General features: G+C 69.3%; 49 protein-coding genes and 1 tRNA gene (1 of these 50 only partly in view). 27 read left to right on the top strand and 23 right to left on the bottom strand.

Annotation, left to right across the window (positions count from 1 at the left end):
- The first annotated feature begins 75 nt into the window (after window positions 1-75).
- Window positions 76-1,749 carry an Hsp70 family protein gene (locus ABGB19_RS11445; RefSeq protein WP_347686058.1) on the top strand — a complete coding sequence of 558 codons (1,674 nt, stop codon included), beginning with the start codon at window positions 76-78 and terminating at the stop codon, window positions 1,747-1,749.
- Window positions 1,750-1,788: 39 nt separating this feature from the next.
- Entirely contained in the window at window positions 1,789-2,262 is a 474-nt protein-coding gene (locus tag ABGB19_RS11440) for a cupin domain-containing protein (protein ID WP_347686057.1), read from the top strand.
- On the opposite strand, the gene ABGB19_RS11435 is transcribed toward ABGB19_RS11440, so the two are convergent.
- Window positions 2,250-3,458, bottom strand: coding sequence for a hypothetical protein (locus ABGB19_RS11435; RefSeq protein ID WP_347686056.1), 1,209 nt, complete (start codon window positions 3,456-3,458; stop codon window positions 2,250-2,252). The genes ABGB19_RS11440 and ABGB19_RS11435 overlap by 13 nt on opposite strands.
- Before the next feature lie 332 nt (window positions 3,459-3,790).
- Here ABGB19_RS11435 and ABGB19_RS11430 point away from each other — a divergent pair, with 332 nt between their 5' ends.
- From ABGB19_RS11430 to ABGB19_RS11410, 5 genes are read left to right on the top strand one after another with little or no spacing between them, the layout of a single operon-like run.
- On the top strand, window positions 3,791-4,672 hold the full coding sequence (locus ABGB19_RS11430) for a glycosyl hydrolase (RefSeq protein ID WP_347686055.1): 882 nt from the start codon (window positions 3,791-3,793) through the stop codon (window positions 4,670-4,672).
- Window positions 4,669-5,907, top strand: coding sequence for a SpoIIE family protein phosphatase (locus tag ABGB19_RS11425; protein ID WP_347686054.1), 1,239 nt, complete (start codon window positions 4,669-4,671; stop codon window positions 5,905-5,907). The genes ABGB19_RS11430 and ABGB19_RS11425 overlap by 4 nt, the downstream gene beginning before the upstream one ends.
- The gene (locus ABGB19_RS11420; RefSeq protein WP_347686053.1) at window positions 5,904-7,874 is read left to right on the top strand and encodes a glycosyltransferase; all 1,971 of its coding nucleotides are present in this window, start codon (window positions 5,904-5,906) and stop codon (window positions 7,872-7,874) included. Before ABGB19_RS11425 ends, ABGB19_RS11420 begins: the two co-directional genes overlap by 4 nt.
- The gene (locus ABGB19_RS11415) at window positions 7,871-8,206 is read left to right on the top strand and encodes an STAS domain-containing protein (RefSeq protein ID WP_347686052.1); all 336 of its coding nucleotides are present in this window, start codon (window positions 7,871-7,873) and stop codon (window positions 8,204-8,206) included. The genes ABGB19_RS11420 and ABGB19_RS11415 overlap by 4 nt, the downstream gene beginning before the upstream one ends.
- A 7-nt stretch (window positions 8,207-8,213) precedes the next feature.
- Window positions 8,214-8,621 carry an ATP-binding protein gene (locus ABGB19_RS11410; RefSeq protein ID WP_347686051.1) on the top strand — a complete coding sequence of 136 codons (408 nt, stop codon included), beginning with the start codon at window positions 8,214-8,216 and terminating at the stop codon, window positions 8,619-8,621.
- A 6-nt stretch (window positions 8,622-8,627) separates the two neighbouring features.
- Here ABGB19_RS11410 and ABGB19_RS11405 read toward each other — a convergent pair whose 3' ends face one another.
- Complete coding sequence (locus tag ABGB19_RS11405) at window positions 8,628-9,398, bottom strand: SDR family oxidoreductase (protein ID WP_347686050.1); 771 nt, start codon at window positions 9,396-9,398, stop codon at window positions 8,628-8,630.
- Window positions 9,399-9,508: 110 nt separating this feature from the next.
- Here ABGB19_RS11405 and ABGB19_RS11400 point away from each other — a divergent pair, with 110 nt between their 5' ends.
- Entirely contained in the window at window positions 9,509-10,189 is a 681-nt protein-coding gene (locus ABGB19_RS11400) for a hypothetical protein (protein WP_347686049.1), read from the top strand.
- 583 nt (window positions 10,190-10,772) lie between these two features.
- Here ABGB19_RS11400 and ABGB19_RS11395 read toward each other — a convergent pair.
- Window positions 10,773-10,846: transfer RNA gene (locus tag ABGB19_RS11395), tRNA-Gly, on the bottom strand.
- A 46-nt stretch (window positions 10,847-10,892) separates the two neighbouring features.
- On the opposite strand from ABGB19_RS11395, the gene dcd reads away from it, so the two are divergent.
- The 4 genes from dcd (at window position 10,893) to ABGB19_RS11375 (ending at window position 16,186) form a co-directional block, all read left to right on the top strand.
- Entirely contained in the window at window positions 10,893-11,465 is a 573-nt protein-coding gene (gene dcd / locus ABGB19_RS11390) for a dCTP deaminase (RefSeq protein WP_347686048.1), read from the top strand.
- 134 nt (window positions 11,466-11,599) lie between these two features.
- Window positions 11,600-12,916: an ammonium transporter gene (locus ABGB19_RS11385; RefSeq protein WP_347686047.1), complete on the top strand. Its 1,317-nt coding sequence runs from the start codon at window positions 11,600-11,602 to the stop codon at window positions 12,914-12,916.
- 223 nt (window positions 12,917-13,139) lie between these two features.
- Window positions 13,140-14,747 carry a hypothetical protein gene (locus ABGB19_RS11380; protein ID WP_347686046.1) on the top strand — a complete coding sequence of 536 codons (1,608 nt, stop codon included), beginning with the start codon at window positions 13,140-13,142 and terminating at the stop codon, window positions 14,745-14,747.
- Between the two features lie 77 nt (window positions 14,748-14,824).
- Window positions 14,825-16,186: a UDP-glucose/GDP-mannose dehydrogenase family protein gene (locus ABGB19_RS11375; RefSeq protein ID WP_347686045.1), complete on the top strand. Its 1,362-nt coding sequence runs from the start codon at window positions 14,825-14,827 to the stop codon at window positions 16,184-16,186.
- Here the strand turns inward: ABGB19_RS11375 and ABGB19_RS11370 are convergent.
- Window positions 16,167-16,784, bottom strand: a complete 618-nt coding sequence (locus ABGB19_RS11370; RefSeq protein ID WP_347686044.1) for a TetR family transcriptional regulator — start codon at window positions 16,782-16,784, stop codon at window positions 16,167-16,169. The two genes, ABGB19_RS11375 and ABGB19_RS11370, sit on opposite strands and share 20 nt — an antisense overlap.
- Before the next feature lie 69 nt (window positions 16,785-16,853).
- Between ABGB19_RS11370 and ABGB19_RS11365 the strand changes: the two genes are divergently transcribed.
- Genes ABGB19_RS11365 through rfbA form a run of 3 tightly spaced genes read left to right on the top strand, consistent with a single transcriptional unit; the run spans window position 16,854 to window position 19,863 of the window.
- Window positions 16,854-18,200, top strand: coding sequence for a cytochrome P450 (locus ABGB19_RS11365; RefSeq protein ID WP_347686043.1), 1,347 nt, complete (start codon window positions 16,854-16,856; stop codon window positions 18,198-18,200).
- A gap of 40 nt (window positions 18,201-18,240) precedes the next feature.
- The gene (locus ABGB19_RS11360; RefSeq protein WP_347686042.1) at window positions 18,241-18,990 is read left to right on the top strand and encodes a maleylpyruvate isomerase family mycothiol-dependent enzyme; all 750 of its coding nucleotides are present in this window, start codon (window positions 18,241-18,243) and stop codon (window positions 18,988-18,990) included.
- Window positions 18,991-18,999: 9 nt separating this feature from the next.
- Window positions 19,000-19,863, top strand: coding sequence for a glucose-1-phosphate thymidylyltransferase RfbA (rfbA, locus tag ABGB19_RS11355; protein ID WP_347686041.1), 864 nt, complete (start codon window positions 19,000-19,002; stop codon window positions 19,861-19,863).
- Here the strand turns inward: rfbA and ABGB19_RS11350 are convergent.
- The 8 genes from ABGB19_RS11350 to ABGB19_RS11315 all read right to left on the bottom strand — a co-directional run bounded on the left by ABGB19_RS11350 (window position 19,817) and on the right by ABGB19_RS11315 (window position 34,334).
- A complete protein-coding gene (locus ABGB19_RS11350) occupies window positions 19,817-20,656 on the bottom strand; it encodes a methyltransferase domain-containing protein (protein WP_347686040.1) in 840 nt (279 codons plus the stop codon). The two genes, rfbA and ABGB19_RS11350, sit on opposite strands and share 47 nt — an antisense overlap.
- Window positions 20,657-20,755: 99 nt before the next feature.
- Window positions 20,756-22,375, bottom strand: coding sequence for a LuxR C-terminal-related transcriptional regulator (locus ABGB19_RS11345; RefSeq protein ID WP_347686039.1), 1,620 nt, complete (start codon window positions 22,373-22,375; stop codon window positions 20,756-20,758).
- Window positions 22,356-23,651, bottom strand: a complete 1,296-nt coding sequence (locus ABGB19_RS11340) for a YibE/F family protein (RefSeq protein WP_347686038.1) — start codon at window positions 23,649-23,651, stop codon at window positions 22,356-22,358. Before ABGB19_RS11340 ends, ABGB19_RS11345 begins: the two co-directional genes overlap by 20 nt.
- Window positions 23,652-23,742: 91 nt before the next feature.
- Complete coding sequence (locus tag ABGB19_RS11335) at window positions 23,743-25,038, bottom strand: pyridoxal phosphate-dependent aminotransferase (protein ID WP_347686238.1); 1,296 nt, start codon at window positions 25,036-25,038, stop codon at window positions 23,743-23,745.
- A 17-nt stretch (window positions 25,039-25,055) separates the two neighbouring features.
- Complete coding sequence (locus tag ABGB19_RS11330) at window positions 25,056-28,004, bottom strand: heterodisulfide reductase-related iron-sulfur binding cluster (protein WP_347686037.1); 2,949 nt, start codon at window positions 28,002-28,004, stop codon at window positions 25,056-25,058.
- Window positions 28,005-28,140: 136 nt separating this feature from the next.
- Window positions 28,141-29,877 carry an Hsp70 family protein gene (locus ABGB19_RS11325; protein WP_347686036.1) on the bottom strand — a complete coding sequence of 579 codons (1,737 nt, stop codon included), beginning with the start codon at window positions 29,875-29,877 and terminating at the stop codon, window positions 28,141-28,143.
- 119 nt (window positions 29,878-29,996) lie between these two features.
- Window positions 29,997-32,543 (bottom strand): isoniazid response ATPase/transcriptional regulator IniR, encoded by a 2,547-nt coding sequence (gene iniR, locus ABGB19_RS11320; protein WP_347686035.1) that lies wholly within the window; start codon window positions 32,541-32,543, stop codon window positions 29,997-29,999.
- A gap of 3 nt (window positions 32,544-32,546) precedes the next feature.
- Complete coding sequence (locus tag ABGB19_RS11315) at window positions 32,547-34,334, bottom strand: Hsp70 family protein (RefSeq protein ID WP_347686034.1); 1,788 nt, start codon at window positions 34,332-34,334, stop codon at window positions 32,547-32,549.
- A gap of 220 nt (window positions 34,335-34,554) precedes the next feature.
- Between ABGB19_RS11315 and ABGB19_RS11310 the strand changes: the two genes are divergently transcribed.
- The 5 genes from ABGB19_RS11310 (at window position 34,555) to ABGB19_RS11290 (ending at window position 40,479) form a co-directional block, all read left to right on the top strand.
- Window positions 34,555-35,088 carry an Rv0340 family IniB-related protein gene (locus tag ABGB19_RS11310; protein ID WP_347686033.1) on the top strand — a complete coding sequence of 178 codons (534 nt, stop codon included), beginning with the start codon at window positions 34,555-34,557 and terminating at the stop codon, window positions 35,086-35,088.
- A gap of 262 nt (window positions 35,089-35,350) precedes the next feature.
- Window positions 35,351-36,325: an IniB N-terminal domain-containing protein gene (locus tag ABGB19_RS11305; protein ID WP_347686032.1), complete on the top strand. Its 975-nt coding sequence runs from the start codon at window positions 35,351-35,353 to the stop codon at window positions 36,323-36,325.
- 111 nt (window positions 36,326-36,436) lie between these two features.
- Complete coding sequence (locus ABGB19_RS11300) at window positions 36,437-38,311, top strand: dynamin-like GTPase family protein (RefSeq protein ID WP_347686031.1); 1,875 nt, start codon at window positions 36,437-36,439, stop codon at window positions 38,309-38,311.
- A 22-nt stretch (window positions 38,312-38,333) separates the two neighbouring features.
- On the top strand, window positions 38,334-38,909 hold the full coding sequence (locus ABGB19_RS11295; protein ID WP_347686030.1) for an IniB N-terminal domain-containing protein: 576 nt from the start codon (window positions 38,334-38,336) through the stop codon (window positions 38,907-38,909).
- A gap of 76 nt (window positions 38,910-38,985) precedes the next feature.
- Complete coding sequence (locus ABGB19_RS11290) at window positions 38,986-40,479, top strand: dynamin-like GTPase family protein (protein ID WP_347686029.1); 1,494 nt, start codon at window positions 38,986-38,988, stop codon at window positions 40,477-40,479.
- On the opposite strand, the gene ABGB19_RS11285 is transcribed toward ABGB19_RS11290, so the two are convergent.
- The 5 genes from ABGB19_RS11285 to ABGB19_RS11265 are packed head-to-tail and all read right to left on the bottom strand — an operon-like array spanning window position 40,480 to window position 43,773.
- On the bottom strand, window positions 40,480-40,962 hold the full coding sequence (locus ABGB19_RS11285) for a hypothetical protein (protein WP_347686028.1): 483 nt from the start codon (window positions 40,960-40,962) through the stop codon (window positions 40,480-40,482).
- Window positions 40,963-40,978: 16 nt separating this feature from the next.
- Window positions 40,979-41,437 (bottom strand): hypothetical protein, encoded by a 459-nt coding sequence (locus ABGB19_RS11280; RefSeq protein ID WP_347686027.1) that lies wholly within the window; start codon window positions 41,435-41,437, stop codon window positions 40,979-40,981.
- Window positions 41,438-41,477: 40 nt separating this feature from the next.
- Complete coding sequence (locus ABGB19_RS11275) at window positions 41,478-42,410, bottom strand: LLM class F420-dependent oxidoreductase (protein WP_347686026.1); 933 nt, start codon at window positions 42,408-42,410, stop codon at window positions 41,478-41,480.
- Between the two features lie 20 nt (window positions 42,411-42,430).
- On the bottom strand, window positions 42,431-43,054 hold the full coding sequence (locus ABGB19_RS11270) for a TIGR03085 family metal-binding protein (RefSeq protein ID WP_347686025.1): 624 nt from the start codon (window positions 43,052-43,054) through the stop codon (window positions 42,431-42,433).
- The gene (locus ABGB19_RS11265) at window positions 43,051-43,773 is read right to left on the bottom strand and encodes an MBL fold metallo-hydrolase (protein ID WP_347686024.1); all 723 of its coding nucleotides are present in this window, start codon (window positions 43,771-43,773) and stop codon (window positions 43,051-43,053) included. Before ABGB19_RS11265 ends, ABGB19_RS11270 begins: the two co-directional genes overlap by 4 nt.
- Window positions 43,774-43,935: 162 nt before the next feature.
- Between ABGB19_RS11265 and ABGB19_RS11260 the strand changes: the two genes are divergently transcribed.
- Window positions 43,936-44,157 carry a hypothetical protein gene (locus tag ABGB19_RS11260; RefSeq protein ID WP_347686023.1) on the top strand — a complete coding sequence of 74 codons (222 nt, stop codon included), beginning with the start codon at window positions 43,936-43,938 and terminating at the stop codon, window positions 44,155-44,157.
- Window positions 44,158-44,183: 26 nt separating this feature from the next.
- On the opposite strand, the gene ABGB19_RS11255 is transcribed toward ABGB19_RS11260, so the two are convergent.
- Entirely contained in the window at window positions 44,184-45,512 is a 1,329-nt protein-coding gene (locus ABGB19_RS11255; RefSeq protein WP_347686022.1) for an alpha/beta family hydrolase, read from the bottom strand.
- Between the two features lie 135 nt (window positions 45,513-45,647).
- Between ABGB19_RS11255 and ABGB19_RS11250 the strand changes: the two genes are divergently transcribed.
- Complete coding sequence (locus ABGB19_RS11250; protein ID WP_347686021.1) at window positions 45,648-46,763, top strand: CapA family protein; 1,116 nt, start codon at window positions 45,648-45,650, stop codon at window positions 46,761-46,763.
- A 9-nt stretch (window positions 46,764-46,772) separates the two neighbouring features.
- Here ABGB19_RS11250 and ABGB19_RS11245 read toward each other — a convergent pair whose 3' ends face one another.
- The 3 genes from ABGB19_RS11245 to ABGB19_RS11235 form a co-directional block, all read right to left on the bottom strand.
- Window positions 46,773-47,246: a DUF5709 domain-containing protein gene (locus ABGB19_RS11245; RefSeq protein WP_347686020.1), complete on the bottom strand. Its 474-nt coding sequence runs from the start codon at window positions 47,244-47,246 to the stop codon at window positions 46,773-46,775.
- Between the two features lie 82 nt (window positions 47,247-47,328).
- Window positions 47,329-47,805 (bottom strand): DUF2231 domain-containing protein, encoded by a 477-nt coding sequence (locus tag ABGB19_RS11240; RefSeq protein WP_347686019.1) that lies wholly within the window; start codon window positions 47,803-47,805, stop codon window positions 47,329-47,331.
- 64 nt (window positions 47,806-47,869) lie between these two features.
- Window positions 47,870-48,397, bottom strand: coding sequence for a pyridoxamine 5'-phosphate oxidase family protein (locus ABGB19_RS11235; RefSeq protein ID WP_347686018.1), 528 nt, complete (start codon window positions 48,395-48,397; stop codon window positions 47,870-47,872).
- A 125-nt stretch (window positions 48,398-48,522) separates the two neighbouring features.
- On the opposite strand from ABGB19_RS11235, the gene ABGB19_RS11230 reads away from it, so the two are divergent.
- Window positions 48,523-50,826: a heavy metal translocating P-type ATPase gene (locus ABGB19_RS11230; protein ID WP_347686017.1), complete on the top strand. Its 2,304-nt coding sequence runs from the start codon at window positions 48,523-48,525 to the stop codon at window positions 50,824-50,826.
- A 7-nt stretch (window positions 50,827-50,833) separates the two neighbouring features.
- Here the strand turns inward: ABGB19_RS11230 and ABGB19_RS11225 are convergent, their stop codons facing one another.
- Entirely contained in the window at window positions 50,834-51,166 is a 333-nt protein-coding gene (locus ABGB19_RS11225; RefSeq protein ID WP_347686016.1) for a hypothetical protein, read from the bottom strand.
- A 181-nt stretch (window positions 51,167-51,347) separates the two neighbouring features.
- On the opposite strand from ABGB19_RS11225, the gene ABGB19_RS11220 reads away from it, so the two are divergent.
- On the top strand, window positions 51,348-51,842 hold the full coding sequence (locus tag ABGB19_RS11220) for a hypothetical protein (RefSeq protein ID WP_347686015.1): 495 nt from the start codon (window positions 51,348-51,350) through the stop codon (window positions 51,840-51,842).
- 122 nt (window positions 51,843-51,964) lie between these two features.
- On the opposite strand, the gene ABGB19_RS11215 is transcribed toward ABGB19_RS11220, so the two are convergent.
- Window positions 51,965-54,331 (bottom strand): heavy metal translocating P-type ATPase, encoded by a 2,367-nt coding sequence (locus ABGB19_RS11215; protein WP_347686014.1) that lies wholly within the window; start codon window positions 54,329-54,331, stop codon window positions 51,965-51,967.
- A gap of 298 nt (window positions 54,332-54,629) precedes the next feature.
- Here ABGB19_RS11215 and dnaK point away from each other — a divergent pair, with 298 nt between their 5' ends.
- The 3 genes in view from dnaK to dnaJ are tightly spaced (at most 37 nt apart) and all read left to right on the top strand, a layout consistent with a single transcriptional unit that may run on beyond the window.
- Complete coding sequence (gene dnaK, locus ABGB19_RS11210; RefSeq protein ID WP_347686013.1) at window positions 54,630-56,513, top strand: molecular chaperone DnaK; 1,884 nt, start codon at window positions 54,630-54,632, stop codon at window positions 56,511-56,513.
- The gene (grpE, locus tag ABGB19_RS11205) at window positions 56,510-57,133 is read left to right on the top strand and encodes a nucleotide exchange factor GrpE (RefSeq protein ID WP_347686012.1); all 624 of its coding nucleotides are present in this window, start codon (window positions 56,510-56,512) and stop codon (window positions 57,131-57,133) included. Before dnaK ends, grpE begins: the two co-directional genes overlap by 4 nt.
- 37 nt (window positions 57,134-57,170) lie before the next feature.
- Window positions 57,171-57,671: the 5' portion of a molecular chaperone DnaJ gene (gene dnaJ, locus ABGB19_RS11200; RefSeq protein ID WP_347686011.1), read on the top strand. It continues 669 nt past the right edge of the window; the window shows 501 of its 1,170 coding nt (coding positions 1-501); it begins with the start codon at window positions 57,171-57,173; its stop codon lies beyond the right edge, outside the window.

Raw genomic sequence — 57,671 nt, 5'->3', positions numbered from 1 at the left:
CGTGGCCGCCGAACGGGGTTCGCACGGAGTGTCTGACCGGTTTGTCGAGGTCGGACGGCTATCGTGTGGTCCGTTATGAGCGACCCGTTGGGGTTGTCGGTCGGGACGACGAACTTGGTCGCGGCGCGAGTCGGCAATCAACCTGTGATGCGGCGTTCGGTGCTCACGCTGCCGAACGGCGCGGTGCTGGGCGGATTCGTCGAGAGGGTCGGCGACTCGGTGCCGCTGATCGCCGCGGACGGGTCGGCCCATTCGGCCGACCGGATGCTGGCCGCCTCGCTCGCCGCGCTGATCACCGACAGTGGCGGCCCACCCTCGTCCGGCATCGCCGTCGCGGTGCCCGCGCATTGGCGCCCGTCGACGCTGTGGGCACTGCGCACTGCGATGCGTGACGAACCGGCGCTCGCGCCCGACGGCACGCCCGCGCGACTGGTGTCGGACGCCGTGACGTCGCTGACCGCGCTGCAGGCCGATCCGGGGCTTCCGGCGCAGGGCTTGGTGGTGCTGCTCGACTTCGGCGGTGGCGGCACGAGCATCACCGTCGCCGACGCGGCTGCGGGCTTCGAACCGATCGACGAGACGACCCGCTACGCCGAGTTCTCCGGCGACCTCGTGGATCAGGCGCTGCTCAGCCATGTGCTCGACGGCATCGCCACCACCGGCGAGATCGACCCGGCGGGCACCGCGGCGGTCGAGTCGCTGACCACACTGCGCGAGGACTGCCGCGCGGCCAAGGAGCGGCTCTCGACGGCCGAGGCGACCGAACTCGTCGCCGAGTTGCCGGGCTACCGGTCGGCGATCCGGCTCACTCGGGCCGAGCTGCAGGCGTTGATCGCCGGGCCGCTCGCCGGGGTGTTGTCTGCGCTGGATATGTTGTTGCAGCGCAACAACATTGCCTGGGACCAGGTCGCCACGGTCGCTGCGGTCGGCGGTGGCGCGGCCATCCCGCTGATCGGGCAGCGGCTTGCGGAGCACACGAGCGTGCCGGTGATCACGACGCCGCACCCCGCACTCGACGCCGCGGTCGGGGCCGGGCTGCTGGCCTACGGCGCGGCCGCCGACGCGCAGACCGGGCTGGCGCCGGCCGCCCCCGTCGACGCGCCCGGGTCGTCGACGTTCCGCGCGCTGGCGTGGTCGCAGGACGACGCCGCGGCCGACGACCCGGTGCCCTTCACCGAACCATACGAGCCGTACGAGCCCTACCAGAGCGACGTCGCGTCGACGCGGTCGCCGGTGCAGTACGTGCCCGCGACCGGGCCGATCGACGAACCGCGCACCTGGCAGCGGCTGCCGGGGTTGGTCTTCGGCGTCGCGGCGGCCGTAGCGCTGATCGCCGTCGGCGGTGTCGCGATTGCGCTGACGAGTGCGACGGGCAGCACCGAGGCCACCGAACCGTCGCGACCCGCCCCGTCGGCGTCGGCGCCCCCCACCAGCGCTGCACCGCCACCGAGCCCGCAGGTCGAGACCGTCACGGTGACCAGCGCGCCGCCGCAGCCCACCGAGGCGCCGCAGACCACCGTGCCGCCGGTGACGACGACGGCGGTGGTGACCACGACGCCGCCGACCACGACGACCACGACGACGACCACCACCACGACCACCACCACCACGACCCCGACGACCACCACGACGACGTCGACGACCACCACGACCCCGACGACCACGACCACGACGACACCGATGACCACGACCTACCTGACGGTGCCGTTCCTGCCGGTGCCCATCCCGATCCAGGTGCCGGGTGGATAATCCCGACGAGCCCGAGAGTCGGGCGGCGGGGAGGTAGAGATGAAGCGTGGGGCAGTCACGGCGACCGCGGTGGCGACCGGAATCCTGTCGGCCGCGGCGGGGATGCTTCCCGCCTCGGCGGGGGCCACGCCCGTCGAAGGCGAGATCCAGCGCACCGATGTGGCCAAGGGCACCACGACCGCGCCGGTCGCGATCGTAACGGTGGGACAGCCGACCACCCTGTACGTGCAGAACCTTGTCCTCGGGCCCGCGTCGAGCAGCGGCTGGCACACCCATCCCGGACCGGAGTACTCGGTGATCAACGGGGGAACCGTGCACCTGCAGACCGCGCACGCGTGCGCGCCGGCGGCGTTCGGCGCCGGTCAGGCCATCTTCATCCCCGGGGGTGTCCCGCACGTCGTGTCCAACGAGGGCGCCGAACACGCCGAGGCGACGGCGACGTACACGCTGCCCGCCGACCGGCCGGTCCGCGACGACGCGCCGGCCGCCTGCCCGGAGGGCTACCGCGGGTAGGAGTAATCCGGTTCGTGGAACCGGTTGATGATCGGGATGCGCTCGATGATGCGGTCGCGCAGGCGCGGCTGGGGAGCCACCGGCGGAACGTAGTTCTGCACGGGTGGGGTGTAGGCGGGCGCGGGAGCCGGCGGCACATAGGCGGGCGCCGGCGGCGAGTAAGCCGGGGCCGGCGGGGAGTAGACCGGGGCCGGCGGGCTGTACGCGGGCTCGGGGGCGGGCGGCACGTACGCGGGCGGCTCGGAGATCTCGGCGGCCGGGGCCGGCGGGGAGTAGGCGGGCGGGGGCGGCGCGGCCCGCGCGATGGTCTGCGCGACGACCGGCCTGGCCTCGGCGGGGGTGGTCGCCTTCTGGACGATCTGCGCGGGCGGCGCGGATTCCCCGGCGGTGGACTGCTCGGCGGCGTTGGCGGCCTGCGGCCGGTGATCGCCGCCCGTCAGACCGAGTCCCACCGCGGCCGAGATCGACACCACGAACGTCACCACCGCGGCGACCAGAACCGACGCCAGCGCACCCACCCGCGACGGCCGCCGCGGGCCCCGCGCATCCAGGGTGTTGACGGCGCGCGCCGAGGCCAGCGCGGCACCGCGGGCCAGCGCCAGCTCGGCGTCGGCGGCGGAGAACACCGGCGAGGTGGTGACGTCGTCCAACGTCGACTGGACCAGCTGGAGATCGCCCGCCGACCCGACGACGAAGATCGCGTCGGGTCGCCATTCGTTCAGTTCGAGCATGGTGATCACGCTGCTCGGCAACTCGATGACATCGGCCCCGTCTAGCGGCCTGGGGATGCGGTCGACAGTCACCCCGCCCGCACCGACCATCGCGACGACGGCGGCGTCGGGTTCGACGATGCACACCGCGACGTCGTCGTAGTCCGCGATCTCGGCGATACCTTCGGCCAGCACCTCTGCGGCCTCGAGCTCGGAGATGGCGATCGCGTTGCCGTAGCCCCGCGTCGTCAGCGCCCCCAGCACCCCGGACACCGTCTGCTCGGCCTCGTTGGTCCAGGTCACGCCGATCGCATGGATGGGGTCGACGACGTCGGCGAGCAGCACATCGAGCAGTTCGTCGGGATCGATCGCGGCGTCGAAGTCGAATGCGCCGCGGTCGACGGTCGCGCCCTCGCCGGTCACGCCCTCGACGAGCACCCACCGAACCGTGCTGGACGTCAGCGACAGGCCGAGCACGAGGTCCATAGGAATGCCCCCGATCGTGGTGAGAATCAGGCTCTGAGATTACCCCCGTCGCCAGAGGCAGTACCCATTCAGTTCGAAAGCTACGAACCACACGTCTGGCCGGTGCAGGCGGGCTCTTCGCGGACCGCGGTTGCCCAGCGCGGAGTTGGCCGAATCCACTCGCTGCGCCGAGGTAAGCAAACGAGGACATCAGCTCGGTGGATCACTTCTGACCGTTCCGTTAATTACATATCCCTACGGCGCGATGGTTTGCGACCATTTTCGAAGGGGAATGATTTCGGTTTCCTCCGTTGGGCGTACCTGAGGTGGATCAGCAAGTGGACCGACCGGCCATGACAATCGACCGCTCGCTCGATCGCGCTCGGACAGCGTCGTTGCGATTCGGCCTGAGCACTCCCGGGGGATTCACCGCCGCACGGGAACTGCAGGCCGTCGCCGACGCGGTCGGACGCCGGGCCGAGATGGTCATGGCGTTCGAGGACTTCTTCGCACCACCGCCGATCTCCGCGATGGCGGTCGCCGCCTACTGCGGTGCCGACCCCATCATCAGCTGGGAACCGTGGTGCTGGACCGACGACCGGTCGCCGGCGGTCATACGGTCGCTGCTGTCGGGGGCACTCGACGACTACATCTACCGTTGGGCCGACGAGATCCGTGACTGGGGCGGGCGGACGTACGTGCGCTTCGCCCACGAGTTCAACGGCGACTGGTACCCGTGGACACCGGCCTGCGGCACGATGCCCGCGGACTATGTCCGGGCCTGGCGGCACGTGCACGACATCTTCGCCGCACAACGGGTCGGTAACGCTATGTGGGTGTGGGCTCCCACGATCGGCGGGATCACCGGCCTGGCGCACTGGTACCCGGGTGACGAGTATGTCGATGTGCTCGGTATCGATGGGTACAACTGGGGGACGAGCCTCCCGACGACTTGCTGGACGGAACCGGAAGCGCTGTTCGGCGAGACCTTCGACGAGTTGCGTTCCATCGGCCCCGGCAAACCCATCCTCGTTGCAGAGGTCGGCTGTGCCGAGGTCGGCGGCAGCAAGGCGGACTGGATCGCGCGCTTCACCGAGTTCCTGAGCCGGCAGCCCGACGTGATGGGCTTCGTCTGGTTCGAGCACGACAAGGAGACCGACTGGCGGATCACCAGCTCACCGGAGTCGGCGGCGGCGATGTCGAATGCGCTGAGCGACCCGGCGTTGGCCCGATGACGTCCTCCGCGATCGACGATCCTTTCGCGCTACCGGCCGAGGTCGAAGAGCGGCGGCTGCGGTCGCTGCAGCAGTTGCAAATTCTCGACACGCCAGAGGAAGAACGGTTCGGCCGCATCATCCGGATGGCGCAGACCATGTTCGACGTGCCGAGGGCCTACATCAACTTCATCGATCGCGACCGGCAGTGGTGCAAGCAGGCCGTCGGCGAGGGGCTGACCATCACCGGTCCACGGGAGACCTCGGTGTGCCGGGCGACCATCGCCCGCGTCTACGAGCAGCCCGACGATCCCGCCCTGATCGTCGACGACCTCACCACGATCCCGGACTTCGCCGAACTGCCGGCCATCGCGGCCGAGGGCGGCATCCGGTTCTACGCCGGCTACCCGCTGTTCGGGCCCGGCGGACATGCGGTCGGCACGTTCTGTATCTACGACACCAAACCGCGCACCCTGGACACCCGGCAGCGGATGATCTTCCGGGACCTGGCGGCATGGGCGCAGCGGGAACTCGAGCGGTCCGACGATCTGGAGCGGGCGGCCGCCGTACAGCGACTGCTGCTGCCCCCACCCGTCGACTATCTGGCGGGCTACTCGGTCTGCGCGATGTGCGCGCCCGCTTATGCGGTGGGTGGCGACTTCTACGATCACTACCCGGTGCAGCGCGGCGCGATCTTCACCGTGGCCGACGTGATGGGTAAGGGGTTGGGGGCGGCGCTCATCACCGCCGGCCTGCGCTCGGCGCTGCGGGGCGCATCGCGGGCGGTCGACCGGTTCGGCAAGGACGCCGACATCGCCGCCGCGGTCAACTCGGCGGCCGACCAGATGGCCGACGATCTCGATCGCACCAACACCTTCGCGACCTTGTTCCACGCGTGCCTGGACGCCGAATCCGGCCGCATCCAGTACGTCGATGCGGGCCACGGGATCGCCGCCGTGATGCGCCGCGGCGGTGCGGTGGAGCGGCTCGACAGCATGGGCCTGCCGATCGGCGTCATGCCCGACGACACCTGGGTGGCGCTGGAGACGAAGCTGGATCCGGGCGACATGCTGGTCATCGCGTCGGACGGATCGCTGGAGTTGCTAGACAAGCAGGCCGTCGAGAAGGACGTCCTGGATTTCGTTGCCGCACATCCCAAGCCGGACGACCTGTGCTCGGCGGTCACCGCGTTGACGACCCGGCGACCGCCCCTCGACGACGTGACCGTGGTAGCGGTGCGCCGGGACGACGCGTGACCCATCGCCTCCCCGCCGAGGGCACCTCAACCTCGCCGTGGCTGCGGCTGCTGATCCTGGTGACCGCTGCGCTGGGAATCAACTACGTCGTCTGGCGGTGGCTGGCCTCGACGAACTGGTCGGCGTGGTGGATAGCAGTGCCGCTGGTGACGGCCGAGACGTACAGCCTGATCGACTCGCTGCTGTTCGGGATGACGATGTGGCGGCTGCGGCGGCGGCCCCCACCGCCGCCCCCGCCGCCGGACGCCACCGTCGACGTGTTCATCACCACCTACAACGAACCGCTGGACATGGTCATCGCGACCGCCGAAGCGGCACAACGTATCCGGTTCCCCCACCACACGTACATCCTCGACGACGGCGAACGTGAGGATCTGGCGAAGGCCGCGGCCGAGCGGGGGATCGGCTACCTCACCCGCTCGTCGCACTGGATGGACAAGCCGCGCCACGCCAAGGCCGGCAACCTGAACAACGCGCTGCTGGAGACCGACGGCGAGTTCATCCTGATCCTCGACGCCGACCAGGTGCCCGAACCGGAGATCCTCGATCACACGCTGGGCTACTTCTACGACCCGAAGATGGCGCTGGTGCAGACCCCGCAGTACTTCGTCAACGTGCCGTTCTCCGATCCGCTCGGCAGCCAGGCGCCGCTGTTCTACGGTCCGATCCAGCAGGGCAAGGACGGCTGGAACGCGGCGTACTTCTGCGGCTCGAACGCGGTGCTGCGCCGGGAGGCCCTGATGCAACTCGGCGTGAGGGGCTACGTGCGCGCGGTCGAGGACGGCGTCAAGCGCGCGCTCTACACCTCCCGCAAGATCCTCAAACAGGCCAGGTCTCACGTCGGCAAGGATCAACCGGAGGCGCAGGCGGCCCTCGCCGGCGTCGAGGACGCCGTCCGCGATGCCCGCTCGGCCCTCAAGAACACGCAACCGCTCGCCGACATCACATTCGAGTTCCAGCAGCGCGTCGACGAGGCGGCGCGCAGCCTGGTGGCCGCCGACGTCGACGCGATGCGCGCCGACCTGGACGTGATCGCCGCGATGGGCGATCACGGCGAAACCCTGGACACGGCGGTGATTTTCGACGACGAGGCGCTCGAGTCGCTGGCCGGCCGGGACTGGTCGCCGCTGGGCGCGCTGGAGTCGATCCGCACGATGATCCGTGCCGTTGACGTGGGCAGGGACGACGAGGCGCAACCGATGCTGCCGATGGCCACCATCTCGGTCACCGAGGACATGGCCACCTGCATGCGCATGCACGCGCTCGGCTGGAAGTCGGCCTACCATCACGAGGTCCTGGCGCACGGTCTGGCGCCCGACGACGCGGGCACCATGCTCACGCAGCGACTCCGCTGGGCGCAGGGCACGATCCAGGTGATGCTCAAGGAGAACCCGCTGGTGCAGAAGGGGCTTAGCCTCGGGCAGCGGCTGATGTACTTCACCACGATGTGGAGCTACCTCGCCGGGTTCGCCGCGTTGGCCTACATCGCCGCGCCGGCGATCTTCCTGATCTTCAACGTCATGCCGGTGCAGGCCTACAGCTGGGACTTCTTCGGCCGGCTGATCCCGTTCCTGGTGCTCAACCAGTTGCTGTTCCTCGTGGTCAGCAGGGGTACGCCGACGTGGCGGGGCCAGCAGTACAGCCTTGCCCTGTTCCCGGTCTGGATCAAGGCTTGCGTCACGGCTTTTCGCAACGTCTACTTCGACCGTCCGCTGGGGTTCGCCGTCACGCCCAAGACACGCCAGGGAACCGGGGCGATCCCGTGGGGGCTGGTGAAGTGGCAGTTGGCGGCGATGGTGCTGCTGGTCGTGGCGTCGGTGATCGGGATCGTGCAGCTGTATTTCGGCGCTATTTCCGTGCTGGGCGTCGGCGTCAACCTATTCTGGGTGATCTTCGATCTGGTGATTCTGAGTGTGGTGTTCCAGGCGGTGCGCTATCGCGGCCATGGCACGGAAGGGGAGCAATGAGCGAAATCGGGAAGCGCACAACAACTTCGGGGGCAGTGGTCATACGACCCGAAGGGCGGCTGAACATGGTGGCGGCACCGGCGTTACGCCAGGAGTTGCACGATCTGGTCGACAGCGGAAGCAACCGCCTGGTGGTCGACCTGTCCGGCACGGACTTCATCGACTCCTCCGGTCTGGGTGCGTTGATCTCGGGTCTGAAGGTTGCCCGGCAGGCGGGTGGCGACCTTCGGATCGCATCACCCACCACCCAGGTGGAAACGGTGCTGTCCTTGACGAATCTGAACCGGGTACTCCGCGCACACCCCTCCCCCGACAGTGCTTTTGACGAATGACCGCCCGGTGACCAGCGAGCCCGCCGCCGTCATCGAGACGACGACGACACTGGATGCGCTTGCAGTGCTTCAAGAAACGCTGGACAAGGTGTGGTCCGACCACTCCATACCGGGTTCGGTGCAGATGTCGATGGATTTGGCCGTCGGAGAGGTCGCGGGCAACATCATCGAACACGCGGCCGCCGGGAGGTCGGTGCCGCTGCGGATGGAGGTCAGCGTCACCCGCGGTGAGGTGCGCGCCACCCTCATCGACGGCGGCAAGCCGGCGCGGATCGACCTGACGAAGATGTCGCTGCCCGACGAGCTCGCCGAGAGCGGCCGTGGCCTGGCCATCGCACTGGAGGTGCTCGACGAGTTGTCCTACCGCCGCGACAAGGCCGGCAACCGCTGGACGCTGGTGTCGCGGCTGCCCTGACCCCGGTCAGGGCCGAAAGGTGACGCCACCGTCGACGCTGATGGTCTGGGCGGTGATGAAACTGCCGTCGTCGGAGAGCAGCAGGGCGGCCATCGCCGCGACGTCGTCCGGGGTGCCGAATCGCGACTTGATCATCTGGCGGGCACGGGTCTGCTCGACAACGCCCTCGGGCATGGGCTGCTGGTCGAACTTGTAATGCCAGATCAACCCGGGCGCGATCGCGTTGGCGCGGATGCCCTTCGGACCGTACCTGCGGGCGATGTGTCGCATCAGCGCCAACTCGGCGGCCTTGCTCATCGCGTAGGACACGCGAGTGCCGGCACCGTTGTAGGCGTCGATGGACGCGGTGAACACGATCGAGCCGCCGCCGCCGTCGATCATCGGGGGAATCGCGTGCTTGGCGCAGATGACGAAACCCCTGGTGTTGACGCGCATCACCTCGTCGAAGGCGTCGAGTGGGAGTTCGACCACGCCGCCTGGCAAATACGCGTCGGCGGCGTTGGTGAAGTTGACGTGCATTCCGTCGAGCCTGCCGAAGGCGTCGACGGCCAGCCTCACGATCGCGCCGACGGAGTCCTCGTCGGAGCCGTCGAGGGGTACGCCGCGGATCCGCTCGCCCGTCGGGTCGAGCTCGTCGACGATGCGGGACACCAGGTCGCCGTCGAGATCGCCGATGACCAGGCGCGCACCCTCGTCGGCGAACCTGCGAGCCAACCCGTTGCCGATGCCGCCGAGTCCGGCGACGAGGACGACCTTGCCCTCGAGCAGTCCTGCCACGGCTTCCGATAATCCCTGATGCACCGGCCCGCCGGCCATGTACTGGGCGGCCGCACACGAATCGAGGCAGAATTGCGGCAAATGTAACGGTTTGATATAGGCTGCCCCCCGTGGGGCGACACTCCTTAGCCAAGAAGCGACGCAAAACGCCGCTTGGTGTGGTCGCGGCCATCGCTCCGGTTGCGGTCTTCTTCGCGATGGAGGGACAGGGACACTCCTCCCTCGAATCCCTCGAAGAAGTCCGCGCCGCCGAGCCGGTCGAGAGCGCTGCACCTTCGGAGATCACGAGCGTCGAGATCGTGGCCGCGGCACCGACCGCGCCACTGCCTGAACCGAATATCGCGCAGGTGGGAATGAACTCGGTGCCGGACCAGATGGTCACGGCGTCGCGCTATCGGACCGTCGACCGGGCGTTACCCGTCGGCGTCGCGCCGGAGCGTGGGCTGCAGGTCAAGACGATTCTGGCGTCGCGCGCGATCAGCGAGGCCTTCCCGGAGATCCGCAGCATCGGCGGGGTACGGCCCGACGCGCTGCGGTGGCATCCCAACGGACTCGCGCTCGACGTGATGATTCCCAACCCGAGCAGTGCCGAAGGGATCCAGCTCGGGAATGAGATCGTCTGGTTCGTGCAGCGCAACGCGAAGCGCTTCGGCATGCAGGACGCGATCTGGCGGGGTGTCTACTACACGCCGGGCGGTGCGCAGTCGGGTGGCTACGGGCATTACGACCACGTCCACATCACCACCACCGGCGGCGGCTATCCCGACGGAGACGAGATCTACCTCCGCTAGATCGCCGGGAGACCGGGCGAACTCCACCGCTCCTCCCATCCGGCGGCGCTCGCCCGGCGAGCCGTCACTGCCTCCCGACGCCGAAGCGTCTCCGTATCAGTTCGCCCACCGATCCGGTCGCGTCAGTCTGGTGCTGATCACCGGGCGCCGCGGGTGGCGGAGGCGGCGGTTTCCCCACTGATACCTTGGTCGGTTTTCCTTCGTCGGCAGTCGACATGATAGGCAGCCCTCCTTGCTTGAGGCGCACGTCGACCATACCGCGGTACCGGCTCGGAGGCGACGCCGATCGTCGATTGGCTCGTTCGAATTGCCATGTCACCAGATATATTTCGGTTGGCTAAGGATAATCCGTTTACGGATAGTCGTAACGTAATCGCCCTGGGGGCCACCCGGATGCGGTGCGAGGAGTGCGGGACGTGGTTCTATGCGCGTGCCGACGCCCGCTACTGCCGCGGGTCCTGTCGTCAGAAGGCATAGCGGGAGCGAGTCCATCGCTCGCGGTCGGGCACAGGATGCGCGCCATGCCGCAGCCGAGGTGCACAAGGCGTTGATCCGTCAGAATGCGCCGCGGCAACACATCACATGGAGCCGATGACGGGAATCGAACCCGCGTATTCAGCTTGGGAAGCTGATGTTCTGCCATTGAACTACATCGGCCTTGGTGATCTCGGAGATTAGCACCCGGAGCCGATACGCTCATCGCGTGCTGCTCTCCGACCGCGACATCCGTGCCGAAATCGCCGCCGAGCGGCTGAGCCTCGACCCGTTCGACGACACCCTCATCCAGCCGTCGAGCATCGACGTCCGGCTGGACAGCCTCTTTCGCGTCTTCAACAACACGCGCTACACCCACATCGATCCGGCCAAGCAGCAGGACGAGCTCACCAGCCTCGTCGAGCCCGCACCGGGCGAGCCGTTCGTGCTGCACCCCGGCGAGTTCGTGCTCGGCTCGACGCTGGAGCTGTGCACCCTGCCCGACGACCTGGCCGGCCGGCTGGAGGGCAAATCCTCGCTCGGCCGCCTCGGGCTGCTGACCCACTCGACGGCGGGCTTCATCGACCCGGGCTTCTCCGGCCACATCACCCTGGAGTTGTCGAACGTCGCCAACCTGCCGATCACCCTGTGGCCGGGCATGAAGATCGGCCAGCTCTGCCTGCTGCGGCTGACCAGCCCCGCCGAGCACCCCTACGGCAGCGCGCAGGCCGGTTCGAAGTACCAGGGCCAGCGCGGACCGACGCCGTCGCGGTCGTATCAGAACTTCATCAGCTCCAGCTGACGCGGGGCCAACGCGCGAAACCCGCGGTGAGCAGTCGGTAACCGCCGCGAAACACGAAACATTCCGGAAACACGCTCGCCCCCCGGCCGAAACCTTCGGCCGAAATGCTCTTCCCCGACTGGGAGGGAGCCCCCATGGACGCGATCGATCCTGCCGCTACTGCCTGGCTGCTGGCCGCCACGGCGATGGTCCTGCTGATGACCCCGGGCCTGGCCATCTTCTACGGCGGCATGGTGCGCACCACCGGCGTGCTCAACATGATCATGATGTGCTTCATCTCGATCCCGCTGTGCACCGTGGCCTGGCTGCTGGCCGGCTACAGCGTGGCGTTCTCCGAGGACGCCGGCGGCGGTCTGGTCGGCAATCTCGCCCACTTCGGGATGCTCGGCGTGGACCCTTCCACGCTGCGCGGCGCCGTGCCCGAACTGCTCTTCGCCACCTTCCAACTGACCTTCGCCATCGTCACCGCCGCGCTCGTCAGCGGCGCGATCGCCGACCGCGCCCGATTCGCGGCCTGGATGGTGTTCGTGCCGGTGTGGACCGTCGCCGTCTACGCCGTCGTGGCGCACTGGGTCTGGGGTCCCGGCGGCTGGCTCTTCGAGTTCGGCGCGCTGGATTACGCCGGCGGCTTGGTCGTCGAAATCGTCTCGGGCGCCTCGGCTCTGGCGCTCGCGCTGGTGCTCGGCCCGCGCATCGGGTTCAAGAAGGACGCGATGCGCCCGCACAATCTTCCCTTCGTGCTGCTCGGCGCGGGACTGCTGTGGTTCGGCTGGTTCGGGTTCAACGCGGGTTCGGCGCTGGCCGCCAACGGGACCGCGGCCGCGGTGTTCCTCAACACGCTGGTGGCCGGCTGCCTCGGCATGCTCGGCTGGATCACCGTCGAACGCATCCGCGACGGCAAGCCCACCACCTTCGGCGCCGCCTCCGGTGTCGTCGCCGGCCTGGTCGCCATCACGCCGTCCTGCGGCACGGTCAACACCCTCGGCGCGTTAATCGTCGGCCTGGCGGCCGGGATCGTGTGCTCGTTCGCCGTCGGCCTGAAATTCCGCTGGAACTACGACGACTCGCTCGACGTGGTGGGGGTGCACTTCGTCGGCGGTGTGGTCGGCGTGCTGCTGATCGGGCTGATCGCCACCGAGGTGATGACCGGCGGACCGTCCGGGCTGTTCTACGGCGGCGGGCTCACCCAACTCGGCAAGCAGTCGCTGGCGGTGGTCGTGGTCGCCCTGTACGCCTTCGCAGTCTCCTTCGTGCTCGCCAAGATCATCGACCGGGTGATGGGCTTCCGGGTCAGCGCCGACGACGAGACCACCGGCGTCGACTTCTCCCAGCACGCCGAGACGGCCTACGCCGAGGGCGTGCACGGGCACGTCCCGACCCGGCGGCCGACCCCGGGCGGCTTGGGTCCCATCGAGGCGCCGCAGCGCGCCGAGACGGCCGACGACAACTGAACGGACGGGCGCGCTCGGTCGTTGACACGAGTAGGGTTTGGCCTACCGGCGTCGGCAGCACCCGTGCCGTCCACGGCCGGCCAGGCTTATCGCTCTGCAGCAAATGTGTGTCGGGGTGTAACGCGCATGCTGCTCAGGACGATTAAGTACTAGTCGTCGGCTCGTGTGGGATAAGGTGTCGCACGCCGACCTAGGAAGCGTAGCAAACACTTTGGAGGGGTCAGTGGACATCGTATTAGGTGTGTCGATGACACCTACGACGGTCCGCATGGTGCTGGTCGAAGGCGAGAAGGCCGACGGAGCGACCGTCGACCACGACACCTTCGACATCACCGCCAGCGAAGGCTCGAGTGCCGCTGCGGCGGTGGTCGATGCCGTCTTGGGCACCAAGGAGAGCGCCGAAGCGGGCGGCCATGATCTCAAGGCCATCGGCGTCACGTGGAGCGACCACGCCGAGGCCGGGCAACTGCGGGAGGCGTTGTCCGCTCGCGGTATCGACGACATCATGCTCGTCTCCGACGGCCATGCAGCAGCGGCTCTCGCCCAGGCCGTGGGGCGTGCCATCGGGTACGCCACCACCGCGCTGTTGTTCATCGACCGCGACACCGCCACCCTCTCGGTGGTGCAGACCGACGACGGGTCGGTCGTCAAGGTGCTCAGCCGCACCCTGCACGGCGGTGACGCGATGGCCGTGCTCGCCGAGATGGCCGCCGCCGTAGACCAGCAGGATACCCCGCCCCAGGGCATGTTCGTCGTCGGCTCCGGCGTCGACGTCAGCTCGGTCAAGGACCATCTCGCACACCTCGTCAGCCTGCCCGTGCAGGCCCCCGACGAGTCCGAGCTCGCGCTGGCCCGCGGCGCCGCCCTGGCCGCCGCGCACGCGCCGGCGTTCGAGGCGTCGACGGTCGGTCTGGCCTACTCACAGGATCCCGACGGCACCACCGCGGGTTCGGCGTACGCCGGATTCGCGGCCGCGGAAACCCAGCTAAGGCCCGTCGGCGGCGACGGCGCCTACGTGGACGCCTACGAGCCGCAGACCGACCTGACGCCCGCGGCCGAGAAGGGCAAGCCGTTCCTGCTCGTCGGTAGCGCGTTGACGTCCGTGTTCGTGGTCGGCGTAGTGGCACTGGTCATTTCGCTCGCGGTGAGCATCCGGCCGACCGCGGACCAGCGGCCGAGCCCGGCCGAGAGCGCGATCGCTCCGAGCAGCGTCGTACCGGCAGCGCCGCCGCCGGTGCAGGAGGCGTTGCCGCCGGTCCAGCCGCCGCCGCCGTCCGCCGAGACCATCAAGGCGCCGGTGCCCGTCGTGCAGCAGCAGCCCGCACCGCAGGCTCCGCCGCGGAGGGTCTTCGTGGAGTCCGCGCCCGCTCCTGCGGCACCCCCGCCGGCGCCGGCCGCACCGCCGCCGGCGCCCGTCGCGCCGCCGCCCGCCCCGCCCGTCGTGGCGCCCGCGCCGGTTCCGGTGTACGTGCCGCCGGTGGTGACGCCGCCGCGGTACTACCCGCGGCCGCAGTACCCGTGGACGCCGCCGTGGCGGCCGTCGCCGCCGACGTGGGAACCACCGACGCCGACATGGACCCCACCCAAGCCGACCTGGACCCCGCCGAAGCCCACCTGGACTCCGCCGGAGCCGGAAGCTCCTGAGCCACAGGAACCGCAGTACCCGCAGCAGGTGCCGTCGTGGCAGAACGGTGGGTCAGGCTCGGGCGGCTATCCCGGCAGCGGCTACCCCGGTTCCGGATCGGGCTCGCGCGGCTCGGGTGACTACGGCTCCGGCGGCTCGTCGAGTCGTGGTGGCGGCTCGAACTGCTTCCTGATCTTCTGCAGTTAGCCGCTCGTAACCTGTCGTTGGCCGGGCGTCTGGTGTCGCGTAGCGGTTAGCTCATCGCGGCTGCCTATAGAAGCAGTATGCGCTGCACCGTTTTCGGCACGGGTTATCTGGGAGCCACCCACGCGGCCGGGATGGCCGAACTCGGTCACGAGGTGATCGGCGTCGACATCGACCCCGGCAAGGTGGCCAAGCTCGCCGCGGGCGACGTCCCGTTCTACGAGCCCGGCCTGTCGAAGTTGTTGCGCGACAACATCGCTGCCGGGCGGCTGCAGTTCACCACCGACTACGAGACCGCGGTCGAGTTCGCCGACGTGCACTTCCTCGGTGTCGGCACGCCGCAGAAGAAGGGCGAGTACGGCGCCGACCTGCGCCACGTGCACGCGGTGATCGACACCCTGGTGCCGCGGTTGCGGCGGTCCGCGGTGATCGTCGGCAAGTCGACGGTGCCGGTGGGCACCGCCGCCGAGCTCGTCGGCCGCGCACGTGCGCTCGCACCGGCCGGTGTCGACGTCGAGGTCGCGTGGAATCCCGAGTTCCTGCGCGAGGGGTTCGCCGTGCACGACACCCTGCATCCTGATCGCATCGTGCTTGGCGTGCAGCCGGATTCGGTTCGCGCCGAGGCCGCGGTGCGTGAGATGTACGCGGCATTGCCCCCCGCCGACGTGCCCTTCCTGGTGACCGATCTGCAGACTGCCGAACTGGTCAAGGTGTCCGCGAATGCCTTCCTGGCGACCAAGATCTCGTTCATCAACGCGATCGCCGAGGTGTGCGAGGCCGTCGACGCCGACGTCACCATGCTCGCCGACGCGCTGGGCCACGACCCGCGCATCGGCCGTCGGTTCCTCAACGCGGGACTGGGCTTCGGCGGGGGCTGCCTGCCCAAGGACATCCGCGCGTTCATGGCGCGCGCGGGCGAGCTGGGCGCCAACCACGCGCTGACGTTCCTGCGTGAGGTGGACAGCATCAACATGCGCCGTCGCACCCGGATGGTGGAGCTGGCGACGACGGCGTGCGGCGGGTCGCTACTCGGCGCCAACGTCGCGGTGCTCGGCGCGGCGTTCAAGCCGGAGTCCGACGACGTGCGCGACTCACCCGCGCTCAACGTCGCCGGCATGCTGCAACTCAACGGCGCCACCGTCAACGTCTACGACCCCAAGGCGATGGAGAACTCGCGGCGGGTGTTCCCGACGCTGACGTACGCGACGTCGGTGCAAGAGGCCTGCGAGCGGGCCGACGCGGTGCTGGTGCTCACCGAATGGCGGGAGTTCGTCGACCTGGATCCGGTCGACCTTGCGCCGACGGTGCGTGCGAAAGTCGTTGTGGACGGCCGTAACTGCCTCGATGTGGAGCGGTGGACAGCGGCTGGCTGGCGGATGCACTGCCTGGGTCGCAGCCCGGCGGTGGTCCACCCGTCCGGGTTCATCGATCGGCCTGTTTGAGCATCCCCTCGAAGCCCTGCCACAGCAGCATGAACACCAGCTCCACGACGCGTTCGCGGGGCACGTCGCGATTCTCGTACCACCACCGCGCCACCCCGTCCGTCGCCGATTGCGTTGCGCGCGCGAGGATCCACGCCGCGTCGTCGAGCGTGATACCCCGCAGCGACGTCGCGTCGCCTGCGCCGAAGCGGATGAGGTCGGCGATGCTGGCGGTGCCGCGGTCGGCGATCTCGCGGCACACCTCGGCGATCTCCTCGTCGGCCGGCACGTCCTGATGCAGGACCCGCCAGATGAACGGGTCCTCCTCGACGAACGCGAAGTAGTTGGCGATGCTCGCGCGGACCATCTCCTCGACCGACGCGCCCTCCAGGCGCCGCAGTGAGCGCTCGCGCAACTGCTGGCCGTGCTGCTGAAGCAGCGTGATGTGCAGCGCGCGCTTGGAGGCGAAATGGTCGTAGAGCACCGAGGGCACGACGCCGGCGCGGGCGGCGATGTCCTGCATCTTCGCCGCGTTGTAGCCGTGCTCGGCGAACACCTCCACCGCGGCGTCGAGGATGCGCAGCCGCCGCTCTTCGGCGGGTATCCGCCTCCTTGCCATACCGAATACTAATTCGGTAGGCTCGCGACACCGTACCGAACCGCTATTCGGTTACCAGGAGTGCTCCAGATGGAACCCGATCTCGGCCGTCGTCGCACCGGGCCGGTCCGGCAGCGGATCCGCTGGCTGGCGGTGCACGGGTTCGTCCGTGGCGCCTCGAAGCTGCTGGCGCGCCGCGGCGACCCGCAGGGCCGGCTGATCGCCGACCCGACCGTGCGGGCCAACCCCGTCCCGTTCACCGAGGAGTTGCGCGCGCGAGGGCCGATCGTCAAGGCCGCCGCGGTGCACATCACCGTCGACCACGGTGTCGTCAACGACGTGCTGCGCTCCGACGACTTCCGGGTGCTGTCCATGGGCTCGAATCTGCCCAAGCCGCTGCAGTGGGTGGCCGACCGCACCAAGACCGGCCTGCTGCACCCGCTCGAGCCGCCGTCGATGCTGTCGGTGGAACCGCCCGAGCACACGCGCTACCGCAAGCTGGTGTCGTCGGTGTTCACCACCAGAGCCGTTGCCACGCTCAAGGATCGGGTTGCCGAGACCGCCGAGGGGCTGCTCGACGGGCTCGCCGACGCGGGCACCGTCGACGTGGTCGAACGGTACTGCTCGCAGCTGCCGGTGGCGATCATCAGCGACATCCTGGGGGTCCCGGACGAGGCGCGGCCGAGGGTGCTCGAGTTCGGCGAGTTGGCCGCGCCCAGCCTGGACATCGGGCTGACGTGGTCGCAGTACCGCACGGTGTACCGCGGCATCGAGGGCTTCAACGACTGGCTCGCCGCCCACCTCGACGAGCTGCGGCGCAACCCGGGTGACGATCTGATGAGCCAGCTGATCGCGGCGTCGGACGAAGGCGCGAAGCTCAACAAGCAGGAACTGCTGGCCACCGCCGGACTGGTGCTGGCCGCGGGGTTCGAGACGACGGTGAACCTGCTGGGCAACGGCATCCGGATGCTGCTGGAGCATCCGCAGCACCTCGAGACGCTGGCGGCCAGGCCCGAGCTGTGGCCGACCGCGGTCGAGGAGATCCTGCGGCTCGACCCGCCGGTGCAGCTGACTGCGCGGATTGCCAAGCAGGACACCGAGATCGCGGGCAGGCCGGTGCGGCGCGGCGACGGTGTCATCCTGTATGTGGCCGGGGCGAACCGCGACCCGAACGTGTTCGACGACCCGCACCGATTCGACCTCGAGCGGGCCAACGCTGGCAAGCATCTGTCGTTCTCCGGCGGCAGGCACTTCTGCCTGGGCGCGGCGCTGGCGCGTGCCGAGGGCGAGGTCGGGCTGCGCACCTTCTTCGAGCGTTTCCCCGACGCCCGGCTCGCCGGCGCAGGCAGCCGACGCGATACCCGGGTGCTGCGCGGGTGGGCTTCGCTGCCGATCACGCTGGGAGAAGCCAGGGCGCCGATCAGTTCGCGGCCCTGATTCGGAGGCTTTCGCGTCGAGTATTGAGTAGGTTCGTATCGTGGATTTCCGAGCGGCGCTGCTCGACCAGACCCGGTCCTTCGGGGAGCTGATCCGCAGTGCAGACCCGTCGACCCCCGTCCCGACCTGCCCCGACTGGACTCTCAAACAGCTCTTCCGGCACGTTGGCCGCGGAAACCGTTGGGCCGCACAGATCGTCGCCGAGCGGCTGTTGGAGCCGCTGGACCCGCGCGACGTCCGTGACGGCAAACCGCCCGAGGATCCGGACGGCGCCGTGGACTGGCTCGTCGGCGGGGCGGAGGCGCTCATCAAGGCCGTCGATCACGTCGGTTCCGACTGCCGGGTGTGGACGTTCCTGGGCGCCCGGCCTGCGGGGTGGTGGATCCGCCGGCGGCTGCACGAGGTGGAGGTGCACCACGCCGACGCCGCGCTGGCCCTCGGCGTCGACTACGACCTGCCCGCCGATCTGGCCGCCGACGCGATCAGCGAGTGGATCGAGTTGATGACCGTGCGGGCCAAGCGGAGCTCGCCGCCGGTGGAGCGCGGCCGAAAGCTGCACCTGCACGCCACCGACGACGGCCTGGGCCCCACGGGCGAGTGGACCATCGTCAACGACGAGGACGGGGTGTGGTGGTCGCACGAGCACGGCAAGGGTGATGTCGCGCTGCGCGGGCAGGCCAAGGACCTGCTGCTGGCGCTCGTCCGCAGGCGGGCCGTCGCCGATGGCGGGGTAGAGGTGTTCGGGGACACCGCGGTCTGGGACGGCTGGCTGGACCGCACCCCGTTCTAGGCTTACGGCATGCGGGGCATCATCCTGGCCGGCGGCGCGGGCACGCGGCTGTATCCGATCACCATGGGCGTCAGCAAGCAGCTGGTGCCCGTGTACGACAAGCCGATGATCTACTACCCGCTGTCCACGCTGATGATGGCCGGGATCCGCGACATCCTGGTGATCACCACCCCCGACGACGCCCCCGCGTTCCACCGAGTCCTCGGTGACGGTTCGGCCTTCGGTATCAACCTCGACTACGCCGTGCAGGATCGCCCGGAGGGGCTTGCGCAGGCTTTCCTCATCGGCGCCCGGCACATCGGCAACGAGCCGGTGGCGCTGGTGTTGGGCGACAACATCTTCTACGGCCCCGGTCTGGGCACCAGCCTGCGCAGGTTCCACAACGTCAGCGGGGGAGCGATCTTCGCCTACTGGGTGGCCAACCCGTCGGCCTACGGTGTCGTCGAGTTCGCCGCCGACGGGACCGCGCTGTCCCTCGAGGAGAAGCCCGCCACGCCGAAATCCCATTACGCGGTGCCCGGTCTGTACTTCTACGACAACGACGTCGTCGAGATCGCCCGCGGGCTGAAACCCTCGGCGCGAGGCGAACTGGAGATCACCGAGGTCAACCAGACGTACCTGAACCAGGGCCGGCTGCGCGTCGAGGTGCTCGCCCGCGGCACCGCGTGGCTGGACACCGGAACCTTCGACTCGCTGCTGGACGCCAGTGACTACGTGCGCACCATCGAGCGCAGGCAGGGGTTGAAGATCAGCGTCCCCGAGGAGGTCGCGTGGCGCGTCGGGTTCATCGACGACGACCAATTGGCCGCGCGCGCAAAGACTCTGCTCAAGTCCGGCTACGGCGCCTACCTGTTGGAGCTGCTCGAGCGGTAGCCGTCACGACCGTCAGCTCCACGCTCAGACCTCCGTCGGCGACGAAGTCCTGCCAGCGCGCGACGACGTCGTCCTCGAGCGCTTGCCGGCGATCCTCGTCCGCCGCCAGGACGAGCCCCGCGATGGGGGTGACTCGAAGGTACTGCCAGAGAAATTCGTCGGGCGGCGGTAGGCGCAACGTCCTCGTGGCGCTCTGGACGCTCACATCGTGAAAATGGGCGGCGTCGATCAATCCGCGAAGCGCGGTTTCGTCGAGCGAGAAGACGGTACGTAGGAAGCCGGGGAGAGCGGGGTCGATGTGGCGACCCAGCGCCTCGCACATGATCTCGAACAGTGCCGGCATCGGTGCGGGCACGTTGACGGCGAGGCGCCCGCCCGGTGACAGCACCCGGCGCATCTCACCCAGCGCTGCGAGTCGGTCGGCGAAGAACATCAGCCCGAGCTGACACAGCGCCAGGTCGTAGGACTCGTCCGGCAGCGGAAGAGATTCGGCGTCGCCCTGACGCCAGTCGATCGGCGCGCCGGACGGTGTGGAAGCGGCTGCGGCGACTTCCAACATCTCCGGCACGAGATCCACCCCGACGACTTTTCCGTTCGCCCCGACCCGTTCGGCGGCCAGCCGGGTGACGACGCCGGTTCCGCACGCGACATCGACGACGAATTCGCCGGGCTCGGGCGCGGCCGCCTCGATCAGATCGGCGGCAAGTGGCGCGGGGATGAGGGGGACGAAATCGCGGGCGTAGTTCTCGGCCTCGGTGCGCCGGAGGCCACGGTAGTCCAGATGTCGAGTCATAGGGCGACGCTACGAAGGCGACGGCGTGGGCCGCATCGACCGAATTCACCATTTCGCCCGCCCGGCGCCGTGGTCCGTTCTGACCACGATGGCCCGAGCTCAGACCAGGTGGTGCCGGTAGGCGTAGGCGGTGGCTGCCGCGCGTGAGGACAGGTCGAGCTTGGCGTAGATGTTCTGCAGGTGACGGGCGACGGTGTGCTCGCTGAGAACGAGCCGCGTGCCGATCTCGCGGTTGGAGTTGCCTGCGGCAACGAGCCGTAGCACCTCGCGTTCCCGACCGGTCAGGCGTGCGGCACGGTCAGGGGCGGACTCGACGAGCCGGGCCAGCCGGGCCAGGTCGGGTTCGGCGCCGAGACGCTCGAATACCTCTCGCGCGGCGTCGAATTCGAAGCTGGCCGAATCGCTGTCGCCGAGCGCGCGGCAGCAAAGCCCGATCTCGACGCGAGTCCGTGCGGCCTCGTACGGCATCGTCAACTCCTGCCAACCCGCCGCCGCCCGGTTCAGCGTGTCCAGCGCCGCGGCCGCGTCGCCCTCGGCGAGCAGCGTCGCACCGTCGGCGTGCGCAGCGATGGCATGCAGGAACGGCGCGTCGGCGGCCTCGGCGATCCCGGCCAGTTCGTCGGCGCTCGCGCGCGCGGCCGCGACCTCACCGGTCGCGAGCATGACGTCGACGTGAGCCGCGATCGCAGTCGGCCGGCCGAAGCGATCAGGGTTTGCTTGTTTGGCACGACGGGCTCCGGCCGTCGCGGCGTCGAGCTGCCCCTCGGCCAGGCGGAGCAGGGCCAGACCGGGCAGCGGTTCCCTGCCCCGCCGGTGGGCTTGCCGGTAGGCGATCTCGGCGTCGTCGAACGCCCCGCGCAGCCGATACAGCTCTGCCAACTGGTAGGCAGCCATGCCCAAGGCCGGGTGTTCCGGGCGCGACATGTGCTCGCATGCCTGGCGGGCGGCGGTCGTAGCCTCGGGCCACTCGCCGTGGATCTGCAGGATCTGCGAGCGATGCACCAGGCACTGGCCGCGGTAGGGCACCAGCTCGGGTTGGGCGTCGCACCAGTCGCTCAACGCGATCGTCCACTCGGTCGCCCGCCGCAGGTCGAACACGCCCATGCAGGTCTCGATGACGCCGCAGTACACAATGCCCGCGGGTATGGGTGACACCTCGCCCGCGGTGACGCTCACCATCGCTTCGTCGAGCAGTGCCACGCCGGACACCGTCTCGCCCCGGGTCACCGACGCCTGCCCCTGACCCAGGCGGGCCAGCGCCGTCAGGTCCTTGTCACCGAATCGTGTCGCGATGCGGGCGGCCTCGGTGAACAGCTCGAGGGAGTTGCTGCAGTCTCCACTCATCCACGCCTCGAGGCCCGCGGACACGAGCAGGTAACCCCGGGCGGCGCAGTCCGGTGCGGCGTCCTCGACGAGTCGGCCCACGCGTGCGAGCCAACCACCGCCGCGCGCCGAATTGCCGGCAAGCAGCTGCGTCAGCGCCAGCCAGAAGCCGCACTCGGCCGCCCGGTCGGGCTTCTCGCGCGCCAAGAATGCGGCGTACGCCCGTTCCCAGGTGCGAACGCTCTCGTGATCCCTGCCCAGCAAGTAGGTCGCCACGGCGAGGCGTTCGAGGTCGTCGGCGTCCAGCGGTTCACTCGCGTCGGCGAGACACTCATAGACCTCGGCCCACGCCTGGCGTTGGAAAGCCCTGGCCGCGTCAGCGACCCTGCCGGCCATGATCAGAGTCTTCCGCACGTCGATGCGGATGGGCAATCTCCCTGGGGGAGGCCTGCTGGTGCGGCGTCGCGAGAATCGCGGCGATGGCCGTCGTCAGCGGCACCGATAATGCCAGCGCGATACCGCCCACCGCCGAACGCGCGATCTCGATCGCCACGCTCTCACTGGTGAGCACGTCGCCGAGCGAGCGGTTGGCGACGCTGAACAACAACAGCAGCGGCAGCGCGCTGCCCGCGTAGGCCAGTACCAGCGTGTACACCGTGCTGGCGATGTGGTCGCGGCCCACCCGCATGGCGCCGACGAAGATCGCCCGTCGCGAGGCCCCTTCGAGCTGGGCCAGTTCGAACACCGTGGACGCCTGGGTGACGGTGACGTCGTTGAGCACGCCGAGCGAGCCGATGATGAACCCGGCGAGTAGCAGCCCGGTGATCGAGACGTTGCCGAGGTAGGCGGCGACCTCGTTGTTCTGATCCTCCGACAGCCCCGTCAGATGCGCCAGTTCGATTGCACCCCAGGACAATACGGCGGCTAGCAGAAGTGAGGTCAGGGTGCCCAGCAGCGCGGCGCTGGTGCGCAGGCTCACGCCGTGCGCCAGGTAGATCACGGCGTAGAGGATCACGGCGGAGGCGACGAGCGCGACGGGGATGGCGGCGGCGCCGTCGCGCAGCGCGGGCAGCATGAACACCACCAGCACGACGAACGCGACGACGATGCCGACCAGCGCCCGCAGCCCGCGCCAGCGGGCGACGGCCACCACGACGATCGCGAACGCCGCGGCGAGTGCGATCAGCGGCCAGGTGCGTTCGTAGTCGTAGAACGAGTAGGTGGTGATGCCTGTCGGGTCCACCTGGCGGGTGATCCGGACCTCGTCGCCGACGGCCAGGTTGGGCTGGCCCGGACCGCCGCTGAACTCCAGCAGCGTGTTGGCGCCCTTGTTCGGTCCCGAGTCGATCGCGATCAACGTCTGCACGCACTGGTTGCCGTCGCCCTGGGCCGGGACGGGGTCGGCGGTGAGCACCTGTCCGACCGACGGGCCGCCGCACGCCGCGGCGCTGCTGGCGCGAACCACGCCGGCCTCGGTGGTGACGGCACCGCCCTCGGCGTTCTGGAACGGCAGCGGAATGTCGACCTCCTGCTGGGTCGGCCACAGCCACGCCGCGCCGGCCAGCACCGCGACGCCGATGGCGATCAGCAGCCCGACGACGACCTTGGCGGCCATCGGCCCCAGTGGCGCCGGGCCGTGCAATGAGTGCGAGTGAGCGTGCGAGTGCGTCACGCGGTCAGGGTAGAGGAACTCGCCGAGCGCTCACCCTTGTACGGTTTCGGGCCCGGATTCCGTACAAGACTGAGCGCTCGCGGGCAACAAGCTACTGGCGGTAGCTGGCCAGGAAGTTGCCCAGCCGCTCGATGGCGTTGGCCAGGTCACGCGACCACGGCAGCGTCACGATGCGCAGATGATCCGGTGTCGGCCAGTTGAACCCGGTGCCCTGGGTGACGAGGATCTTCTCCTGCAGAAGGAGGTCCAGCACGAGTTGCTCGTCGTCGACGATGTCGTAGACCTCGGGGTCCAGTCTCGGGAACGCATAGAGCGCGCCCTGCGGCTTCACGCACGAGACCCCGGGGATCTCGTTGAGCTTCGACCATGCGACGTCGCGCTGTTCGAGCAGTCGCCCGCCGGGTAGCACCAGGTCCTCGATGCTCTGGTGACCGCCCAGCGCCACCTGGATGGCATGCTGGGCAGGCACATTCGGACACAGTCGCATGTTGGCCAGCAGGCTGATGCCCTCGATGAAGCTGGCGGCGTGCTCCTTGGGCCCGGTGATCACCAGCCATCCCGACCGGTAGCCGGCCACCCGGTAGGCCTTCGAAAGACCGTTGAACGTCAGCGTCAACACGTCGGGGGCCACCGAGGCCATCGCGATGTGCTCGGCGTCGTCGTAGAGGATCTTGTCGTAGATCTCGTCGGCCAGCAGCAGCAGTTGGTGCTTGCGCGCCAATTCGGCCATCTGCTCCAGGGTTTCGCGACCGTAGACCGCACCCGTCGGATTGTTCGGGTTGATCACCACCAGCGCCTTGGTCCGGTCGGTGATCTTCGACTCCAGGTCGGCGATGTCGGGCTGCCAGCCCTGGGTCTCGTCGCACAGGTAGTGCACCGGGGTACCGCCCGCCAGTGACGTCGACGCCGTCCACAGCGGGTAGTCGGGTGCGGGGATCAGCACCTGATCGCCGTTGTCCAGCAGCGCCTGCAGTGTCATCGTGATGAGCTCGGAACAACCGTTGCCGAGGTAGACGTCGTCGATGTCGAAGCGCGGGAAGCCCTCGACGAGTTCGTAGCGGGTGAAGACCGCCCGGCGCGCACTGACGATGCCCTTGGAGTCCGAGTACCCCTGCGCATACGGCAGCGCGGCGATGATGTCGCGCATGATCACGTCGGGCGCCTCGAAGCCGAACGGCGCGGGGTTGCCGATGTTCAGCTTGAGGATGCGGTGACCCTCGGCCTCCAGGCGCGACGCGTGCTCGTGTACCGGGCCGCGGATCTCGTAGAGGACGTCCTGCAGCTTGGAGGACTGCGTGAACGTGCGTGGCCGCGGGTGGTGCCCGGTGGCACCGTGAAACGGCACGTGGTGAGTGGTCACGTCCTCCATGGTCTCACCGGTGTCCAGCCATTAAGCCGCGCCGATCAGCGCTTACCCGGCGGACGGGCACCCTTGGCGATGCCCAGGCCCTTGACGGGCGGCTCCGGCTTGCTGCCGTTGCCGTCCGAGGACGTCTCCGTCTCCGGTTCCGGCGCGGCGGGTTCGGGCTGCTTGGGCGCCGCCGCCGGCTTCTTCGCCCCCGGCCGTCGGGCACCGGCCGCGATACCGAGCCCCTTGACCTGGGGTTCGGGCTTGCTCTGCACGCCCAGATCGGAGTCGGCGGTCTCGGTCTTGGCGCCGGGCTCGGCCTTGTCCGGATCGACGTTCGGCGGCTGCGTGACCGTCGCCTCGCCTTCGTTGGGCGACGCCTTCGCCGGTGCCTTCTTGGCGCCGGGCCGTCGCGCACCCGCCGCGATGCCGAGGCCCTTGACCTCGGGCTCCGGGGTGGCAGGAGCCTCGGGCGCTTCGGTGGCGGCGGCGGCCTCGGGAGCCTTGGCGGCGGCCTTCTTCGCGCCTGGGCGCTTGGCCCCGCCGGCGATGCCGAGCCCGGTGACCGGCTTGGTTTCGGTGACCGGCTTTGTTTCGGTGACCGGCTTTGTTTCGGTGACCGTGGAGGCTTCCGTGGCCTTGGCCTCCGCGGGTGCGGCCTCCTCGGCCTCGGTGGGCGCCTTTTCCTCGACCGCCGGAGCCGACGCCTCGACCTTGGCGGCGCGTTCCTCGGCTTCCTTTGCGGCAGTTCCCTTTTCGGGCAGCGTAATGGTGCTGGTATCCAGCGACGCCAGCAGCAGCTGTGCGACGTCGAGGACCTCGGCCTTCTCCTTGCCCATCGCCTCGGCCCGGTCGTCGACGCCGTCGGTCATCATCACGCGGCAGAACGGACAGCCGGTGGCGATCTTCGAGGCGCCGGTGTCCAGCGCCTCCTCGACGCGTTCGTGGTTGACGCGCTTGCCGATGTGCTCTTCCATCCACATCCGCGCACCGCCCGCGCCGCAGCACAGGCCGCGGTCGGCGTGCCGGGGCATCTCGGTCAGTGTTGCGCCCGAGGCGCCGATCAGCTCACGGGGCGCCTCGTAGACCTTGTTGTGCCGGCCCAGATAGCAGGGGTCGTGGTAGGTGATGTCGCCGCCGCCGTCGACCGGGGTGACCGGGACCAGCTTCTTGTCGCGGATCAGCCGGTTCAGCAGCTGGGTGTGGTGCAGCACGGTGTAGTTGCCGCCGAGTTGGGGATACTCGCGGCCCAGCGTGTTGAAGCAGTGCGGGCAGGTCACGACGACCTTGCGGTCGACCCGCTCGACGCCTTCGAAGAGTTCGTTGAGGGTCTCGACGTTCTGCGCGGCCAGCTGCTGGAACAGGAATTCGTTGCCGGAGCGGCGGGCCGAGTCGCCGTTGCAGGTCTCGCCTTCGCCGAGCACCAGGTACTTCACGCCGGCGGCGGCCAGCAGTTCGGCGACGGCCTTGGTGGTCTTCTTGGCCCGGTCCTCGTACGCGCCGGCGCAGCCCACCCAGAAGAGATACTCGTAGCCCTCGAAGGTCTCGACGTCCTTGCCGAACACGGGCACGTCGAAGTCGACCTCGTCGATCCAGTTGGTGCGGTCCTTGGCGTTCTGGCCCCAGGGGTTGCCCTTGGTCTCCAGGTTCTTGAACAGCACGCCGAGCTCACCGGGGAATTCGGACTCCATCATCACCTGGTAGCGGCGCATATCGACGATGTGGTCGATGTGCTCGATGTCGACCGGGCACTGCTCGACGCAGGCGCCGCAGGTGGTGCAGGACCACAGCACGTCGGGGTCGATCACGCCGCCCTGTTCGGCGGTGCCGACGAGCGGGCGGGTGGCCTGCTCGGGTCCGGAGCCCATGATGCGTTCGAAGCCCGACTCCGGCACGTGCTCGTGCGAGTGCTCCTCGCTGCGCTTCTCGCCGCGCAGCTCCTCGCCGAGGCCACCCTCGGGCGTGTTCTCCAGCGGCGACTCCTTGTCGCCGAGGATGTAGGGCGCCTTGGCGAACAGGTGGTCGCGCAGGTTCATGATCACGAGCTTGGGCGACAGCGGCTTGCCGGTGTTCCAGGCCGGACACTGCGACTGGCAGCGGCCGCATTCGGTGCACGTGGTGAAGTCGAGGTAGCCCTTCCAGGTGAAGTCCTCGATCTTGCCGCGGCCCAGCACGGCGTCCTCGGCGGGATCCTCGAAGTCGACCGGCTCACCCTTGGACTCGACCGGCAGCAGCGGGCCCAGGGCGTTGGGCAGCCGCTTGAACGTGACGTTGAGCGGCGCCAGGCCGATGTGCAGGTGCTTGGAGTGCAGCACGATCAGCAGGAACACCAGCATCACGCCGATGTGGGCGAGCAGCGCCAGCGTCTCGATCCACTCGTTGGCGGTCTCCCCGAGCGGATGCAGAACCCAGCCCATCGCCTGCGAGAAGAAGGCCCCGTTGCCGTAGGGCAGCGCGTCGGTGTTGACCGCGGCACCGCGCACCAGCGCGTAGGTCCAGATGACGTTGAAGATCATGAACAGGATCAGCCAGGCACCGCCGGTGTGCGAGCCGTAGAAGCGGGAGTCGCGGCCGTGCTGTTTGGGCTCCTGCATCAAGCGGATGATCGCGAACGTGATGATGCCGAGCAGCACGGCGACGGCGAAGAAGTCCTGCAGGAAGCCCAGCGCGTCCCAGCGGCCGATGAGCGGGATGTGGAAGTCGTGGTCGAAGAGCAGGCCGTAGGCCTCGAGGTAGACCGACGCGAGGATGAAGAAGCCCCACATCGTGAAGAAGTGCGCGATACCCGGGATCGACCAGCGCAGCAGGCGGGTTTGCCCGAAGACCTCCTCGACCTGCGTCGTGATGCGCTTGCCGAGGTGGTCCTTGCGGTTGTTCGCGGGGCTCATCTTCTGCCCGGAGCGGATCAGGGTGGTCAGCCAGCGCACCCGCTTGGCGGCGAATACCAGCACGAGCGCCGTCAGTCCCAGCCCGACGACGAGCCTGATGAGCATCTGGGTATCCACCGCGTGCCTCCCGTGTCTAAGTTACCCAAGAGTAACTTAATCGATGTTACTGGCCAGTAACTTCGCGCAGGGCCTGCTCAGGCCCGGGCTCATAGTTGCATCTCGCCGGGAAACACCGCTACGAAGGCTGTCCTAACTAGGATCCGCCGTCGGTTTCGGGCTGTCCAGGGGGCAGATCGCCGGGGTCGGCCGGCGGGGTGCCGGGGTCCTCGCCGTTGCCGGGGCCGGGGTCGATCGGCGGCGGCTCCGGCGACGACGGGGGCGTGTCGGGCGGGTCGATCGGCGGGGGCTCGGGTGGGGTCGACGGCGGCGTGCTCGGGGGAGTCGTCGGCGGCGTGGTGGAGGGCGGGGTCGTTGTCGGGGGTGCCGAAGGGGGTGGCGCCGCCGGGGGTGGAGCGGCGACCGGCGGGGCGACCGGCCGCGGCGCGGGGGCCTGCTGGCGCGGCACCGGGCCGGACCGCTGCGCCGGCTGCACGACGACGGTGGTGACGAGAGGGGCCTGCGGCGCCGGGGGTGCAGGAGTGTTGACCGGCGCCGCAGGCGCTGAGGAAGGCGCGACCGTGGTCGCCGCCTCGACTGGGGTGGCGGTGTCACTGCTCAGTTGCATGACGCCGAACACGGCGGTGGTGATCACCGCGGCCGCCGCGGCGAGGCCGAACAGCACCAGCGGGGCGCGCCGGGGCGGTGCGCTGTCCTGCCACTGCTCCTGCTGGAAATGCAGCTCGGGTCGCGAGCTCGCGGGCTGGTAGTCGGTGTCCGCGGAGGCGAAGAGGACGTCCGCGCCAAATCCGTCGTCCTGCGACCACGCGAGCGCGCCGAAGGTCGACGACGGTGCGCCGGTGGCGACGGTGGCGGTCATCGCGTCGGCTCCGGCGGCGGGCGCGAGGGCCGTCGCGGTCTCGACGACGGCGCTGCGTCGCGCGATCAGCGCCGCCCCGTGCGCGGCGGTGAGCGCAGGGTGTGGTGTGGTCACCACCGGCACTCGCAGATGCTCGGACAGCAGCTGCGTGAGCAGGGGGATGCGGGCACCGCCGCCGACGGTGGCCACGGCCGACACGGCAGCCGGCGCGACGTGCTGGCGCTGGAGCGTATCGTCAAGCACCGCAAGGAAATCGGTGACAGAGCCGTGCATCAGCCCCTCGAGTTCGGCGCGGGTGATGCGGAAGTCGGTGCGGTGTCCGGGCAGGTCGACGACGATCGTCGTCGCGGTGTCGCCGGACAGTCGCTCCTTGGCGCCGCGGCATTCGGCGCGCAGGCGGCTCAGCGACCCGACCATCAATGTGCCGGACGGGTCGATGCCGAAATCGGCGAACGACGCCGCGACGTGCCTCAGCAGCGCCTGGTCGACGAGGTCGCCGGAGAAGTCGGCAAAGCGAACGGTGTCGCCGATGACGGCGTGGTCCGCCGCGGCGTCGGCGAGCGTGATGCTGGTGCCGCTGCCCCCGAAATCGCACAGTACGACCACGCCGTGGCGGGGCAGACCGGGATCCGCGCTCAGCGCGGTCAGCGCCGCGGTCGCATCCGAGACCACCTCGTGCTGCACGGTGCGGCGCAGTGTGTCGACGACCGACGGCTGCCAGTGCGCGGGCACGGCCACCGCCACCTCGGCGACGTCGGATCCCCGGGTCGCTCGCTGCGCGACCGTGTGCAACGCGTCGGCGAGCAGGTGCTCGGGGCGATGGTTCGAGCCGTCGGGGGCGACGAGCGGAACCGGATCGCCGATGCGCTCCACGAAGCCGGTCATGCGTTGGCCCTGCAGCGTCACTTCCGAGGGCAGCACGACAGCGGGGTGCACGTCGCCGGCCCCGGCGAGGTTGGTCGCACCGACAGAGAGTCCCAGCGGGTGCAACGGGGCTGCCTGGTGAGTGAACATGGCATGACGCTATGGCGCGGCGCAGCGCGGCGAATCCGGTGCGATTCCCCTCGTCGACCACGCCCCCATGGGGATTCGGTATTAGGGGATAGGACGGCGTTGGGGGATGGCCGGGGGATTCAGGACTGCGGTGTCAGCATGGCCCGAAGCATCGACAGCATCTCCGAGCGCGACTCGGCGCCGAGCCTGCGCCTGATCCGGGCGACATGGTGTTCGACGGTCTTGGCCGAGATGAACAGCTGCGTGCCGATGTCCTTGTAGGGCATGCCGAGCAGGAGCAGTTCGGCGACTTCGCGTTCGCGGTCCGAGAGCCGCGACGACGTGGGTCGCGCCGGGCTCGACGGGGGCGTCTCCGCTGCGGTGGGCAGGTCGGTGCCGGGTGCCTCGTCGAGCGCAACGGCCTGCTTGAGGTCGCGGGCCAGCTGCAGCATCGCCTGCGACACCCGGCCGTCGGGAGTCTGCAGCGCGGCCTGGCCCGCCAGGCGGGTGGCGTCCCAGGTGTGGCCGAACTGCGCCAGCAGCCGCGCCGCCGTGGTGACCTCCTCGGTGTCGACGTGATTGGCCAGCACCCGCAGCCAGGTGCGGCCGGCGTTGGCCAGCGCCTTGGCGAACGCGCTCTGGCCCGCCGCGGCGGCCAGCGCCTGGCCGTGCGGGGCGACGGCATCGGGGGCGTTGGCCAGGATCCCGGCGTGCACGCCGGCCCAGTGCAGCGGCACCGACCACAACACCGGGTTCCCCAGCGCGCCGAGGAGCGCGAACGCCTCGTCGAGGGTGTGCTGCAGCCGGTCGACCTGGCGCAGGCGCGCGGCGGCGACCCACAACTCGCCGAGCGGCAGCAGCGAGAACAAGTCGATGGAGTATTCGGCGAGCACCTCCGTTGCGGCATACCAGTACTTCTGCAGGGCGCCGCTGTCGCCGCTGCGGCGGGCGATCGCGGTCTGCAGCGCGGCCGCCCACAGCGCGTCGCGGCGGTGCAGCGAAGCGGACTCGGGATCGCCCGTGGCGATCGCGACATCGGCGCTCGCCGCAGGCAACTGGCCCTCCTGCATCCGCACCCAGCCCAGCAGCAGTCGGTGCCTGCGCGTGACGAAGACGGTGTTCTCGGCGGTGTCGTCGAGGCCGGCCCGCACCGCGCGCCCGATGACGCTGCGGGCCCGCACCGGGTCACCGCCGTGCAACGCGGCCAGTGTCACGAGCGCGACGGGGGTGTCGGGCGCGACACCGACTGCTGGCTGCTCCGAGGTGATCGCCTGACCCAGGCGGGCCACGGCCGCGGGGTACGGCGTGTCCAGCGAGAGCAGCATGCCGTCGGCGAGGCTGCGCGCGGCACGGGCGGTCGTGGTGGGTGGACCGCTGCTCTCGGCGCTCAGCGCTGCGCGGGCGGCGGGCAGATCGCCGGTGGCCAGCGCCACGACGGCGCCGGCCGCGCTGACGAACGCGTCCGGGTACGGGCCGAGCCAGCGGAACAGGTCGGCGGCCTGCGCGGCGCTGCCGTCGTGCATCGCGATGCTCGCGGCGATGCGCACCGCGGCCGCCCGTTCGGCGGCGTCGGTGGAGGCGAGCAGTTCGTCGGCGAGCCGGCCGGCGGTCGCGCAGTCGCCGGTCAGCGCCAGCGCATCGGCCAGTCGCGAGGTCAGCGTCGTCGCGCCCGCGTCGGCGGCGGCGCGGTACAGCCTTGCCGCCCTTGCAGGTTGGTTGTGACTCCGCGCGGCCAGCTCGGCCAGGGCGGTCGCCAGGCGATCGTCGCGCAGGCCGTGCTCGGCCAGTTGGAGTGCGAGATCGCCTGTGAGCGTCGATGATTCGAGCTGGGACACCAGCAGGGCGATCTCGACGTCGTGATGTCGGGCGGTGCCGAGGATCTGCGCGACGCATCGGTGCGCCGTACGCAGGAACGCCCGGCTGAACGACGGCTCGACCAGTCCGGAGGCCCGCGCGCGATCGACCGCAGCGTGCGCGTCGTCCGCGCCCATCTGCAGGGCGGCCGCGACGTCGTCGGGTCCGAGGTCGCGGCTCAGCGAGGACACCAGCAGCGTGTCGAGGGTGGGTTCGTCGAGGCGGCGCAACCGCTCGATCAGCGCGGCCCTGGCCGCCTGCAGGATCGCGGTGGCGGGTGCCTCGCCCTCGGGCGAAGCCGCCGCCGCGACGGCGGGCCGCAGCAGGAACGGCAACCCGGCAGTCGCGATGATCAGCGACCGGACGATCTCGGACGGCGTTGTCGCGCCGAGGCTTTCGGCCGTCATCCGGGCGACGTCGGCGGGCGCCCACGGACCCAGCGCCACCACCGGGCTCTCCCGTTCGATCGCGGTGCACAGCGCGCGCAACGCCGGCCGGTGGGCGAGCGGCTGGGCGCCGACGACCACCGTCGCAGCCGGGTCGGCGACCCGGTCCGCCAGCTGGTCGAGTTCACCGTCGGTGAGTAGGTGCGCGTCGTCGATGATGACCGCGCAGTGCGGATCGTCGTCCACGCGTGGCGGTCGGGTCAGCACCGCCACCCCGGCGGAGCGCAGCGCGGTCCGGACCACGGCCAGTACCGCGCTCTTGCCGGTGCCGATGCCGCCGGACACCAGGAGCTTGACGGGTTCGGTCGGCGCGGCGCAAATCGTCGCGACGGCGTCGCGCGCGGACGGCGGAATGTCGGTCAGCGAGTCCGGCGCCGGGGTGGCCATGGCTCAGGCCGGCGCGTCCGGGATCAGCACCTCGGGGGTCGTGCTGATCGGCGGCGGCTCGGTGGTAGTCGGCGGCGGTTGGGTGGTCGTCGGCTGCGTTGTCGTGGGCTGCGTGGTCGTCGTGGTCGTGGTCGGCTGCGTGGTGGTGGTCGTCGTTGTCGTCGTCGTGGTGGCCGTGGTGGTGGTCGTCGGCGCGGTGGTCGTGGGCGGCGGCGGGACCACCGTCGTGCTGGGCCGGCCGTCGGGTCCGGTGACGGTGACGGTCTGCGGCTCGGTCACCGGCTCGGCAGGCGACGGTCCGGTCTCGACCGTGGTCGCGGTCTCGGTCACCGGGCCCGAGTCGCCGCTCGTGCCGGTCAGCGTGACCGCGAGGCCGCCGACCGCCAGCAGGGCGGCCGCCGCCGCCGCACCGAACAGCACCACGGGACGCCGGTACCACGGCAGCGGCGCGGTCTCCGGCTCGTAGCCCTCCTCCTCGTGGGCGAACTCCATCGCCGGCCGGGCGCCGGTCGCACCGGGCTCGAAGGTGTAGTCCTCGCCCGCGTACGGCACCGGCTCGCCACCGGGCGCATCGTCCTGCGACCACGCCAGCGCGCGGAACGTCGCAGAGGCCGCGCCGTCGGACGCCGACTCGGACGCCGCCACACCCGCCGCACCGGCCGCCCATGCCGCGGCCGACATGCCCGTCGGCGCGTCGGCGGCGGCCGCCATTCCGGTGGGCGCCATCCCGGTGGGCGCGTCGCCCGCCAGGCCGCTGTCGGCGATCAGCGCGGCACCCGCCGCGACGTTGAGCTGTGACTGCGGGGTGGTGATCACCGGCGCCCGCAATCGCGTCGAGAGCTGCTGGGTGACCAACGGAATGTTCGCGCCACCGCCCACGGTCGCGACGGCGGAGACGTTGGCGAGCGGAATGTTGTTGCGCTGCAACGTCTCTTCGACGGTGTTGAGCACGCCGCCCAGCGGCTCGCCGATGAGCTGCTCCAGTTCGGTGCGCGTCAGCCGCACATCGGAGTCGAAGCCGGGCAGTTCGGCGTGCACCACGGTCGCGGTCTCGCCCGAGAGCCGCTCCTTGGCGAGGCGCACCTCGTTGCGCAGCCGGGCCAGTGAGCTGACCGCCGCCGTGCCCGCGGGATCGGCGTCGTTGGCCGCGGCGATGCCTGCGATGACGTGGTTGAGCAGCGCCTGGTCGATCTGGTCGCCGGAGAAGTCCGCGGAGCGGACCGTCTCACCGATGGGGTCGAGGTTCGCGCCCGCGTCGGCCAGCGTGATGCTGGTGCCGCTGCCGCCGAAGTCGCAGAGCACAACGACCCCGCTCGCCGGCAACCCGGGAGCGGCCTGCAGTGCGGCCAGCGCGGCGGTCGAATCGGGCAGCAGCGCGGGCGGCACGCCGCCAGGCGCCAGGCCCGGCGCGGCGCGCAGCGCGCCCCGCAACGCACCGACCGTCGCTGGACCCCAGTGCGCGGGCACCGCGATCGCCACCGGCGCGCCGCCGCCGACCGTGCGCGCCATCGCGTCGAGAGCGTCGACCAGGACGCGCTCGCCGCGGTGCGGCGAGCCGTCGGCGGCCACCAGCGGCACCGGGTCGCCGACGCGTTCGACGAATCCGGTGAGCACCATTCCGGGCTGGGCCGGGCCGCCCCCCGGGGAATCCGAGAACTCGGACGGCACGCCGACTTCGGGCGCACGGTAGTCGAAGAACGTCAGAATGGATCGGCGCATGACCGGAGGTCGGCCGACCCGGGCCGCCACCAGATTGGTCGACCCGATCGACAGTCCGAGTGAGTCGCTCATCTCCACCTCTGCGTTTGGCCGTCCATCACGATAGCGGCTCCACTGCCCCACACAGGGTAGGTGCCCCTAGTGGTGCGCAAACCCCTAACGCCCGGCCCCCTAATGGCGGGGCGGGGAAGGTGGGTTCTGCACCGATCACCGGGGCAGCACCCGTCGATAGCATCGTGACAAGCCTTTGGGCTACCGCCGCATATATCTACACAGGGAAGGAGGTCGTTTCATGGCGAACTCGCTACTCGACTTCGTGATGTCCGTGGTGCGTGATCCCGACGCCGCCGCACACTTCGCCGCGAACCCCGACCAAGCCATTCTCGACGCCAATCTGACCAACGTGACCAGTGCCGATGTCAACGCCCTGATCCCGGTGGTCTCCGAGTCGATGTCGTCACTGTCCGACGCGGTGCCTGCCGCCGGACTCGATGGCGGCATCGCTGAGATGGCAGGCAATGTCTGGACGAGCGGGGCGGCCACCGCCGCCTTCGACGCGTTCGGCGATCAGGTGCCCGCCGAGGCGTTTGAGGACATCCACACCACGGCCACTGAGGTCATCACCGATCCGGGTGCCGGCCTCGGCACGTTGGCCGATGCGGGCATCCCGGCCGTCGCAGACGCCGACGATCTGCACTTCGATCAACCGGTCATCGACGAGGCGCCCCTCGACGACGTGCCCGCCGTCGAGGATTGGACCGATTCGCTGTCCGACGCTGCGCAGCAGCTCGACGTCGACGGAGGCGGGTTCGACATCTTCGACTAGACGTCCGGCCCCATCGAGTGCGCGGCCCCGCTCGGGGCCGCGCACTTTTTCGTTGCGAGCTGGGTGAACGCCGTGCTGAGCAGTCGGCCCCACGAACCCCCTAATCCCCTAACGATCCCCCTACGGTGATCCCGAGCGGCTGGTCCGCAGGGAGGGGTTGCGACCCCGTTTCTGCGGCGTCGACGGGTCCATAACGTAGTGACCAGTTCGCCGGACGACCCGGCGACAGGACCTAAGAACACACACCCGAAAGGACCCGACAATGAACCTCCTCGACTGGTTCCTCAACCTGTTCCGCGATCCCGTCTCGGCTGCGGCCTTCGTCGCCGACCCCGACCGCGAGCTGCACCAGGCCGGCTTCGGCAACGTCTCTGCCGCGCAGGTGCAGGCCGTGGCCGCCACCGTGGCGCCCGCTGCGGTCATGCATGGCGGCGGTAACCCGGTCGTGGGCCTGCAGCAGGCGGTGGCCAACACCCACGGCATCGCCTTCGTGCCGCAGCGCCAGACCGACCTGCTGTCGAACAATGACACGCTGAGCCACAACGACACCCGGCTGCTGAGCCCGGAGACCAACGTCGTCAACTCCGCGGGTGAGGATCAGCAGCAGGGCGTCGGCAACTTCGACCTGGACTTCGGTGACATCACCTTCGGCGACAAGACGACCAACACCGCGACCGACGGCGGCGTGGTCAACACCGGCACTGCCGGCGACATCGACACCACCAACGTCGAGGGTGACGGCAACGTCGTCGGCGACGACAACGAGAACGTCAACACCGGTGACATCGAGGACTCCAACGTCAACATCGGCGAGGACAACGAGATCGACGACAGCGGCGACCAGACCGCCGGCGGCGACATCATCTCCGACAACGAGGGCCCGGTCATCAACGACGTCGACATGAGCGGCGGCAACGGTGGCGGCGCGGCCGGTGGTTCCGGTGGCGGCGGCCTGATCGGGGTCGGCAACGACGGCGGCAACGCGACCGGTGGCGCCGGTGGTTCCGGTGGCGGGATCGTCATCAACGACAACGACAGCCAGACCACCAACACCGGTGGGGGCGACGTCACGACCGTCGACACCGGCGGCGGCGACATCTCCGGCGGCGTCGACGCCAGCCACGACGACAATTCCGTCGACAACTCGGTGGACAACTCCAACCAGGACAACTCGGTGGACAACTCCCAGACGGTCGATACCGACGTCAACGTCACCAACGACGTCGGCATCTTCTGACCCGAGGGCACCATCGAAAACAGCGCAGCTGGCGGGGATCGAAACTCGATCCCCGCCAGTTCGCACGTCTACCGTTAGATCACCGGCTTTTTTCGCCGACCAGAGGACCCCATGACGCAACCGAACGACCCCCGCAAGGTCACGGCCGGCGAGCCGGCCAGACAGGTCAAGGTCATCGTCGAGCTGATCGACCACACCAGCAAGATCGCCGGTGCCAACGATCGCGGTGACCTGGTCGAGCGGTTGGCCAGGGCCAAGGCCCGCATCACCGACCCGCAGATCCGGGTGGTGGTCGCCGGCCAGCTCAAGCAGGGCAAGAGCCAGTTGCTCAACTCGCTGCTCAACGTTCCGGTGGCGCGCGTCGGCGACGACGAGAGCACGGTGCTGGCGACCGTGGTCTCCTACGGCGAGACCGCCACCGCCAAGCTGATCGTGGCGCGGGGCGAGGGGGAAGAGCCCGATGCCATCGAGATCCCGATGGCCGACATCAAGAACGACTTGCGGCGGGCGCCGCAGGCGGGCGGGCGCGAGGTGATCCGCGTCGAGGTGACCGCGGCCAGTCCGCTGCTCAAGAACGGGCTGGCGTTCGTCGACACCCCGGGCGTGGGTGGCCACGGCCAGCCGCACCTGTCGGCGACGCTGGGGCTGCTGCCCGACGCCGACGCGGTGCTGATGTGCAGCGACACCAGCCAGGAGTTCACCGAACCCGAGATGACGTTCATGCGGCAGGCCTTCGAAATCTGCCCTCTCGCAACAATCATCGCCACCAAGACCGACCTCTACCCGCACTGGCGCCAGATCGTCGAGACCAACAAGGGCCACCTGTCGCGCGCCGATCTGAACATCGGAATGATCCCGGCGTCGTCGCTTCTGCGCAGCCACGCAATCCAGCTCAACGACAAGGAACTCAACGAGGAGTCGAACTTCCCCGCGATCGTGAGGTTCCTCAGCGAACAGGTGCTGCTGCGGCAGAACGACCGCATTCGCGACCACGTCGTCACCGAGATCCACTCGGCGGCCGAGCATCTCACCTTGAAGGTGAGCGCGGAACTGTCGGCGCTCAACGACCCCGACACCCGCGACCGGCTCACCGAAGACCTCGAACGACGCAAGCAGGAAGCCCAGGATGCGCTGCAGCAGACGGCGTTGTGGCAGCAGGTGCTCAACGACGGCATCTCCGACCTGACCGCCGACGTGGACCACGATCTGCGCGGCCGGTTCCGGATCATCAGCCAGCACATCGAGAAGGTGATCGACACCTGCGATCCGACCCACCACTGGGCCGAGATCGGCGCCGAATTGGAGAACGCGGTGGCGACCGCGGTGGGCGACAACTTCGTCTGGGCCTACCAGCGCGCCGAGGCGCTGGCCGCAGAGGTGGCCCGCACCTTCGTCGAAGCGGGCCTGGAGGCGGTGCAGATGCCGCAGATCGACCCCAACCGGATGGGCGCCGGCCTCGGCGAGCTGAAGTCGCTGGCCCGCCTGGAGGCCAAGCCGGTCGGCAAGGGCCGCAAGCTCACCATGGGCATGCAGGGTTCCTACGGCGGTGTGCTGATGTTCGGCATGATGACGTCGTTCGCTGGGTTGGGCATGTTCAACCCGCTGTCCCTCGGCGCCGGCCTGCTGATGGGGCGCACGGCGTACAAGGAGAACATGGAGAACCGAATGCTGCGGGTGCGCAACGAGGCCAAGACCAACACCCGCCGGTTCATCGACGACACCCAGTTCCTGGTCAGCAAGGAGTCACGCGACCGGCTCAAGGGGGTCCAGCGGCAGCTGCGCGACCACTACCGCGGGATCGCCAACCAGACGACCCGATCGCTCAACGAGTCACTGCAGGCGACGATCGCCGCGGCCCGGCTCGAGGAGTCCGAACGCAACGACCGGATCCGGGAACTCGAGCGTCAGCTCAACATCCTCAAGCAGGTGACCGACCATGCGGTCAAGCTGATGCCCGCCGTCCCAGAACCGGTGGGAACGACGTAACCGGGTAGAAAGGAGCCCGCTCGTGTCTGTTGGAATGTCGATCCTGGACTACACGACGGGGCTCTTCCGTGAGCCGGCCAGCCTGCGCGCGTTCGTCGACGATCCGCGACAAGCGCTGTGCGACGCGGGTTTTCCTGATGCCACGCCCGAGCAGGTGCACGACCTGCTACCGGTGATCGCCGAGTCCATGCCGCCGGACCACCCGCTGCAGGCGGTGGTGCACGCCGATGACCTGGCCGCGGCGCTGCAGGCGCTCGACGTCGACGACCTGGTCGCCGATGCGCACGACCACCACCGCGATGTGGCCCTGATCGAGAAGGCGATGGGTGGGCCTGAAGGGGTCGTCGCCGTCCCGCCGGCGCGGTGTGCGGCTTCCGAGGAGGCGCCGATGATCGTCGTCGACACCGATCCGGCCGAGCGTGGGCGCGTCGGCTCCGACAAGGCCCTCGATGAGGTGCCCGACGATCCGTTCACGTCGCCGACCGACGAAACCCCATCCGACGACGTACCCGGCCCTGACGGCGAGGAGGACACCGTGGCGGAGCTCATCGTGCGGCCCGATTTCGACGCGGTGGTCTGGGGCAAGGCCCTCGAATGACCTGACGGTGCCTAAGCTGGATCTCCGGCCACCGCCGAGCGGGGAGAACAGCCAGGAGCATCGTGAGTAGCGCGAGATGAGCACGAGCGATCGAGTGCGCGCAATCCTGGGCGGCACCATCCAGGCGTACCGGGCCGACCCTGCTTACCAGCACCGCCCCGACGTCCACAACGAACTCGACCGCATCGGACACGCGCTGAACCAGCCGATTCGCATCGCGCTGGCCGGAACGCTCAAAGCGGGTAAATCAACCCTGGTGAATGCCCTTGTGGGCGAGGACATTGCGCCAACGGACGCCACCGAGGCCACGCGGATCGTGACGTGGTTCCGGCACGGGCCGACGCCGAAGGTGACCGCCAACCACCGCGGCGGCAGGCGGTCCAACGTGCCGATCGGGCGCGACCCCGTCGAGGGCGGCCTGACGTTCGACTTCGCCAGCCTCGACCCGGAGGACGTCGTCGACCTCGACGTCGAGTGGCCGGCCGGCGAGCTGATCGACACCACGATCGTCGACACCCCGGGCACCTCGTCGCTGTCGCGCGACGTCTCCGATCGCACGCTGCGGCTGCTGGTGCCCGAGGACGGGGTGCCGCGCGTGGACGCGGTGGTGTTCCTGCTGCGCACCCTCAACGCCGCCGACATCGCGCTGCTCAAGCAGATCGGCGAGTTGGTCGGCGGATCGGCCGGGGCGCTGGGCGTGATCGGTGTGGCCTCGCGCGCCGACGAGATCGGCGCCGGACGCATCGACGCGATGCTCTCGGCCAAGGACGTGGCCAGCCGGTTCACCCGCGAGATGGACCGCACCGGTACGTGCCAGGCCGTGGTGCCGGTGTCCGGACTGCTGGCGTTGACCGCGCGCACGCTGCGCCAGAGCGAGTTCGTCGCGCTGGAGAAGCTCGCGGGCGTCGACGCCGCCGAGCTGACCAAGGCGATGCTGTCGGTGGACCGCTTCGTGCGCGAGGACAGCGCGCTGCCGGTGGACGCGGCGACGCGGGCGGCGCTGCTGGACCGGTTCGGCATGTTCGGGATCCGGATCTCGATCGCTGTGCTGCGCGCGGGCGTCAGCGATTCGGTGGCGCTTGCCGACGAACTCCTGGAACGCAGCGGGTTGGTGGCACTGCGCGACGTGATCGACCAGCAGTTCGCACAGCGCTCGGATCTTCTCAAGGCGCATACCGCACTGCTGTCGCTGCGGCAGTTCGTGCAGAACAACCCGATCTACGCCACGCCGTACATCCTCGCCGACATCGACCCCCTGCTCGCCGATACGCATGCGTTCGAGGAGCTGCGGCTGCTGACCCAGTTACGTTCGCGGCCAACGACTCTCAACGAGGACGAGATGGCTTCGCTGCGCCGGATCATCGGCGGTTCGGGTACGGACGCGGCCAGCAGGCTGGGCCTGCAGCCCGACAACCCCTACGACGGGCCGCGGGCCGCGTTCGCGGCGGCGCAGCGCTGGCGCCGACGAGCCGAACACCCGCTCAACGATCCGTTCACCACCCGCGCGTGCCGGGCGGCGGTGCGCAGCGCCGAGGCGCTGGTGGCGGAGTACGCCGCGCGGGGCAGGTGATCAGGGGGCCGGCGGCGGTGCGGTGATCGTCTCCGTCACGGTGCTGGTCTCCGTGCTGGTGCTCACGCTCGTGCTGACGCTGGTGGTTGTCTCCGTGATGGTGGACGGAGGTGCCGTCGTGGTAGTCGGCGGCGCGGTGGTTGTCGGAGTGACTGTCTCGGTGACCGTCTCCGGCGTCACCGAGGTGGTGGGCGTCGCCGCCCGTGACGTTGTGGTCAGCGGCGTCAGCGTGGTGGTCTCGGTACTGGAGTCGTCGCCGCTGATCAGGTTCGCCAAACCCCAGACGATCAGGGCGATGAGCAGCGCGCCGAGCGCGCCGAAGGCGACCAGCGCCGCAGGCTTGCGGTACCACGGGACCGGCTCCTCGGGCGGCGGGCCGTAGCCACCGTTGCCGTAGCCGCCACCGTCGCCGCCACCGTCGCCGTAGCCGGTGGGGTCGTAGTCCGGGTAGTTCGGATCGTCGTTGGGTCCGTTTCGCGCCACGGGCCGATAGTAGGCCTTACCGGAACGGGTTGAGCGTACGTGTCACATTCGTGCGGGGCGTGCGGCGCGTCGTGCGCTCGGTGGACTCCTCTTCGTCGTCCTCGGTGGTCGGCGATTCGCTGGTGGTCTCGGTTGTGGTTTCGGTGGTGGTCTCGGTGTTCGACGTCGTGGACGGCGTCGTCGAGGGATCCAGCGGTCCGCCGATCTCCGTCGTCTGCGGTGGGCTGGTGCTGGTGACGGTCTGGGTGGTGGTGGGCGTGCCCGACCGGGGCGAGGTCGCCGAGAACGTCGGTTCGACGAAGTTCAGCGGCGCCTGCTCCGGTTCGCCGAACTGGCGCGACATGTAGGCGATGGCCAGGACCAGGATCCCGATGACCGCGAAGGCGAGCACGCTGGCCCCGACGACCGCGGGCGTGCGGTTGTGCCAGGGCTGCGACGAGCCGTTGCGCCCGTCGTCCAAGTCACCGCTGGTCACGGCCACTGATAGTAGCCGCGAGTTGCTCGAAGTGACTCGGTCAGCCGAGCTGCGGGATCACCTCGTGCGCGAAGAACTCCAGATGTGCCAGGTCGGACATATCGAGAAGCTGCAGGTACACCCGCTGCACACCCACCGCGGTCCAGGCGCCGAGCTTGTCGGCGATCTCACCGGGAGTGCCCACCACGGGTGAGTTGCTGCGTAACTCGTCGACCTCGCGGCCGATCGCGGCGGCGCGCCGCGCGATCTCGGCGTCGTCGCGTCCGGCGCACACCACGAACGCCGCCGAATACGTCATCGAGTCCGCCGCGCGCCCGGCGTCCGCGACCGCCGCAGCGACCCGGCCGAACTGCGTCGCGGCCGTGTCCAGTGGCACGAACGGGACGTTGAACTCCGCGGCGTACTTCGCGGCCAGCGCGGGTGTGCGCTTGGCCCCGCCGCCGCCGATGACGATCGGCGGGTGCGGGGTCTGGGCGGGCTTGGGCAGCGCGGGCGAGTCGACGACGGTGTAGTGCGAGCCCTCGTGATCGAACTTCTCGCCGATCGGCGTGGTCCACAGGCCGGTGATGATATGCAACTGTTCGGTGAGCCGGTCGAAGCGCTCGCCCAGCGGCGGGAACGGGATGGCGTAGGCCTGGTGCTCGGACTCGAACCAGCCGGCGCCGAGGCCGAATTCGACTCTGCCCCCGCTCATCTCGTCGACCTGTGCGACGGATACGGCCAGCGGGCCGGGATGGCGGAACGTCGCGGAGGTGACCAGGGTCCCGAGCCGGATGGACGACGTCTCACGCGCGATGCCCGCCAGCGTGACCCACGAGTCGGTGGGTCCGGGCAGGCCGTCGCCGCTCATCGCGAGGTAGTGGTCGGATCGAAAGAAGGCGGAATACCCGAGGTCTTCTGCGGTGCGGGCCACCGCGAGCTGGTCGGCGTAGGAGGCGCCCTGCTGGGGTTCGACGAATACGCGGAAGTCCACCGGGTCAGCTTAGGTCCGGTCTACAACCCCCGGCGGTTCGCCCGGACGGCAGCGACGGTCTCGGCGTCGCCGTCGAAGTCGAGTCGCACGGCGTCCCTACCGGAGATGAACAGCAACAACTCCTGTGGTTCACCGGTGATCGTCACCGACGGGCCGCGGCCGATCGTGGCCAGCACACGGCCCTGCGGAGTGCGCAGCGTCACCCGGGCCGGTGCCTTCGCCAGCGTCAGCCGGGCCATGACGGGCAGGGGGCGGCTCAGCGCCTTGACGATCCCGTCATCGAGAGGCCGTGGCTCCCAACCGGGTTGGGCACGACGTACGTCTTCGTGGTGGATGAACATCTCGCCCATGTTCGCCACCGGGTCGAGCACCTTGAACGGGGAGTACACCGGCGGGCCGGACGCCACCTTGTCCAGGAGATCGTCCCAGTCGGTGGTGGCCGCGGTCTGGCGCTGCACCTTGTCGGTGTAACCGGCCAGGGCCGGGATCGCGATGCCCGGCATCGCGTCGAGCCTGCGCTCGCGCAACACGAGATGTGCGGCGAGGTCGCGCGTGGTCCAGTCCCCGCACAGCGTCGGGGCGTCGGGGCCGGCGTCGCGCATGGTCGTCACGAGGGCGGCGCGTTCGCGCCGGGCTGCGGTCATCGCGGCGATTCTGCCATCGCCGCATAGCCGTCGGCCAGTGCTCGCAGTTGCCCGGCGCCGTCGCCGGCGTAGGACGCCCCGTGCATGACGGCCAGCGTGGTGGGGTCGAGTTCGGCGAGCCCGTGCAGCGTCGGTTGCAGGTTCGAAGTGAGCCCCGTGGCGTGGAAGAACTCCTCCGCCTCGAGGGCAGGAGCGACGATGTCGCTCTCGGTGAGGGCAGGGCAGGTGCCGACGTGGGTGAAGAGGTCGCCGGCGAGCAGCGTCGACGTCGTCTCGTCGAACCACAGGCCCGCCTCCCAGTTGTGCGGGACGTGTGGCGTGGCGATGAAGCGCAACCGGTGCCCGCCGATGTCGTGCACGCCGTTCTCCGGTGCGACGACCGGCGGACGGTCGCACATGTCGATCAACGACACCATGCAAGCCAGGCCACTGTGGATGACCTCGGCGTGTGGGGCGGCGTCGAGAAACAGGTTCACCGCGCCGCACTCGTCGGCTTCGAGGTGCCCGAACGACAGCCACCGCAATTTCTCCACCGGTGTCACCCGGTTGATCGCCTCCGACACCAACGGGAACAACTGCCGGTGCCCGCAGTGGAAGAGGAACGGCTCGTCGCCGGTGAGCAGGAACTGGTTGAACGTGAACCCGCGCTCGGTGACGTCGGGCAGGTAGGTGGACAGCCGGTAGACGTCCGTCCCGATTTCGTCGACGGTGGTCTGCATGCCTCGATGGTCCGCCGAATTCCGCGCCGCGTTGGCGGATTGAGCACGCTGAGTCGGACGTCGTCGGGGGAAGGGTCGAATGGCCCTAGGTCGCCGGCGGCGCCGTTCTTACGTTGGGCTCAAGGCTCGACGTCGGCAGCGCAGTCAGGAAGGACGGCACCAGTGGACGAACGTCCCACGAAGATCGTGGTTCTGACCGGCGATCCCCACCGGAAGGTGGTGATCGTGCCCGGTTGCCACCTCGACTCGCTGCGGCAGGAAGGCAACTCCTACTTCTTCGAGGACGGCAACGAGTTGGTGGGTATGACCGTCGAAGGCGGAACCGTCGAATTCGACCGCGACGAGCGCGCCTACATCGTGCGGCTCACCGACGGGCATCAATAGCCGAACGTCGAAGGCCGCCGCCGATGTCAGCGGCTGATGGTGGTGCGGCTCAGATGGTCGACGAACCAGTCCCGGGCCAGGGCGGCGACCTGGGCGAGTGTCCCCGGCTCCTCGAAGAGGTGGGTGGCGCCCGGGACGACGACGAGCCGGCAGTCGCCGCCTATCGCGGCTTGGGCTCGTCTGTTCAGCTTCAGCACCACGTCATCGCGCCCGCCGACGATCAGCAGGGTGGGGGCGAAGACGTCGCGCAGGTGACGGCCCGCCAGGTCGGGACGGCCGCCACGAGACACCACGGCCTCCACCTTCACCCGCGGATCCGCGGCCGCGGTGAGCGCCGCGCCGGCGCCCGTGCTCGCCCCGAAATACCCGACCGGCAGCGCCGCGGTGTCGGGCTGGCCGGCGAGCCAGCAGGTGACGTCGAAGAGGCGACGCGCCAGCAACTCGATGTCGAAGACGTTGGCGCGGTTGCGTTCCTCGGCCGGGGTCAGCAGGTCGAAGAGCAGCGTGGCCAGCCCGGCGTCGTTGAGGACCTCGGCGACGTACCGGTTGCGAGGGCTGTGCCGGCTGCTGCCACTGCCGTGCGCGAACACCACGATGCCGCGTGGCCCCTCGGGGATCAGCAGGTGCCCGGCCAGCTCCACCGGTCCGGCGCTCACCCGGACTTTCCCGTCGCGCAGCGGCGGGTCGTCTGCGGGTGCCGCCACGTCGTCGCGGAACCCGTCCCTGGCGCGACCGAGCAACGCGACCACTTCGTCGTCGGAGGTCTGCGTGAAGTTCCGGTAGCCCTGTCCGACGGCGAAGAACAGTTCGGGCGTGCGCAGACAGACGACTTCGTCGGCGTAACCGGCGAAGCGCTCGACGATGTCGGGCCCGCCGATGGGAACCGCCAGCACCACGCGGCGTGCGCCCTTGGCCCGCGCCACCTGGCAGGCCGCCCTGGCGGTCGCACCGGTCGCCACGCCGTCGTCCACCAGCACCGCCGTGCGCCCGGCCAGCGACACGGGATTGCGTCCGTCGCGGAAGCGTGCCGAGCGACGCTGCAGTTCGGCGCGCTGCTTGACCTCCACGGCAGCCATCTCGTCCTCGGACAGGTGCGCCTCACGGACGACGGCCTCGTTGATCACCCGCACGCCGTCTTCGCCGATCGCGCCGAAGGCCAACTCGGGCTGGAACGGAACGCCAAGCTTGCGTACCACGAGGACGTCCAGCGGTGCCGCAAGTGCCTTGGCCACCTCGAAGGCGACCGGGATCCCCCCTCGCGGCAAGCCGAGCACGACGATGTCCTGCCCCCGCAGCGGTTCGAGCCGCTCGGCGAGCCGGCGCCCGGCATCGAGCCGATCTTCGAATCGGGTCATCGGCCCAGTGTGTCGCGCGGGCAGGGCCGAACCGCAGGGCCCTTTGGCCATTTCCCACGGGACCAACGCCTTTTGGCTGAGCGTCGCCGCGGTGCGATCGTCTGATTGCGGGCGATCTGCGGGTGGTGGTCGACAGTGGCCGGTGATGGACACGTGGTGACGCTGCTGTTGGGTGGCGACGTCATGCTCGGCCGCGGCGTCGACCAGATCCTGCCCCATCCCGGTGATCCCGAACTGCGCGAGTCCTACATGCGCGACGCCAGGGGGTACGTCGGTCTGGCCGAACGCGCGAACGGGCCGATCACTCGACCGGTGGACTGGTCGTGGCCCTGGGGCGAGCTGTTGACCGTGGTGGCCGACGCTGCTCCCGACGTGCGGCTGATCAACCTGGAGACCACGATCACCACCGGCGAGGACTTCGCCGAACACAAGCCGGTGTGCTACCGGATGAACCCCGACAACCTGCCGGCATTGACGGCTTTCCGGCCGGACGTGTGCACACTGGCCAACAACCACATCCTCGATTTCGGTCGTCGTGGGCTGAGCGACACCGTCGCCGCCTGTGCGGGGGCGGGGATACAGGGCGTTGGGGCCGGCAGCGATACGACCGCCGCTCGCCGCCTTGCGGCGGTGACGGTGCGTGGACACCGGGTCCTGGTTGCCTCGGTCGCGATGCCGTCGTCCGGCGTCCCCGCAACCTGGGCTGCACAACAGGATCGATCGGGTGTGTGGTGGCTTCGGGATTCGTCTCGGCGCTCGGCCGACGAGCTGGCGGCGCTGGTGCTGGAGCGCACCGACGGCGGGGACATCGTGGTCGTCTCGGTGCACTGGGGGTCGAACTGGGGGTACGGGATCGAGCCGAGCGACATCGCGTTCGCGCATCGACTGGTCGATGCCGGTGTCGACGTCGTCCATGGGCACTCGTCGCACCATCCGCGCCCGCTCGAGATCTACCGCGGGAGAACGATTCTGTACGGTTGCGGCGACGTGATCGACGACTACGAGGGCATCGGCGGCCACCGGTCGTTTCGCAGCGAGCTGCGGCTGCTGTATCTGGTGTCCGTCGATCCCGGTAGCGGAGAAACGGTTGCGCTGCAACTCATTCCGGCACGCGTACGGCGGATGCGCCTGGAGCGGGCGTCATCGGATGACACCGAATGGTTACGCGCCACCGCCGAACACACGAGCCGCCACTTCCACACTCAGGTCGCCGTGGGACACGATGGCCTGCTCGAGGTCACATCGCGCTGAGGCCGGCGCTCAGTCTTCGGCGTCCTCGTCCTCGTCCTCGTCCTCGATGATGTGCATCGCGGCTTCTTCGGCCGAGGCCGCGCCGCCGCTGACACCGACGTCGTCGGCGACCATGTCCGCCTCGTCGTCCTCGCCGAAGCCCATGTCCGGTGCGACCAGTCGGCCGGCCCGCACGCGACCGACCTCACCGTGCTCGGGGAACTCGGCCTCGCGCTCGGCGTAGTCGGAGCGTTCCGTCTCGGCATCGTCGAGCACGCTGTTCAGCCGCGACGCCGGATCCGGTTCCTCCTCGGCGAGAAGCTGGTCCATGTCTTCCGACGGCCCGAAGGCGCCCCGCGCCCAGGGGCGTTCGGGCGGCGAGTAGCCCTCATCGAGCGGGTCGTTCGTGCCGCGTTCGACGAGGGTGTCCTCAGCCGGTAGCTGGTCCTCGTCGTCCCCGCCGTACTGTCCTGCCGCCGGGCCCGTTCCGTATGAGGTCGTCATACCCCGATTCTGGGTTCCGGCTCGGCCGGCGTCGTAGGGCCAAATGGCCTTGAAGTGCGGGGCGACGGTGTGCGGTCACAAGTCAGCTGTCGGCTTGGGTGAGCTCACCGCCCCACACCGCTCGCGCGCCGGAGTCGCCGATGCGGATCACCGTGACGATCGAGGAGATCCCGACGACCAGCGCAACCAGCGCCACTGCGACGTTGGCCACCGGACGACCCTTGTCCGACCGCCCCTCGAGCCTCTGCAGGATGGCCAGTGCGACGGCTACCGCCACCATGGCGATCGAGAAGTAGATCATCCATTCGCCACGCTCGGCGTGCGTCTGCAGGATCTCGCCGGGGTTCTGTTCGCGGTTGTACAACCACTCGCCCGCCTCGACGGTCAACGGTGTCAGCACCAGCGTGACGACGGCGAGCGCCAGAACCAGCCAGACAAGCCGGCGCCGTGCCGCCGGCCATATGGCGCAAAGAATTTCGAGCACGGCCGTGAGTGGTGCCAGCACCACGACGAAGTGGACGAACAGGACGTGGGCGGGCAGGCCGGAGATGACGGTCACGGCGCTCCTCGAGTCGACTGGACGGCTGGACGATAGCGCACTCGCCTGAGGTGGACCCTTCCATTCACCGGCCGGCGGGCAGGTCCACTCGGCCGGTTGCTTGGCGCGGATGCCGGGTGACGGCCAGAGCCGACATCCCTATCGCGTAGGTCGACAGCGTACGCATGGGTCGAATTGCGATGAAGCACATCTCGCCCCCCTCCGAGACGATGCGCCGCTCCGCTCGCAGGATCCGCCGGAGAAACCACGTCGACCGGAAGGCCGCGATCGCTGCGGGGTCGTCTGCGCTCAGAATTGTTGCGGTGGCGCGGAATTGCACGGCCGACGGCGGAAACAGCGGGATGCCACGGCGGGGGACGGGGATCACGAACGCCACAGCGGGCGCTCTTCGGATGTTCGCGACCTTGACGGTGCTGGTCCTGGTGGTCACGTAGAGCCGTAGGGGTTGCGACGGGGGCGACACCGCGTAGACAACCCCTGTCGCGTGCGGATGCCCCTGCCGGCTCAACGTCGATAACGTGCCGAAGGTGCGACCCCGGATCGCCCGCTCGACGTGTTCGAAGCACTGGTGGTGATCGGAACTGTTGACCATCTTTCCTCCTCGCCGATCCGGGTGCGACCGTACGTTCTTTATGAATTCTTCACGCAATGAACAACCAGGCCATACCGGACCGCGGGATGCTGATCTTCGCGAACGGGGCTCGGACGGGGGTGGACATGACCACAACTGTTCTTCACGTCGGCGGCCTGCATTGGGCGACCTCCGAGGCCTCCGTCGAAGCCACGTTGCGTCGCAGGCCGGGTGTCAGCTCGGTGCAGGCCAACGCCGCCAACCAGACCGCGACCGTCACCTACGATCCGGCGCAGACGTCGGTCGAGCAGTTGACCGAATGGGTGAGGGACTGCGGGTTCCATTGCGCCGGAAGGTCGGTGCCCAACCACGTCTGCGACCCGATGTGCGAGGCGCATGACGACCACGACGCGCACGCGGCCACCCCCACCGAGTTGATGGGTCACGGTGGCCACGCCGGCATGTCGATGGACGCGATGGTCCGGGACATGCGCAACAGGTTCCTCGTCGCCCTGCTGCTGTCGATCCCGATCATGCTCTGGTCGCCGATGGGCCGCGACATGTTCGGCTTCGATGTGCCGGCACCGTTCGGTCTGCGCGACGACGTCTTCGCCCTTCTGCTCAGCCTGCCGGTCGTCTTCTATTCGTCCTGGATCTTCTTCGACGGAGCGTGGCGGGCGCTGCGAGCGCGCACCTTGGACATGATGGTGCTCGTCGCGGTCGCGATCGGGGCGGGCTGGCTCTACAGCCTCGGCGTCACGCTCACCGGCGGGGGCGAGGTCTTCTACGAGGCCGCATCGGTGCTCGCGACGTTCGTGCTGCTCGGGCACTGGTTCGAGATGCGGGCACGAGGCGGCGCCAACGACGCCATCCGCACTCTTCTCGAGCTGGCGCCACCGATGGCGGTGGTGCTGCGCGACGGCGAACCGGTGGAGATCCCGACGGCCGAAGTGGTGGTCGGCGATCTCCTGCTGATCCGCCCGGGCGCGAAGATCCCGATCGACGGGACCGTGGAGGCGGGCCATTCCGAAGTCGACGAGTCGATGGTCACCGGTGAGAGCCTGCCGGTACCGAAGGATTCGGGTTCGACGGTGATCGGCGCCTCGATCAACACCACCGGCACGCTTCGGGTGCGTGCCACCAGGGTGGGCAGCGACACCGTCCTCGCGCAGATCGTGCAAATGGTGCAGGAGGCGCAGAACTCGAAGGCGCCGGGGCAGCGACTGGCCGACCGGGCGGCATTCTGGCTGGTGCTCGTCGCGCTCATCGGCGGCACCGCCACCTTCCTGGTGTGGTGGGCGGTGGGTGCCGGGGTTCAGACCGCGCTGCTGTTCGCCATCACGGTCGTCGTGATCACCTGCCCGGATGCGCTCGGGTTGGCCACCCCGACCGCGATCATGGTCGGCACCGGGATGGGCGCCAAGCGCGGAGTGCTGTTCAAGAACGCCACCGCGCTGGAGACGTCGGCGCGCATCGACACCGTCGTGATGGACAAGACGGGCACGTTGACCAAGGGTGAGCCGGAGGTCACCGACCTGATCGTCGACGGCATCGCCGAAGAAGAGCTCCTCGGCCTCCTGGCGTCGGTCGAGTCGGCCTCGGAGCACCCGCTGGCCGCGGCGATCGTGAGGTACGCGGCTGACCGTGGCATCAAGCCGTCGGCGATCGACGACTTCCGAAATGTGCCCGGCCACGGAGCGATTGGGACGGTGCAGGGCCGACCGGTGGCGGTCGGCAACCGCAAGCTCATGGTGGAGGAACGCGTCGACTTCGGTGTGCTGATGGAGCGTCGTGACGAACTGGCCTCGAGTGGCCGGACGGCGGTGCTGGTGGCTGTCGACGGGCGCGCGGCCGGGGTCATCGCGCTGGCCGACGCGGCGCGGGAAACCTCGGCCGGCGCGGTCGCCGCCCTGCACGACCTCGAAGTCGAGGTGGTCATGCTCAGCGGGGACAACGAGGCCACCGCCCGCCGCATCGCGGGGCAGTTGAACATCGACACCGTCATCGCCGAAGTGCTGCCCGGTGACAAGGCCGGTGAGATCTCCGCCTTGCAGCGGGCGGGTCAACGGGTCGCGATGGTCGGCGACGGCGTGAACGACGCTCCCGCCCTGGCCCAGGCCGATCTCGGTATCGCCATCGGCGCGGGGACGGACGTCGCCATCGAAACCGCCGATGTGGTGTTGATGCGTTCCGATCCGCTCGACGTGCCGACAGCGCTGCGCATCGGGCGGGGGACATTGCGCAAGATGCGCCAGAACCTCGGCTGGGCAGTCGGTTACAACGTCATCGCCCTGCCGATCGCCGCAGGCGTCTTCGAACCGGCGTTCGGCCTGGTGCTGCGTCCGGAGATCGCCGCGTTGTCGATGTCGGGTTCCAGCCTGATCGTCGCGGTCAACGCGCTGATGCTCAAGCGGCTCAAGCTGCCCGGGCCGGATCCGGCGAGGCGGTAGACCCGCGCTACGGACGCGGCGCGTTCCTCGGGGTCGCCGTCGGCGTCGGCGGTTGTCCGGGATCCCACTGGCCGGGAGGACCCATCTGGCCGGGTTGCGGGCCCATGCCGGGGCCCATCATGCCCGGTCCCATCATGCCGGGGCCGGGCATCTCGTTCCATCGGTCGTGGTGATAGTCGCGGTCAGTGCTGCGGCCGATGTAGAACCCGGAGAAGAACACCACCGCGACGATGAACACCGCCGCGGCGGCGATCCCGGTCCACGCCAGGATCTGGTTCACAGGACGCTGCTGGGTGGCCGCGGCGGTCCGCTCGGGCACCGTTTCGGATGGTTCGGACATCTCGTTACCCCCTGCCTGCACCGGGTTTGTGCGGCAGTGCTCAGGATGCGCTTCACCGGTGTGGCCGCGTAGGGCCGATAGTCCACACCGCCGAATCGAAGTGACATGGGGCCCTATCCCATCGGGCTGCCGCGGCGTGGGCTGTCAACGGGAGTGCACAGCGACCGGGAAGGGGCCGACGATGCTGACCTTGGAATCAGAGATGACCGTCGAAGGTCTGACCGGACGCGAGATCACCGACTTCCTGCTGGAGTGTGACGACGACAGGTATCAGGCGTGGTGGCCTGGCACGCACCTCGAACTGCATGTGCTCGAGCACGGAGCCGGCGACCACGTCGGTGCCGTGGTGCTGATGGACGAATACGTCGGATCCCGGCACCTGCGGATGGTGGGCAGGGTAGAGACCGCCGTGCCGGGCGAGCAGATCGTGTGGCGTCTCGGCTGGAGCCGGCTCCCGCTGCCCGTCCGGTTGATCCTGACATTACGGACGCAGGAACGCGCAGTTCATCTGCGCCACACCATCACCGCGGGATGGACAGGGCCGGCGCGGGTGCTCGACCCGCTGTGGCGCCTGTACCTCTCCCCGGCATTCGCAGGCGCCATGGACCGGCATGTGCATACCGAGTTCCCGTTGCTACGCGACCTGCTGCACCGCGAGCGGGCCGAGGCGCCGTGACCGACGGGGCCGCCGTCGCGTGGGAACGGGTGCTGCTGGACCGGCTGCGCGCCAACGCGGTCGGCGCGTCGTGCTGGTCCGCCAGGGCGCGGTCACCGGCCTACCGATGAAGCCGCGAGGCGCTAATTGTGCTGTCCGCAGGGCTTCTTGCCATCACCGGGGGCCATGGTGGCGGGCTCGTCCTCGGCGAGGGTGAAGTAGTTCTCCTCCTCCTGCAGGAAGTGCAGCCGCAGCACCGCGTGCAGGCCGTACAGGCACGCGAGCAGGTCGTCGAGCTGGTCGGGCTGAATTCCGTTGCTCGCCTTGGCGAGTTCGATGTGGGCGGCGATGCGGTCGGCCAGCCGGCGGATCTCGGCGTGCGTCCTGCTCATCGTGGCCGTGGCTTCACCGCTGCCGAGTGGAAGGGCCAGCGCGGGGTAGAGCCCGAACTCCTCCGCCTGTTCGTGCGGGAGGATGCGCTCCTCGAGGAAGGTGTTCGCGCGGATCACCGACTCCAGGGCGTCCGAGTCGATTCCCGTGACCAATCGGTCGGCCGCGTCGCGGAGCAGATCGACGGTGTCGCGCAGTTCGTCGTGCTCGGCCGCGAACCGCCGCAGCATGTCCTCGGTTTCGGCGGGCAGCTCGACCTCGACGTCGGGATTGCCGCGCAGTGCACGCAGTGCGTTGAGGATCACCGCCACATCGATGCCCTCCTGCAGCAGCGCGCCCGCTGCAGGCGGGAGCCAGCCGAGGGCGGCAATCACCATGGCCGCCAACGACAGTGCCATGCCGACCACCGCACTCTGGACGGCGATCCGCCGCGACCACCTGGCGATGTCCATCGCATCGGCGAGGCGGTCCAGACGATCCGTCGTCAACACGATGTCGGCGGCCTCCGAGGACGCGGTTGCGCCGCGCGCACCCATCGCGACACCCACCGTGGCCGCCGCCAGAGCCGGGGCGTCGTTGACGCCGTCACCCACCATCACGGTCACGGCCCGTTGTTTCTCCTCCCACACGGCGGCGACCTTGTCGGCCGGGGTCTGCTGCGCGTAGACCTCGTCCAGCCCCAGCACGGTGGCGACCTCGCGCGCGGGTTCGGCGCGGTCGCCGGTCAGCATCACCAGCCGGTCCAGCCCGGCCGATCTCAGGCGGCGCACCGTGCGAGGAGCGTGCCGGCGCAACGGATCCCGCAACAGCACGGCGCCGGCGAGGTCGCCGTCGATGCGCACCCACGCGATCGCCGCCGAATCCAGGCTCGCCCGGTTCACCGCCGCCCGCGCCCAGTTCGCGTCGCTGCTCCCGTCCGCCAGCTTCCCGACCTCGATGCGATGACCGTCGACGGTGCCCGTGACACCGCGGCCGGCCTGCTCCACCATTTCGGTTGGCAGGGAAGGCTTGAGGCCGCGGGCCAGGGCTTCGGTGACGATCGCCTCGGCCAGGACGTGGGGCGACATCTGGTCCACCGACGCCGCCAACCGGAGGATCTCGGCGGCGTCTCGTCCGGGGGCGGCCAGTATCCCCACGACGACGGGGCGGCCCATCGTCAGTGTGCCGGTCTTGTCCATCACCAAGGTGGTCGCGATCCCCAGGGACTCCAACGCACCGCCGCTGCGGATCACCACGCCGTGGCGGGAGGCACGCGACAGGCCGGAGACGATCGCCACCGGTGCGGCGAGAAGCAGCGGGCACGGCGTGGCCACCACCAGGACCGCGACCGCCCGCACCGCCGACCCGGTCGCGAACCAGGCCCCACCGGCAATCAGGAGCGTCAACGGCAGGAACCAGGCCGCGTACCGGTCGGCCAACCGCACAATCGGCGCATTCTCGGCGCGCGCCTCTTCGGCCAGGCGCACGATGCCCGCGTAGGTGCTGTCCTTGGCGGTGGCGGTGGCCCGGAGCTCGAACGGGCCGCCCGCGTTCACCACGCCGCTGCGCACCGGCTCGCCGGACCGTCGCTCCACCTGGACGGACTCGCCGGTCAGCACGGATTCGTCCAACACGGCCACCTGGTCGGCGACGCGTCCGTCGACCGGCACGGTCTCGCCGGGGCCGACGACCAACAGGTCGTCGACCGCAACGTCGGCGATCGGGACGACCCGGACCTCCGTGCCGACGCGCCGGCGGGCGAATCGTGGCGCATGCTCGAGCAGCGCGCGCAGGTCGTGGGAGGCGCGGCGTTCGGCGGCGGACTCGAGGGCGTGCCCACCCGCGAGCATCACCGCGATCAACGCGCCGGCCAGATATTCGCCGACGAGCAGGGTGCCGACCAGCGACAACACCGCGATCACATCGACGCCCAGCCGCCCCTGCCGCAATGCCGAGACCACCCAAAGCACCGAAGGCACCACCGCGACCGCTGTGCCCACGATCCAGCTGACGTCGGCCGCTTCGCGCTGTCCGATCAGCCAGAGGATCCCCCCGGCGGCCAGCGCCCCGACGGTGAGGATCACCAGCGCCGGCTCGCGCAGCGATCGCCAGCGCGCGGTGATCCCCTGCGTGCGCTCCACGCCGTCAATCCTGCCCGCGCCGACCGCAGAACCCCAGCGGATTCGGCCACCTCACGCCCGGCGAAAGTCCCCGCCGCGGGGGGCGAAAGTCCCTCCGCGGCCTCTGTGCCGCCAACGTCCGGGGTATTGGAGACCCGCCGCTCGCGCGCGGGGGAACAAACTCGCGGAGCCCGCCGTTGACCACATCGACACTTGAGTGCAGAAGACTCAAGTCTGGGTTGACAGGGTAAGGTCTGACGACGCAGTCTTGAGTGCGATGCACTCAGACCCTTAGCAAGACTATTCAGGAGGAACAAACATGGCTCGTGCGGTCGGAATCGACCTCGGGACCACCAACTCCGTCGTCGCGGTGCTGGAGGGTGGCGACCCCGTGGTCGTCGCGAACTCCGAGGGCTCCCGCACCACGCCGTCGGTCGTGGCGTTCGCGCGCAACGGCGAGGTGCTGGTCGGTCAGCCCGCCAAGAACCAGGCGGTTACCAACGTCGACCGGACGATCCGTTCGGTCAAGCGTGAAATCGGAACCGACTGGTCCGTCGAGATCGACGACAAGAAGTACACCGCACCGGAGATCAGCGCGCGCGTGCTGATGAAGCTCAAGCGCGACGCGGAGGCCTACCTCGGTGAGGACATCACCGACGCCGTGATCACGGTGCCCGCCTACTTCAACGACGCTCAACGCCAGGCCACCAAGGACGCTGGCCAGATCGCGGGCCTCAACGTGCTGCGCATCGTCAACGAGCCGACGGCCGCCGCGCTGGCCTACGGCCTCGACAAGGGCGAGAAGGAGCAGACGATCCTGGTCTTCGACCTCGGCGGCGGCACCTTCGACGTCTCGCTGCTCGAGATCGGCGAGGGCGTTGTCGAGGTGCGTGCCACCTCGGGCGACAACCATCTCGGCGGTGACGACTGGGATCAGCGCATCGTCGACTGGCTCGTCGACAAGTTCAAGAACAGCGCGGGCATCGACCTGACCAAGGACAAGATGGCGATGCAGCGGCTGCGCGAGGCGGCCGAGAAGGCCAAGATCGAGCTGTCGAGCTCGCAGAGCACCTCGATCAACCTGCCCTACATCACCGTCGACTCGGACAAGAACCCGTTGTTCCTCGACGAGCAGCTCACGCGGGCCGAGTTCCAGCGCATCACCCAGGACCTGCTGGACCGCACCCGCAAGCCGTTCCAGTCGGTGATCGCCGACGCCGGCATCTCGGTCGCCGATATCGACCACGTGGTGCTGGTCGGCGGTTCGACGCGCATGCCCGCGGTGTCCGATCTGGTCAAGGAGATGACCGGCGGCAAAGAGCCCAACAAGGGCGTCAACCCCGACGAGGTTGTCGCGGTGGGCGCCGCGCTGCAGGCCGGCGTGCTCAAGGGTGAGGTGAAAGACGTTCTGCTGCTTGATGTCACGCCGCTGTCCCTCGGCATCGAGACCAAGGGCGGCGTGATGACCAAGCTGATCGAGCGCAACACCACGATCCCGACGAAGCGTTCGGAGACCTTCACCACGGCCGACGACAACCAGCCGTCGGTGCAGATCCAGGTGTATCAGGGCGAACGTGAGATCGCCGCGCACAACAAGCTGCTCGGCAGCTTCGAGCTGACCGGCATCCCGCCGGCGCCGCGTGGCGTGCCCCAGATCGAGGTCACCTTCGACATCGACGCCAACGGCATCGTGCACGTGACCGCCAAGGACAAGGGCACCGGCAAGGAGAACACGATCCGCATCCAGGAGGGCTCCGGCATCTCCAAGGAGGAGATCGACCGGATGGTCAAGGACGCCGAGGCGCACGCCGAGGAGGACCGCCAGCGTCGCGAGGAGGCCGACGTCCGCAACCAGGCCGAGTCGCTGGTGTACCAGACGGAGAAGTTCGTCAAGGAGCAGCGGGAGGGCACCGGCGATGGGGCCGGCGGCTCGAAGGTGCCCGAGGACACCTTGAGCAAGGTCGACGCCGCGATCGCCGAGGCGAAGACGGCGCTCGAGGGCACCGACATCGCCGCGATCAAGGCCGCGATGGAGAAACTGGGCGTCGAGTCGCAGGCTCTCGGCCAAGCCATCTACGAGGCCACCCAGGCCGAGCAGGCGACAGGCGGCGAGTCCGGCGGTGCGGCCGGTCCCTCCCAGGACGACGTGGTGGACGCCGAGGTCGTCGAAGACGACTCCGACAAGGACAGGGAGAACAAGTGACCGAAAACGATCCGCACGAGCCGGTGACCGTCACCGACAAACGGCGCATCGATCCGGTCACCGGTGAAGTGAGAGAAGCAGACTCCGGGCCGGCCCCCAAGGGGCCGGCGCCGGACGAGTTCGTCGGAGAGAGCCCGGAGGAGGCCGACAAGGCCTCGGAGTTGCTCGCCGATCTGCAGCGCGTGCAGGCCGACTTCGCCAACTACCGCAAGCGGGCCCTGCGCGACCAGCAGGTGGCGACCGACCGGGCCAAGGCCTCGGTGATCATGCAGTTGCTGCCCGTGCTCGACGATCTCGACCGCGCCCGCAGCCACGGCGACCTGGACTCCGGACCGCTGAAGGCCGTCGCCGACAAGCTCGTCAACGTCCTCGAGGGCCTCGGCCTCTCGCCGTTCGGCGACGAAGGTGACGACTTCGACCCCGCGCTGCACGAAGCCGTGCAGCACGAGGGCGAGGGCACTCATCCGATCGTCGGCACCGTGATGCGGCGGGGCTACAAGGTCGGCGAGCAGGTGGTGCGCCACGCCCTCGTCGGCGTGGTGGACACGGTCCCCGACGGCCCTGAAACAGAGGCCACGACCGATAACACCGGCGAGTCCCCAGCCGAGGCCGCAGAATAAATCCAACGACTAGTCGAAGGTGAGGAGGTGACGCGGTATGGCTCAGCGCGAATGGGTCGAAAAGGACTTCTACAAGGAGCTCGGCGTCTCCTCTGACGCCAGCGCCAAGGAGATCAAGGCCGCCTACCGCAAGCTCGCCTCGGAGTTGCACCCGGACAAGAACCCTGCGGGCGCCGAACGGTTCAAAGCCGTCTCCGAGGCCTACAGCGTGCTGAACGACGAGGCAAAGCGCAAGGAGTACGACGAGACTCGGCGGCTCTTCGCCAACGGCGGGTTCGGCCGCGGCCGGTTCGGAGGTGGCGGCGGTGGTTTCGGCGGATTCGGTGGCGAAGGCGTCGAGTTCAACCTCAACGATCTGTTCGACGCCGCCGGCCAGACCGGCGGCGCGAACATCGGCGATCTGTTCGGCGGGCTCTTCGGTCGCGGTGCTCAGCAGCCGCGGCCGAGCCGGCCGCGGCGCGGCAACGACCTCGAGACCGAGACGGAGTTGTCCTTCCTCGAGGCCACCAAGGGCGTGGCGATGCCGCTTCGGCTCACC

Origin of the sequence: Mycobacterium sp. B14F4 (assembly GCF_039871645.1) — a bacterium.
GTDB lineage: Bacteria > Actinomycetota > Actinomycetes > Mycobacteriales > Mycobacteriaceae > Mycobacterium.
This window is presented reverse-complemented; position numbering and strand designations above follow the sequence as displayed.

What these genes read in the sequence shown, in the direction of transcription:
- ABGB19_RS11445 (WP_347686058.1), top strand. Translation starts at nt 76, where the DNA reads ATGAGCGACCCGTTGGGGTTGTCGGTCGGGACGACGAACTTGGTCGCG.
- ABGB19_RS11440 (WP_347686057.1), top strand. Translation starts at nt 1,789, where the DNA reads ATGAAGCGTGGGGCAGTCACGGCGACCGCGGTGGCGACCGGAATCCTG.
- ABGB19_RS11435 (WP_347686056.1), bottom strand. Translation starts at nt 3,458, where the DNA reads ATGGACCTCGTGCTCGGCCTGTCGCTGACGTCCAGCACGGTTCGGTGG.
- ABGB19_RS11430 (WP_347686055.1), top strand. Translation starts at nt 3,791, where the DNA reads ATGACAATCGACCGCTCGCTCGATCGCGCTCGGACAGCGTCGTTGCGA.
- ABGB19_RS11425 (WP_347686054.1), top strand. Translation starts at nt 4,669, where the DNA reads ATGACGTCCTCCGCGATCGACGATCCTTTCGCGCTACCGGCCGAGGTC.
- ABGB19_RS11415 (WP_347686052.1), top strand. Translation starts at nt 7,871, where the DNA reads ATGAGCGAAATCGGGAAGCGCACAACAACTTCGGGGGCAGTGGTCATA.
- ABGB19_RS11385 (WP_347686047.1), top strand. Translation starts at nt 11,600, where the DNA reads ATGGACGCGATCGATCCTGCCGCTACTGCCTGGCTGCTGGCCGCCACG.
- ABGB19_RS11375 (WP_347686045.1), top strand. Translation starts at nt 14,825, where the DNA reads ATGCGCTGCACCGTTTTCGGCACGGGTTATCTGGGAGCCACCCACGCG.
- ABGB19_RS11370 (WP_347686044.1), bottom strand. Translation starts at nt 16,784, where the DNA reads ATGGCAAGGAGGCGGATACCCGCCGAAGAGCGGCGGCTGCGCATCCTC.
- ABGB19_RS11365 (WP_347686043.1), top strand. Translation starts at nt 16,854, where the DNA reads ATGGAACCCGATCTCGGCCGTCGTCGCACCGGGCCGGTCCGGCAGCGG.
- rfbA (WP_347686041.1), top strand. Translation starts at nt 19,000, where the DNA reads ATGCGGGGCATCATCCTGGCCGGCGGCGCGGGCACGCGGCTGTATCCG.
- ABGB19_RS11350 (WP_347686040.1), bottom strand. Translation starts at nt 20,656, where the DNA reads ATGACTCGACATCTGGACTACCGTGGCCTCCGGCGCACCGAGGCCGAG.
- ABGB19_RS11345 (WP_347686039.1), bottom strand. Translation starts at nt 22,375, where the DNA reads ATGGCCGGCAGGGTCGCTGACGCGGCCAGGGCTTTCCAACGCCAGGCG.
- ABGB19_RS11325 (WP_347686036.1), bottom strand. Translation starts at nt 29,877, where the DNA reads ATGTTCACTCACCAGGCAGCCCCGTTGCACCCGCTGGGACTCTCTGTC.
- iniR (WP_347686035.1), bottom strand. Translation starts at nt 32,543, where the DNA reads ATGGCCACCCCGGCGCCGGACTCGCTGACCGACATTCCGCCGTCCGCG.
- ABGB19_RS11315 (WP_347686034.1), bottom strand. Translation starts at nt 34,334, where the DNA reads ATGAGCGACTCACTCGGACTGTCGATCGGGTCGACCAATCTGGTGGCG.
- ABGB19_RS11310 (WP_347686033.1), top strand. Translation starts at nt 34,555, where the DNA reads ATGGCGAACTCGCTACTCGACTTCGTGATGTCCGTGGTGCGTGATCCC.
- ABGB19_RS11305 (WP_347686032.1), top strand. Translation starts at nt 35,351, where the DNA reads ATGAACCTCCTCGACTGGTTCCTCAACCTGTTCCGCGATCCCGTCTCG.
- ABGB19_RS11300 (WP_347686031.1), top strand. Translation starts at nt 36,437, where the DNA reads ATGACGCAACCGAACGACCCCCGCAAGGTCACGGCCGGCGAGCCGGCC.
- ABGB19_RS11290 (WP_347686029.1), top strand. Translation starts at nt 38,986, where the DNA reads ATGAGCACGAGCGATCGAGTGCGCGCAATCCTGGGCGGCACCATCCAG.
- ABGB19_RS11270 (WP_347686025.1), bottom strand. Translation starts at nt 43,054, where the DNA reads ATGACCGCAGCCCGGCGCGAACGCGCCGCCCTCGTGACGACCATGCGC.
- ABGB19_RS11265 (WP_347686024.1), bottom strand. Translation starts at nt 43,773, where the DNA reads ATGCAGACCACCGTCGACGAAATCGGGACGGACGTCTACCGGCTGTCC.
- ABGB19_RS11255 (WP_347686022.1), bottom strand. Translation starts at nt 45,512, where the DNA reads ATGACCCGATTCGAAGATCGGCTCGATGCCGGGCGCCGGCTCGCCGAG.
- ABGB19_RS11245 (WP_347686020.1), bottom strand. Translation starts at nt 47,246, where the DNA reads ATGACGACCTCATACGGAACGGGCCCGGCGGCAGGACAGTACGGCGGG.
- ABGB19_RS11235 (WP_347686018.1), bottom strand. Translation starts at nt 48,397, where the DNA reads ATGGTCAACAGTTCCGATCACCACCAGTGCTTCGAACACGTCGAGCGG.
- ABGB19_RS11230 (WP_347686017.1), top strand. Translation starts at nt 48,523, where the DNA reads ATGACCACAACTGTTCTTCACGTCGGCGGCCTGCATTGGGCGACCTCC.
- ABGB19_RS11225 (WP_347686016.1), bottom strand. Translation starts at nt 51,166, where the DNA reads ATGTCCGAACCATCCGAAACGGTGCCCGAGCGGACCGCCGCGGCCACC.
- ABGB19_RS11220 (WP_347686015.1), top strand. Translation starts at nt 51,348, where the DNA reads ATGCTGACCTTGGAATCAGAGATGACCGTCGAAGGTCTGACCGGACGC.
- dnaK (WP_347686013.1), top strand. Translation starts at nt 54,630, where the DNA reads ATGGCTCGTGCGGTCGGAATCGACCTCGGGACCACCAACTCCGTCGTC.